The organism is Actinomadura rudentiformis (genome assembly GCF_008923185.1).
In the GTDB taxonomy this organism is placed as follows: Bacteria; Actinomycetota; Actinomycetes; order Streptosporangiales; family Streptosporangiaceae; genus Spirillospora; species Spirillospora rudentiformis.
Window position 1 is genome coordinate 567484 of the sequence record NZ_WBMT01000002.1, and the last position, 53637, is coordinate 621120.

The following is a 53637-nucleotide window of genomic DNA, read 5'->3' on the forward strand; positions in this document are numbered from 1 at the left end:
AAATGATCACTTCTAGTCGATCTTCGGTCAGGCCTTCCGCCAGACCCTCGCCCCATTCCACGATCGTGACCGACTCCGCCACCGACGCGTCCAGGTCGAGATCGTCGAGCTCGGCGAAACCCCCCAGCCGGTAGGCGTCCACATGCACCAGCGGCGGCCCGCCGCACAGCGAGGGATGCACCCGCGCGATCACGAACGTCGGCGAGGTGATCGGCCCGCGCACCTTGAGCCCCTCCCCGATCCCCTGCGTGAGCGTCGTCTTGCCGGCGCCGAGGTCGCCGGTGAGCACCAGCAGGTCCCCGGCCCGCACCAGCCCGGCCAGCCGGAGCCCCAGGTCCCGCATGTCCTCGGCGGTGGGCACGATCAGGTTCACAGCCTCACTCACGCGGTGCGCTCCTCGCGACGGGGCAGGACTCGTTCGACCAGACGGCGCAGGCCACCGGTGACCACGCCCGGGTATTCGAGCGGCAGGACGTGGCCGGCGTCGCCGACCTCGACCAGCTCCGCGTCGGGATGGAGCTCGGCGATGCGGCGGCCGTGCTCGGGCGGCGTCAGCCGGTCCGCGCCACCGACCAGGACGAGCGCGGGGATCTTGGAGATCGTCTCCATGGCGGCCGCCTTGTCGTGGGAGACCAGCGACGGGTAGAACTCCGCGATCACGTCGATCGGGGTCGTTCTGATCATCTGCTCGAGGAAGTCCACCACGGTCGGGCTGACGTGCTTGTCGGCGAACGCCATCCGGCGGGTGACCATGAAGGCGATGTCCGACCCGTACACCCGCGCCCGGTCCACGATCGCCGCGCGGCGGCCGAGGCCGCGCAGGGTGCCCGAGGCCAGCGGCCGGATCACCTTGGCCAGCACGAGCGGCAGGCCGAGCGTCAGCTCGGCGAGCTCGCCGGAGGAGGTGTTGACCAGCGCCACGGCCTTGATCTGGCTCCCGAACAGCTTCGGACGGGCCGCCGCCAACGCCATGATCGACATGCCGCCCATGGAATGGCCGACGAGCACGACGGGCTCGTTCGGGCGGACGGTCGCGCGCAGCACCGCGTGCAGGTCGGCGCCGGTCTGGTCGATCGTGGCGTGCGTGGGCTTGCTGCGCCCCGAGCGGCCGTGACTGCGCTGGTCCCAGAAGACCATCCGCAGCTTCGTGCCCTTCGCCGCCAGATCGCGCCGCTGGTAATGCCAGGAGTCCTGGTTGAGCGTGTAGCCGTGGCAGAACACCACGGTCAGCGGTGCGTCGTCCGGGCCGTCGATCTCGACGTGCAGCGGCAGGCCGTCGTCGGCCAGCACCGTCAGCTCCCGGCCGCGCAACTCGCCGAACGGCTCACCCGCGTCCGGGTCAGGACGCAGCCGGACGCGGCCGACCGCCAGCTGCCGCAGCCCGACCGCGGCGCCCACACCGGCCGCGCCGATGCCCGCCACGGCGCCGGCGACGCCGATCCTGCGCTTGTTCCTGCTGTCCATTTTCTGCCCTGCCTCTTACGGTGCGCCTTGCGATGCGCCGTCCTCGTACACCCGGGGCACCCGCGTCCCGATGCGGGTGACGATCTCATACGAGATCGTGCCGAGCGTGTCCGCCCACTCCTGTGCGGTGGGCTCGCCCCGGTCCCCCGGGCCGAACAAGATGATCTCGTCCCCGGCGGACAGCGTGTCGTCCCCCAGGTCGATGACGAACTGGTCCATGCAGACCCGCCCGGCGATCCGGCGACGGCGGCCGCCCGCGAACACCTCCAGCAGGTTGGAGCCGTGCCGGGGGATCCCGTCGCCGTAACCGGCCGGTACCAGCGCGAGGTTGGTCTCCCGGTCGGTGACGTAGGTGTGGCCGTACGAGACGCCGCTGCCCGCCGGAGCCCGCTTCACCACGGCCGTGTCGGCGGTGAGCGTCATGGCCGGCCGCAACCCGAACGTACCGAGCGCCGGCACGGGCGTCAGCCCGTACATGGCGATGCCCGGCCGCACAAGATCAAAACGGGCCTCCGGCAATGTCAGGATGGCGGCCGAGTTGGACAGATGCCTGACCTCCGGCCGGATCCCCGCCTTCTCGGCGTGCTCGACGAGCTCCTTGAAGACCTCGATCTGGCTCGCGATCGAGGGATGCCCGGGGTCGTCCGCGCAGGCGAAGTGCGAGTGGAGCCCCACGACCCGCAGGTGCCCCGCGGCCTCGGCCTTGAGCGCGGCGTCCACGAGCGCGGCCCAGTCCGCCGGGGTCGAACCGCCGCGGCCCATCCCGGTGTCGGCCTCGAGCTGCAGCCTCGCGGGCCTCCCGGCGCGTTCGGCCGCCGCGGCGATCTCCTCGACCAGCGAGGGCGTGCCCGCGGTCAGATCGACGTCCAGCGCGATCGCCTCGTCGTACGGCTCGCCAGGCACCCCCAGGCAGACCAGCGTCCGTACCCCGGTGACCCCTGCCCGCCGCAGCTCCAGCGCCTCAGCGAGCTTGGCGACCCCCAGCCAGGTGGCTCCGCCCGCCAGCGCCGCACGGGCGGTGGGCACCAGCCCGTGGCCGTACGCCTCCGCCTTGACCATGGCCATGACCTCGGCGCCGCCTGCCCGTTCCCGCAGCAGCGAGACGTTGTGGCTGATGGCGGCGAGATCGATGCGCGCCTGCGCTGGACTCCTCATAGTTACCCAGTGTGCCGGTCCACAGACAGTGGATGGGCTGCATTCCCCCGCTGCCCCGACCACACGATCCCCGTGAACGCCTATGACGTTCCTTACCCACTTGGACGCAATCGCCCGCTGGAGGGTTCATTCGGCCAGGCTTCGGAAGGCGTCGGGAAGCGCGGAGACGACATCGAACGCGCTGATCGGCGCTCCGTCCGAGGAGAGCCGCGCGGCCAGCCCGTGCAGGTAGGCCCCTGCCGCCGCCGCGTCCAGCGCCTGCATCCCGCCCGCCAGCAACGCCCCGATCAGCCCGGACAGCACGTCCCCGGTCCCCGCCGTGGCGAGCCGCGGCGTGCCCGTCGGATTGACCCGTACCGGACGGTCCTCCTCGGCGACCAGAGTCGTCGATCCCTTCAGCAGCACGATCGCGGACAGCTCCGCCGCCGCCCGCCGGACATGCTCCAGCCGCCGCGCCTCGATGATCTCCCGCTCCACATCGAGCAGCCGGGACAACTCCCCGGCATGAGGCGTGAGGACGGTCGGCGCCTCCCGCCGCAGCAGATCCCGTCGCCGCGCCAGGATCGTCAGCCCGTCCGCGTCCACCAGCACGGGCAGATCGGTGCTCAGCGCCGCCTCGACCAGCGCCTCACCGTCCGCGCCGGTCCCCAGCCCCGGCCCCACCACCCAGGCCTGCACCCGCCCGACCTGGTCCACGCCGTCCCGGGGCCGGATCACCGCCGTCACGACCTCGGGCCACCGATGCCGCACCACCTCCACGGCGTGCGGCACGGACGCGAACCGGACCATCCCCGCGCCCCCGCGCACCGCCCCGCCCACGCTCAGCACCGCGGCACCGGTGAACTCATCGCTGCCGGCCAAGATCCCGACCACGCCCCGGCGGTACTTGTCGGACTCCGGCCCCGGCTCGGGCGGCGCGATGTCCACCGGCCAGGCCGCGACGACATCCGGATCAGGCAGATCCAGCCCGATATCGACAAGCTCCACGACTCCGCAGAACGCCGCCCCCGGATCGATCAACAATCCGGGCTTGTGGGTCCCGAACGTGACGGTCACATCCGCCCGTACGGCGACGCCCTCCACCCGTCCGCTGCTGGCGTCGACCCCGCTGGGCACATCGCAGGCCACGACCATCCCGTTGGCCTCCGAGGCCCGCCGCGCCAATTCCGCGTACGGCTCCCGCAGTCCCCCGGTCCCACCGATCCCGGTCAACCCGTCAACGACGAGATCGGCATCTTCGATCCCGGCGTCCTCCGCCAGCCGCCCACCCGCTCCCCGCAACGCGGCCAGCCCCGCCTCATGGATCTTCGAACCGGCCGCCACACCGGTCACCCGGGCGCCCCGCCGAGCCAGCAATGCCCCGGCGTACAGAGCGTCGCCCCCGTTGTCCCCGCCCCCCACGAGCAGGACGACATCCGCCCCGTACACCCGCGGCAGCAACCCGGCGCAGACGGCAGCCAGCCCCGCCGCCGCCCGCTGCATCAGCGTGCCCTCCGGCAGCCGCGCCATCAGCGCCTGCTCGGCCGCGCGTACCTTGCCGACCTCGTGCGCGTACCTCATCCACACTCCCCTTCAGCGATCACGACCGCCGTGGCGATGCCCCCGTCGTGGCTGAGCGAGATATGCCACCGCGCCACCCCACGCTCAGCCGCGGCCGCCGCCACCGTCCCGGCCACATGCAGCGTGGGCCTCCCGCTGTCCTCCCGCCGCACCTCCGCGTCGGTCCACAAGAGCCCGCGCGGCGCGCCCAGTGCCTTGGCCAGCGCCTCCTTGGCCGCGAACCGGGCCGCCAGCGACCGCCCCGGCAACCCCCGCTCCCCCTCGGTGAAGAGCCGCGTCAACAACCCCGGCGTCCGCTCCAGCGACCGCTCGAACCGAGCGATGTCCACCACATCGATCCCCACACCCACGATCACGAACCCCACCCTGCCACGCGAGCCTCAACCCGCCCATCGCTCCGCGTTGACCCGATGGATGAATTCGATCGATTGCTGCGCATCGAGGCTGCGTTCGACCAACCACTGGAACTCGCGCCGATATTCGTGAGCCAGGGTCTCGTCCTGGATCTGGCTGGATGTCCGGCTCTCTATGTGGACCATCGCCGGGAATTGGACCTCATACGCGGGGGCGTATTCCAGGAGGATGAACGTGCTCAAGCCTGCACCGTGATCCGCGTCCAGAGGCAGGACCAAGAGATCAACATTGGGCAACGCAGCCAATTCCACCAGCCGTTCCAATTGCTGACGCATAACGCCGTTGTCACCCACACGGCGCAGTAGGACGGCTTCGTCGAGCACGACGGTCAGCGGCAGCGAACGCGGCGGCTCGATCAGCTGCTGGCGCCGGAGGCGGACCTGCACGTAGCGCTCGATGGCTGCGGGTGGGCGCGGCATGACTTCGTCCCAGCCGAGAATGAGGCGACGGGCATAGCCCTCGGTCTGCAGGAGACCGTTGACGACCTGGCTCTCGAACGCCAGCACCGAGTCGGCTTCGTCCTCCAGCGCGATGTACGCGGCCTGGTCGTCTCGCAGTTCCGGATAGTCGCCCCACCAGCCCTTTTTGCTCGCTGCCTCCGCCAGTGCGAGCAACTCCCCACGGATCCGCTCCGTCGCCCCGTACAGCTTGAGCATGCGCTTGAGGTCGGACTCCCGGACCCCGATGCGCGCCGTCTCGATGCGGCTCACCTTGGAGGCCGACCAGCCCAGCCGCCATCCGACGTCATCCGTGCTCAACTCGACTTCCTCGCGGAGTCGTCGCAAGGCAACGCCCAGCCGCCGCTGACGAACGGTCGAAGCTCGCGCCGTGGGCATCCCGGACTCCATGGAGATCCGGCCGACAATGGACGCCGGCCACCGGTTGTCGACTTGTCTGGTCGTATGGAATCTGTTGAGTCGTCTTACTCTGCAACTGACGCTGCACGTTGCAGTCTTTAGATTATGCCACCACCAGCGGTACGTGTGAGTCCTTGGAGACGTGGACTTCAAGACCGAATGTAACCGTCGAGATAGGTTCTGCTGGACCCGTTGACTGCATGAGGCCGTGCATGTTGCACGACCGCGTTTTATGAGGCATATAAGACAGTAAGGGGAGTACGGACGTCCTGGAAACTCCGGGACGCATCACGCGAGCGGTGCCCGCGTACAGCAACGAGGCGGTTACCGGGCCACGCCACGACTGTGGCGATGACCTCCACCTGTGGCGACCTTCTTCAACCGGGGACGGGCCGGGATCCGACCGGCCGATTGAGAGGGACACCTTGAGCGGCAGCCTTCGCGGGCCCCTTCACCGCAGCATTCTGGCACTGGACCTCGAACGTTCGTCCGCCCGGAACAACCTCATCAAGGTGGAGCAGCGCCGCGAGCTCTACCACGTACTTCGAGAGGCGATGAGGGCTGCCGGCATCGACGAACATTATTGCGAACCGATCGCGGACCGTGGCGATGGTGTGCTCGTTCTCGTGCACCCGGTCGACGAAGTCCCGAAGTCGCGGCTCCTTGTGCCGCTGATCCCCGAATTGACGAGATTGCTTGTCGATTACAATGACGCACTGCCCGTAGCGGAACGTGCGCTTCGCCAGTTGAGGATGCGCGCGGTGGTCCACGCCGGTGATCTCCTCTGTGACGATCACGGCCTTTTCGGCACCGAACTGGACGCGGCCATCCGACTTCTGGACTCCGACGTGGTCCGAGAACTCCTGCGGGAGACCACGACTCCGCTCGTCCTGGTCGTCTCACAGCAGATCTACGAGTCGATCGTCATTCACGGATACGATGGCATCTCCCCCGAGTCCTACCACCGCGCCGTCGAGGTTCACGTCTGCGGACTTACCCGCCACGGGTGGCTGCACGTCCCAGCGGGTCACGGCCAGCCGATCCCCATAACTGCGGCCTGAACTCCAGCCTGCCTTCGGCATATGAAGCGGCGGAAATGTTATTTCAGCCACCTTCCGCACAATGCTGTCCCTGGTGAGCCATAGCCACTACCGTCCACCCAGACACTCCTCCCATACGGGCACTTCTCGCCCAAGCGTTTCGTCCCGGGACCAAGGCCTACTTGATCCGCCCACCCACAGCCTGAACGGGACGTCCCAGCAGTGGGGGGCATGTATTCGGCCTACCGGAAATAACGTTTCGGCAAAAGCGCTATCCCTACGCCACCGTAACCTGCCAGTCTCCCTTCGTCCGGGCACTCCGTCCCGGCTGAGGCCCGGGATGGCAGCCGCCTTCCCACAGCATCAAGGGGTGATGAAGTGGCGGCTGCCAACGCCCTTTCTCCTTCTGCCTTTTCCAACAGAGGTTCTAGAGCTGCGAAGCAGCTCACCCCGTGGAAGAAGAGCAGAGCCTGCCAGGCGAGCAATGGGTGCGTGGAAATGGCGAGCTTCGCCTTGGGAACAGCTGGGGCGCGGGACAGCGTGCTCGGCCAGGAAAGCCCAGTCCTGACATTCACACAGCCCGAGGTGCGCGCCCTATTCAGGAGAATCAAAGCCGGAGATCTCGACCTTCACTGAATACGGCGGACGAGGAATAGCAGGCCCGCGAAGCCCATTCTCACGTCCCGGTGCTAGGCGGCGGTGTGGTCGAGGCCGGTGAAGGTGTGCGGGTCCTGAGGGATGAGTTTCAGGGCCTCGGTGGGGACGTGAACCCAGCCTTGGCGGCGGCGGCCCGCCACTTTGACGCCGACGTCGGGGTGGTAGGTCTCCGGGGAGATGCCGTCGTAACCGTGTTTGACGATGGTCTGGTAGATGTCCTCGGAGACGACCAGGACGAGCGGTGCCGGTACGGATTCGAGGCACTTCTTGAGGGCTCTGGCGTCGAGGAGGCGGCAGGCGACGTCGAGGGCCTCGCCGAAGTAGCCGTACGCGTCGCGGTGGATCTCCCCGGCGTGGACGACGGCGCGGAGGCGGAGGCCACGGCGCGGCCGTTCGTCGGGCGGAAGGCCCAGGTTGTAGTCGACCAGCTGGCGGGCGAGCTCGGGGATGAGGCGGCTCAGCAGGTAGGTCTTGGGGACGCCGTCGTCGGGCTGGATCAGCGCGAGCACCCCGTCGCCGCGGTCCTCGAACGGATCGCGCTGCCGCGGGCCGATGCCGGCGCGGGCCATGGCCTGGTCCAGCATGCGGTAGACGTGCCCGCGCAGCTCGCCTTTGATCGGGTTGGTCCGGAGCGGACTCGTCGAGCGTTCCATGTCGACGGCCAAGATGCTCCGGTGCAGCGGGAGATTGTCCACCGGACCCCTCCATTCTCCGGCCGGTCGGCCGGCAACCTTCGAGGGAAGACCACATGGTTGTGATCTCGGATGACCCGGCGAGGCGCCGTTGCCCGCCTTCGTCCGACCGGGCTTGTGACCCCGTCGAACACCCGGCCGTTCTGATGATCGGCCGCTTGGTTAGATTGTGAACATCTGTAGGTTGCTGTGCAAGTTACAGTGTCATGTACGGTGACGAATCCTTCGGCGCCGTAGAAACATCGCCACCCGGCTTGCGTCGTCGCCCCCCTCCCGGGGCAGACTGCGCACAAAGCAACCCGTTGGGCGGGAGAGGCCGCAGCCATGAGCGCATCCCCACGTCCTTCCGTCCGGCAGCGGCGCCTGGCGGCCGAGCTCCGCAGGCTCCGCGAGGAGCGGCGGCTGACGGGAGACGACGTCGCAGCCGAGCTGTCGTGGAGCACGGCGAAGGTGTCCCGGATCGAGAACGCGCGCACCGGCGCCCGGATCTCCGACGTCCGCCGGCTCCTGCGTCTCTACCAGGTGAACGGGCAGCACCACGACGAGCTCATCGCGCTCGCGGAGGACGCGGCGGAGAAGGGCTGGTGGGAGGAGTACCGCGATCTGATCGGCGGCTATCCGGACTTCATCGCGATGGAGGCCGAGGCCAACTCGATCAAACAGTGGGAGACCCACACGATGCCGGGCCTGCTGCAGACCGAGGAGTACGCCCGCGAGGTCATCTCCGGCTGGAATGCGATCGCCACCATTCCACCCCGTGAGATCGACCGCCGGATCGAGGTGCGGATGCGCCGTCAGGAGATCCTGCGGCAGTCCCCCCGCCCCGCCGAACTGTCGGTGGTCATCGACGAATCGGTGCTCCGACGGCGGGTCGGTGGCACATCGGTAATGCGGGGCCAAATTGAACACTTGCTCGCCATCACAGAACTCAACAATGTACGTCTTCGAGTGCTGCCCCTGGAAGGCGCCCATCCGGTGATGGAGGGATCTTTCATACTCCTTGAATTCGCCCCTGTACACGACGTGATCTTTCCCGATGTCGTGCACACGGAGAGCCTGGCGGTGAGCCATTTTGAGGACGAGATGACCACGCACATGTATCGTCTCGCCTACCAGGCTCTATGCGACTCCGCCTTGGACTACGCGGATTCCAAACGGTTCATTGCGGCGTCACTCGGGCTCTGGCGATAAGAAATCTGTCGCTAACCTATCTCACCCAAAGGACGTCTCGTGACCTCCGCTGAAAACGATCCGATCTCCTGGCGGAAGGGCAGCCGTTGCGCTGCCAACGGTACCTGCGTGGAAATCGCAGGCGCCTATGCCCCAGGTACCATCGCCGCGCGCGACGCCAAGCACGGCGAGGCCAGCCCTGTGTTGCTCTTCTCACCCGGGGAATGGCGTACGTTCACCGATCGGATCAAGAGCGGGGAGCTCGACCTGTCGCGCTGACACCACCCGCCACCCACGCCGGGGCGCTCGCCGGAGAAGACTTCCGGCGGCGCCCCGTCGCCGTACATTGGCCACCTCTGTCCAGGTGATCTTTCCGGCCATGGGGTACAACATGGTGTGGCAACGACGCCGGTTACCTCCCAACCATGCTCCAGAAGGAGGTGGGATGCGGCCCGACTCGACATCCCCGGCCCACTGGCGGACGAGCGCGCACAGCGTGGCGAACGGCACGTGCGTGGAGATCGCCCGGCTCGCCGGCCCGATCGGTCCGGCGATCGGGATACGCGACAGCACGCACGGTGGGAACGGTCCGATGCTCACCTTCGGCCCCACCGAATGGAGGGCGTTCACCGCCCGAGCGAGGGCAGGCGGATTCGACCTGTCCTGATCGAATGACCCCGACCTGACGGAAGGGTGCCGGCCAGGCGCGTGGTCGGCACCGCTTCGTTCCCAGGCAAGGCGGTTGATCAGAAGGGGCCGTGGTGCCAGGGGCCCCAGATCGCGAAGCTCATGCCGACCTTCGACTGGATGTTGACGAAGAGCGTCCTGCCGTCCGGGGAGAACGTGGAGCCGGCGAACTCGGCGCCCGTGTCCTCCTTGACGGGCTCCAGGCGGCCGAAGTCGAAGAGGTTCCCGCGCTGCGTGAGGCCCCGCAGGTAGTTGTCGCCCTCGCCGTCCTCGCAGAGGACGAGGGCGCCGCGCCTGCTGTGGGTGATGTTGTCGGGCAGGTCGAGCCAGGTGGCGCCGGGTGACTCCACGACGAGGCGGAGCCTGCCGCTGCGCGTGTCGTACGCCCAGACCTGGCCCCGGCCGTCACCGAAGCCCGAAGGCGCCGGCTCGGTGACCCGTGCTCCGCCCTGCGTGGAGACGAAGTAGACCACGCCGTGGGCGTAGATCGCGCCCTCCAGCCGGGAGAAGAGTGCGCCGCCGCCGGCACGGCCCTGCTTGCCGACCGCCTGGATCGCCTCGTCGTTGCTCGGCTTGCCGGTGAACGTGGGGTCCGGGTCGTCGATGTCGACCCACGTCGTCTCGTACACCGCGTTCCTGGGCTGGCCCAGTGAGAGGTCGGCCCCGGGGCGGCCCTTCACCGCGAGCATCTGGAGACGGCCGCCGTCGAGGAGCCGGCCGGTGCGGAGGGGGTTCTTCGGCGGCAGGTAGCGGTAGAAGCCCGAGGCGAAGTTGAAGTTGTCCTCGGTCATGTAGATGGCGCCCGTCCGCGGGTCGCAGACGGCCGACTCGTGTGCGAAGCGGCCCGCGTTGCGGATCGGGCGCGGCGTGACCCGGCCGCGCGTCGGGACCTCGAAGAGGTAGCCGTGCTTCTGCTTGAGCTTGCTGTTGTCGCCGCCGGAGAAGTCGTTGCCCACGTCCGGGCCGTTGATCGTCTCCTCGCAGGTGAGCCAGCTGCCCCACGGCATCGGGCCGCCCGAGCAGTTCATCTGGGTGCCGCCCAGGCTGACGCGGGAGTCCAGCACTTCGCCGTACGGGGTGACGCGCAGCGTGCAGGTGCCGCCGCCCGCGGCGGAGTCGTACACCTTGGCCGGGTCGCCGAACGCGCCGACCGGCCCGTTCACCTCGTGGTTGCGGACCAGGATCACCGAGCCGCGGCTGCCGCGGAAGGCGGCCATGCCGTCGTGCTTGCCGGGGGTCACGGTGCCGTCGCTCAGTGTGGAGCCCGCCGGGTTGAACGAGCGGTAGCGGAATCCCTGAGGCAGGTGAAGCCGGACCTCGCCGTCCCTCAGGTCGCGCACAGGGCGGAGTGGCCCGTAGCCGCGGCCCCGCGCGGGCGCGCCGCCGTTGCTCACCTTTTCCGCTCGCTCCGTGTGCGCGAGGACACCCTGGAACGGTCCCGCCGTCAGCGCCGCTCCGGCGGCCACGGTCGCTCCACCGGCCAGGAAATGACGCCGATCCATCCCGGACTTCCCTTCGTCAGGTCAACGTTCTCCGGGAATTTACCGACCATTCACCACATGAGACAGTCCGCGAACAGGCACGTCATCCGATTGTGATCGCGCTCGCGGTGCACGGACGCCCTGTTCAGGCCACCCGGATGCCCTCGGGAAGGGTGCGCGCCGGGGCCCGCAGCCGCCGCGCGCTCACCCATACGGCACCGCCCGCCAGCACCAGGTTGAACCCCAGCCCGTACGGCCAGACCGGCCCCACGGACTCCTCGTCGCCATCGTCCCCGGCGCGGGCGTCCCGTACCGACCGCCCGATGTCACCGAGCGGGTCGGCGTCCGCGGCACTGCGGCCGATGTGGTCCACGCCCCGTTCGGGCAGCCTCGGCGTCGCGTCGGCCAGGATCACGACCGGGTTGGGCGCGAGCAGCCACCACACGTACTCGGTGTGCTCCTCGGAGTATGACCGGTACCTGCCGTCCACCGGCTGGGCCGTCAGCGGCACCGCCAGCGTGAACAGGAGCGGGGTGACCACCAGCAACCCGAACACCGTCATGTACGACATCAGCACCGAGGTGATGCTCCGCGCCAGCAGCGCAGACCAGCCCTGCGAGATCGCGCAGACGATGCCGACGAGCAGGGCCACCACGATCACCACGACCACGAAGCGCCCGATGCCGATCGCGCCCTCGACGACCGGCAGGAACAACGACGGCAAGGTGAGCCCCAGCACGACCAGCCCGGTCCCCCACGCCGCGGCCAGCTTCCCCAGCGCGATCTCGCCCGCCGTCAACCGCGTGACCTGGAGCGTGGCGAGCGTGCCGCGCTCCCGGTCCCCGTTGATCGTCTGCGCGCTCAAAGCCGGGGTGACCAGCAACGTGAGGACCAGCACCGCCAGCAGCACACCGCCGAACATGATGACGCCCTCTTCGACGTCCCAGTCGAAGCCCGCGGAGCTCTCCAGCGCCAGCCGGAAGAGCAGGGCGAAACCGTTCACGACGACGAACCACACCAGCAGGAGCACCTTCCAGCGACCGGTCCGCAGCCGCGTGCGGATCTCCTGCCGTGCCACCAGGCTGATTCCGTGCGCTGTCATCGTTGCTATCTCCGGCTCTGCGTCATGTTCTCGGTCATGGCCAGGTACGCCGACTCCAGCGCGCTCCCGACCGGCCCGAACGCGACCACGCGCACACCCTCGGCGATCAGCGCCGCGAGCAGATCGGCCGCCTCGTTCTCCGTCAGCGGACCGACCTCCGCACCGCCCGGCAGGTCGCCGACCTCGCCGAGCCCGGGCCGGGCGGCCAGCCGCGCCGCGAGGCCGTCCCCCTCCATCGCTCTGATGCGCCAGCGCGCGCGTCCCATCCCGTTGGGGCCGGACGCGACGAGGTCGGCCATCCGGTGCTCGCCCACGGTCTGGCCGTGGTCGACCAGCACCACCCGGTCGGCGATCTCCTCCAGCTCGCTGAGAATGTGGCTCGACACGAGGACGGCCACGCCCTCGGCGGCCAGCGAGCGGAGCAGGTCACGCAGCTCGACGCGCGAACGGGGATCGAGCCCGGAGGCGGGCTCGTCCAGCAACAGCACCCGGGGCCGGTGCACCAGCGCGCGGGCCACGCCCAGCCGCTGCTTCTGCCCGCGCGACAGCCCATGGACGGGCCGCCCGAGCTGGTCTTCCAGGTGAACGAGCGACAGCAGCGCCCGGACCCGGCGCGGCTTCTCGCCCTTGGGCAGCCGGTACGCGTCGGCGAAGAACGCCAGGTATTCGTCGACCGTGAGCTGGTCGTACACCCCGAACGTGTCCGGCATCCAGCCGAGCGCGGACCGCGCCTGCTCGGGATGCGTGCTCAGGTCGTGGCCCGCCACGCTGATCCGGCCCGCGTCCGGGGCGAGCAGCGTCGCCAGGATGAGCAGCAGGGTGGTCTTGCCCGCCCCGTTGGCCCCCACGAGAGCGGTCACCTGACCGTACGGGACGGTCAGATCAAGCCCCCGCAGGGCGGGCACCGTCCCGAACGCGCGGAACACCCCGCGTGCCTCGATCCCGTGCTCGCCCCCATCGGGGCCGCCCGGTGCCCCATGGGGACCGACCGGCGCCCAATGAGGGCTGCCCGGCGTCCCACCAGGGCTGCCCGGCGCTTGATATGGGCTGCTGGGCTCGGTCCATGCCGTGGAGATCAGCTCCTGCCGCGGCACGGCGTTCGGTTCGGCCACCCGGCCACCTCCCGCGCGATGACTATCCCCTTCCGACGCGGGGACGGACGCGGGCGGTTCCGGGAGGTTCAGGCCGTTATTCGACCGTGACGGACTTGGCCAGGTTGCGGGGCTGGTCGACGTCGTGGCCCTTGGCGGTGGCGAGCTCGCAGGCGAAGACCTGGAGCGGCACGGTGGTCACCAGGGGCTGAAGCAGGGTCGGTACGGCGGGCACGCTGATCAGTGTGTCGGCGTAGGGATCGACCGAGTGGTCCCCCTCTTCGGCGATCACGATCGTGCGGGCGCCACGGGCACGGATCTCCTGGATATTGGAGACGATCTTGTCGTGCAGCACGTCGCGGGCGCGCGGCGGCACCACCACGATCACCGGCAGGCCCTCCTCGATCAGCGCGATCGGGCCGTGCTTGAGCTCGCCGGCGGCGAACCCCTCGGCGTGCATGTAGGCCAGCTCCTTGAGCTTGAGCGCGCCCTCCAGCGCGACCGGGAAGCCCACGTGGCGGCCCAGGAACAGCACGCTGCGCTCGTCGGCCAGCGACCGGGCCAGCGCGCGCACCGGCTCCATGGTCTCCAGCACCTTCTCCACCTTCTCCGGCATCCGCTCCAGGAGCTGGATCATGGCGAAGACCTCGTCGCCCCACTTGGTGCCGCGCACCTGCGCGATGTAGAGCGCGATCAGGTAGACGGCGACGAGCTGGGTCAGGAACGCCTTGGTGGAGGCGACCGCGATCTCGGGCCCGGCGTGCGTGTAGAGGACGCCGTCGCACTCGCGCGGCAGCGTCGAGCCGTTGACGTTGCAGATGCCCAGCAGCTTGGCCCGCTGCTCGCGGGCGTGCCGGACGGCCATGAGCGCGTCCATCGTCTCGCCGGACTGCGAGATCGCGATGACCAGGGTGGTCCGGCTCAGGATCGGGTCCCGGTAGCGGAACTCGCTGGCCAGCTCGACCTCGCAGGGCAGCCCGGCCCAGTGCTCGATGGCGTACTTGGCGATCAGTCCGGCGTGGTACGAGGTACCGCAGGCGACGATGATGATCTTGTCGACCTCGCGCAGCTCCTGGTCGGTGATGCGCATCTCGTCGAGCGTGAGCCGGCCGTCGGCGCCGATGCGGCCGAGCAGGGTGTCGGCGACCGCGCGGGGCTGCTCGGCGATCTCCTTGAGCATGAAGTAGTCGTAGCCGCCCTTCTCGGCGGCGGACACGTCCCAGTCGACGTGGTACTCCTTCACCTCGGCGGGCTTGCCGTCGAAGTCGGTGACCGTCACGCCGTCCCGGCGCAGCTCGACGACCTGGTCCTGGCCGAGCTCCATGGCGTTGCGGGTGTGCGCGATGAACGCGGCGACGTCACTGGCGAGGAAGTTCTCGCCGTCGCCCAGCCCGACCACCAGCGGCGAGTTGCGGCGCGCGCCGACCACCAGCTCGGGGTCCGAGGCGTGCACCGCGACCAGCGTGAAGGCGCCCTCCAGGCGGCGGCACACCCGGCGCAGCGCCTCGGCCAGGCCGATGCCGCCCTTCAGCTCCTCCTCCAGGAGGTGCGCGACGGTCTCGGTGTCGGTGTCGGAGGCCAGCCCGTGGCCCCGCTCCTCCAGCTCCGCGCGGAGGGTGGCGAAGTTCTCGATGATGCCGTTGTGGATCACCGCGACCGACCCGGAGCAGTCGGTGTGCGGGTGCGCGTTGCGGTCGTTGGGCGGCCCGTGGGTGGCCCACCGGGTGTGCCCCATTCCGAGCGTGCCCGCCGGCGGCGCCTCCTCCTCCAGGAGGTTGCGCAGGTTGACGAGCTTGCCCGCGCGCTTGGCCGTCGACAGTTCCCCGTCGGACACCAGAGCGACCCCGGCCGAGTCATAGCCGCGGTACTCCAGCCGGGCCAGTCCCTCCATCACGACCTCGACGGCCTGCTTCGAGCCCACGTACCCCACGATTCCGCACATGGCGGCAAGCCTATTCGGTGTCCGGCCCCCACGCGCGCGCTGGCCACCTGCGGCAGGGCGCCTGCCGTCCCCCGGCGCGACACGCCGGGCCGCGCCCGCGCCTACCTGCAAGGGCTTTGCGGCCGTCCCTCCAGTGTGAACGGCGATCGGGAAACCGTACGTCCAGCTGATCTCAGATGACCCGGTGGTTACTGTTCAGCCATGACGAGCGGATGGGACGGCGTGCCGAGCCCCTATGTGGAACTCTCGCGGGAGGCTTGGCTGGGGCTGCGTGAGAACACGCCGCTGCCCCTGACGCCCGGCGAGCTGGACGCCCTGCGCGGGCTGAAGGACCCGATCGACATCACCGAGGTCGAAGAGGTCTACCTGCCGCTCTCGCGGCTCCTCAACCTCTTCTTCCTGTCCGACGGCGGCCTGCGCGACACCGTCAGCGGTTTCCTCGGCGAGCCGGTCCAGCCGACCCCGTTCATCATCGGCGTGGCGGGCAGCGTCGCGGTGGGCAAGTCGACCACCTCGCGGCTGTTGCGGACGCTGCTGGCGCGCTGGCCCGAGCACCCGAGCGTGGAGCTCGTCACGACCGACAGCTTCCTGCATCCGAACGCCGTGCTGGCCGAACGCGGGATCATGGACCGGAAGGGTTTTCCCGAGTCCTACGACCGGCGCGCCCTGGTCCGCTTCGTCTCCTCGATCAAGGCGGGCGCGGAGGAGGCGTCGATCCCGATCTACTCCCATCTGGAGTACGACATCGTGCCCGGCGCCCGGCAGACCGTGCGCCGCCCGGACATCCTCATCGTCGAGGGTCTCAACGTGCTCCAGGCCCCGCCCGCCGGATCGCTCGGCGTCTCCGACTTCTTCGACTTCTCGATCTATGTGGACGCGCGGGTCGAGGACATCCGCCAGTGGTACGTGGAACGCCTGTTCGCCCTGCGCCGCACGGCGTTCACCGACCCCCGCTCGTACTTCCACAAGTACGCGCAGCTGGACGAGGACGAGGCCGCCGCGTTCGCCCAGCGCGTCTGGCGGGACATCAACGAGATCAACCTGGTCTCCAACATCCTGCCGACCCGTGCCCGCGCGACCCTCGTCCTCCACAAGGGTCGCGATCACTCGGTGGAACGCATCCGCCTGCGCCGGATCTGACGGCCTTCCCCGCCCCGTGAAAGACCAAGCTGGCGCTTGGCCGCTATACGGCTGTTATCCGACACGTCCACAATTGGAGGCAGGCTCGCGCACGCGGAGGTGACCCGGTGCGAACGGCGATCCTGGTGACGATGCGGCGCCGCTATGCCGATCTGGTACGGCTGGCGTACCTGGCGCTCGACGATGGCACCACGCCGCCCGAGACCGTGCTCGCGACCGCCCGCCGCGCCGTGCGGCACTCCGCGCGGGCAGGCCCGGGGGCCTCCTACTCGCACCTCCGCCGCCGCCTGACTCTCGAACTCCTCACGCAGCCGCCCCACCTCCGGCGTCCCCTGCTCCGCCGTCTGCTCTTCGAGCCCGCGGCCACCGCGGCCACTCCCCTCCGCACGATCCTCCAGCGTTCGTCCCCCCACGAACGGCTGGTCTACCTGCTCATCCGGCTCGAAGGCCTGACCTCCCCCGAAGTGGCAGCCGAACTGGGCGAACACCTTCTGGTGAGCGCCTGGGACATCGACCGCACCTGCGCCGACCTCGACGATCGAACCGATCTCGACCCAGCCGCCCAGCAGGCCGAGCTCCAGGCCTTCGACCCCACCCTCGTACGCCTCCGGCCGCCGCCGTCCCTTCCCATGACGGCCCGGATCGCGCTCGTCCTCGCGGCCGTCGTGCTCATCGCCTCCGGGTCCACCGCGTACGAGCGCTGGCGGAACGCCGGCCGCCCGGGTGACCCGATCACGGTCGGCGATGATCGCTGGAACCGGCACGCCGTGCCCAGCCTCGACGACTGGCCCACCCAGGGAGAGCTGCGCGGCGACCGTGCTCTCCTGCGCCGCGCGGCCTCGGCCTGGCGCGACGACCGCCGCGATCCACCGCTCGGCCGCGTCTCGATCATGTACGCGGGCACCGTGGACGGGGTGACCATCGTCGTGATGCACGACACACCCGGGACGCGGGACTCTCCGATGGTCGCCCAGTACTTCGAACGCCCGCTGTCCCGGGGCGTCGAGTCGATCCGCCGGCTGGGCAACGACTCCGGCCAGCTGATCATGCTCGGGACGACCTGGCGCTACCTCGTCCCGCCCTGGCTCAGCGACCTCTCGGTGGCGCTCCCCAAGGCACCCACCCCCGCGTGGCATCCCATCAAGGTCCGCGACGGCGTGAGCGATCCGCTGAACTGGCGATGGTTCAATCCCGACTGCCAGTCGTACGTCGTCTTCCGCATGCGCCACAAGGGCACCGGATCGATATCGCAGTTCGCCAGTCACAACCCCGAGTTCGCCACCCCGCTGATCTGGTTCCGCGACCCCGATCCGGCCCGTGATGACACCGGATTCACCGGCGACCCGGCCCAGTGGACCGCGATCCACGCACTGTCCTGCGGCGCCGGGATCGCCCTGGCCGAAGCCGGAGATCTACGCATCGGCCGCCTGTGGTCCGGCTCCCTGCCCGACAAGGGCGGCCACGCGAGCCTGATCTCGATCGACGTCTCCGTCCCGTGGGGCACCCCCGGGATGACCGCGCTGATCTCCGACGAGGGCCGCCTCATGGCCGATCGGGGCAGCACCAACGGCGACTACTCCGCCTCGACCGACACCCTCGCGGGCGCCGTCTGGTGGCGTTCACAGAAACGCTGGCATCTCCTGGCCACCGCCGGCCCCGGCATCGCCAGCCTCAAGATGGTCGGCGAGCTCGGCAACCAGGAGGCCCGCCGCAAGGGCGAGGCGACCCGGCTCTTCGTCGCAGGCCCGCCCTCCCGCGGCAGGTACCCCCAGGCCGGAGGCCTCCCGGTCGTCCAGATCGTCGTCTACGAACCGGACGGCGACCATGCCGTCATCAGCCCCAACTGACGCGGTCATTCGGCGCTGGCGACCGAGAGAGAGCGGAGACGGACGGTGGCCAGGGCGGTGCCGGCGGCGGTGATGACGACCAGCAGGAGCACGGCGATCGGAAGATCGACGGTGGACTTGATCTGTGAGGCCTCGGTGAGCTTGTCGGCGACGGAGAGGGACCACTGCTGGATGGAAGCCGACTTGGCGCCCGGGGCGAAGTTGCCCAGGAGGATCTCCCAGACCAGCACGTAGATCAGGCCGATCGTGACGGCGTTGCGGCTGATCACGCCCAGGGCGACGAAGACGGCGGCGTAGGCGATGCCGCCGAGCAGGACGCCGACGGTCAGGGCCGGGGTGACCTGGGCGGTGGTCCCGCTCATGATCAGACCGGCCAGCAGGGTGGGGACGACGGCGAACAGCACGATCAGGACGATCGCCACCACGAGCTTGGTGAAGATGATCACCTGGCGCGGGATCGGCTTGGTGAGCACGTACATGACCTGGCCGTCGTCGATCTCCGGCCCGATCACGCCCGTGCCCGCGATCAGCGCGAGCAGGGGCAGCAACGTGGACAGGCCGAACCTGTGCAGCACGTTCGACGAGACGTCCAGGTCCGCGTAGCCGGTCACCTTCAGCCCGATGGCCAGCACCAGCATGATGAACGGCAGGACGAACAGCAGCAGTGCCCGCTTGCGGCCCAGCATGGCGCGGAACGTGATCATCGCGATTGTGGAGTTCATCGGGCCACCAGGTAGGAGAAGACGCTTTCGAGTGACTCGTCGGCGGGCGAGACCTCCCAGAGGCGCACCTTGGCGTCGCGGGCCACCTGCGGGAGAAACCAGGTGAAGCGCTGGAAGTCGGTCGCCTCGATCTGCAGGCCCTTCTCGGTGAGCTGGACACTGCTCGCGGAGCCGTCCGCGATGATCGCGGCGGCGAGCTTCCGATCGTCGGTGGAGCGGACGAGGAAGATGTGCGGGCGGTCGGTCATGAGGCGCCGGATGGCCCGGAAGTCGCCGGACGCCGCGTGCCGGCCCGCCACGATCACCTCGATGTGGCTGGCCAGCCGCTCGACCTCTTCGAGGATGTGCGAGCTGAACAGGATCGTGCGTCCCTCGGCGGCCATCCGGCGGATGAGGTCCATCAGCTGGATGCGCTGCCGCGGGTCCATGCCGTTGAACGGCTCGTCCAGGAGCAGGACGGGCGGGTCGTGCACCAGCGCGGAGGCCATCTTGATGCGCTGCTTCATGCCCTTGGAGTAGTTGCCGATCGTGCGGTCCTGCGCGTACTCCATCTCGACCTGGGAGATCGCGCGCCGGGCCGCCGCGCCGGGGTCGGCGAGCTTGTGCAGCTTGGCCATCGCGACGATGAACTGTTTGCCGGTGAGGAAGTCATACGCCGTCTCACGTTCGGGCACCAGCCCGACATGGCGGTAGATCTCCGGGTTCTGCCAGAGCGGCGCGCCGTCCAGCTCGACCGTTCCCGAGGACGGGGGCAGGAAGCCGCCCATCATGTGGATGATGGTCGACTTGCCCGCGCCGTTGGGGCCGAGCAGGCCGGTGACGCCGGGGCCGATGTCCATCGAGACCCCGTTGACCGCGACCACGTTCCCGTACCAGCGGGACACGTTCTCCAACCGCAGGACGCTCACGAGAGACCCGCCTTCCGGAACCGGCGGTACAGGACCGCGATCGAGCCGGCCACCAGGGCGGCGCAGACCGCCAGCGCGGCCAGCCCTCCCACCACCCCGGACGGCGCGGCGGGCGCGGTCAGCTGCGCGCCGAGCAATCGCACCTGGACGATGTCGACCAGGTTGAACGGCGAGAACAGGCCCGCCCACCCGGAGACGGTGAAGTTGTTGGCCTCCGTCTCGGCGATCCCCTGAACGATGACCACGATCGTGCTGCTGATCATGTAGACCGCGATGACCGCCGCCACCCCCAGCCCGCGGCGCGTCGTGAACGCCGCGATGACCAGCCCGATCGCGGCCAGCACCAGCGCGAAGAGCAGGCATCCGGCAAGCCCGCCGAAATAGTGCAGGGTGTGCTCGACGAGGCTGTCGGGTTTCTGGACCCTCCCGGTCACCATCTCCCCGTTCTCGCCCTCCACCACCTCCATCACCGGCTTCATCTTGTCGGGCCGGGTGACCAGTGCGCCCACGTACAACAGCGTGACCGGGACCGCCAGCAGGATGAAGAGCGCAGTGACGAACGCGCCGAACTTGGCCAGCACGAAGTCGAGGTGACCGACCGGCCGTGAGAAGTAGAGCGGCACGGAGTGGAACCGCAGCTCCCGCGAGGCGATCACGGGTGCCTGCGTGGCCAGGAAGATCGCCACCACGACCTGCATGGTGTAGGCGTACGCGGCGTAGCGGATGAGCGCGTTGGGCTCCTTGGTGAAGCCGAGGATCGCGACACTGGCCGCCGCGGGCAGCAGCATGACCGCGCTCAGCAGGAACGGCATCACCTTGGCACGGGCGGGCCTGCCCAACCCGAACGCAGCGCGCAGATTGTGCACGTACTGCGAGCGCAACACGTACGCCCGCCCCAGGCGCCGACCGTCGTAGTGCCGGTACCCGATGTCATGGATGGTGCTCGTCGTCATCGCGGCGCCCCCTGAGGTCCCGTAGCCGACGAATCTTGCGGAGGCTGAGGCTGTCCTGACGCGTCCGGCTGGGCAGGCGCAGTTGGCTGCCCTGGCATGGCCGGAGGGGGTGGTTGTCCGTAGGCGCCCACAGCCGCGGGCTGGGCTTGGCCTGGCTGCGGCGGTTGTGCGGTGTGTGAGGTCGCGAAGACCTCTTCGATGTGGTGGCGGCGCTGCTCCAGCCGGACGAGGCGGAGCCCCAGATCGGCGACGCCGTCGCGGATCAGGTCGTACGTGCTCTCACCGGCGATGTCGATGACCAGGAAACGGCCCTCGGGATGGACGCTCACGCCCTGGTCGTACAGCCGCTGTCCGAGCAGGTCGCGGCCCTCTTCCACCTCGACGGTGAGCATGCCGCTGGCGGCGGTGTACGCCTCGACCGCCTGGGAGCGCAGCAGCTTCCCGCCATCGATGATCACGACGTGGTCGCAGATCCGCTCAAGCTCGCCCAGCAGGTGCGAGGTGACCAGCACGCTGATGCCGAACTCGGCGCCGATCCGCCGGATGAGCTCCAGCATCTCGTCGCGGCCCGCCGGATCCAGGCCGTTGGTCGGCTCGTCCAGGAAGACCAGCTTGGGGTCGTGCACGAGGGCCTGGGCCAGCTTGACCCGCTGCTTCATACCCGTCGAGTAACCCCCGATGGGCCGGTAGCGCTCCTCGTACAGCCCCACGTGCCGCAGCGTGTCGGCGGCGCGTTCGCGGGCGGCGGTGGGCGGGAGTCCGCACATCCGGGCCATGTGGACGACGAACTCGGTCGCCGAGACGTCCGGCGGCAGGCAGTCGAACTCCGGCATGAACCCGACCTGCTCGCGGATCTGCACGCCCTCGCGGGCGATGTCGAGACCGAGGACCGTCGCGTGGCCCGCGCTCGGCGGCTGCAGGCCGAGGAGGATCCGGATGAGCGTCGACTTGCCGGCGCCGTTGGCACCGACCAAGCCCACGACGCCGGGCTCCACGGCCACCGTGAGGTCGTCCAGAGCGGTCACCCTGGGGAACCTCATCGTCAGCCCTTGGGTGGCGATGATCGGCATATTTACGAACCTAGTGGTTCGAACGCCGCAGCACCTCACCCTCAGGTTGTAGGACCTGCGGCTACCCTCCCCCTCCTGCGGAGGACCACCCGCCAGACCACGCGTTGGACGATCAGCGTCACCACGCCCGCGATGACCATGCCGAGGATGTTGACCCCGAGCTGGAGCAGCGAGCCGCGGATCTCGTCCCAGTGCCACAAGGCCATCGCCACGGCGAGGTTGCCCGCCGCCGGCACGGTGGTGACGGAGATGAAGACCCCGACCAGGGCGGACGATTTGGCCGCGGTGAGCGACAGCACCCCGGCGGCTCCCGCCAGCAGTGCCACGATGAACGACCAGCGGTCCGGGCTGTAGATGAACGCGGTCTGCGGCCGCGGTTTGTCCAGCATCCCCTGGTGGATGACATCGATCATGAGGCTGACCTCGGCGCACACGTACGTGACCAGGATGGCGACCACGAAGCCGATCACAAGGTTCCGGGAGGCCGTCCACACCATCTGCGGCCCCCGGAAGATCAGGCCGTAACAGATGGCGGCCACCGCGGCGAACTCCGGTCCGAGCACCATCGCGCCGATCACCAGCACCGGTGAGTCGATCAGGGCGGCGATGCCGGCCAGCTGGGTGGCCAGGGCCAGGAAGACGATGAAGGACCACGTCAGCTCGGAGTTCTCCTTGATGTTGTGCTGCAGTTGCTCCCACACCACCGCGTCATCGCCGTGCCCTGGCGCCAGCTTCTTGGCCTTGTCCGCCGAGTCGGCGAGCGTGAGGTCGATCTGCTCGACCGCGATCGCACCCTCACGCTCGATGCCGAGGTCCTGCAGGGATTTGATGATCTCGTTGGCGGCCTCGCGGGCGATGTCGCTGGTGACCAGGTCCCCTTCGGGCGACCGCGCGGCGCCAGGGATCACCACCACGTTCGTCGCCCCGGGGTTGTCGGCCAGCGCGGCGCAGACCTCTTCGGTACGGTCCGCCGGAACGATCGCTCTCAGGTGCAGCACGCGCAACATCGTGCCGTATGGAGCCCATCAAGGAGAGGTGGCACGTCTTTGTCGGCACAAGCCCGTATCCTCGGCACCGTTTGTTTTCTCCAAAGCGGGCATATGCCACCAAGGCGACGGACGGGTGACGGTATGACGCGCACGGGCATCGGCGTTCTCTCGGCGTTCGTTCTCCCGGCGTTCCTCCTCACGGGCTGCACAGGCGAGGTCGGCCTCACCGATCCCGGGCCCACCCCGAAGGCCTCCCGCCCGGCCGAACGCAGCGTCACGCAGGCCCGCAAAGACCTCGACAGCCTTCGTACGGCCGGCGAGTTCCGCGGGAGCGGCTACCAGCGCGACCGTTTCGGCACCCGCTGGAAGGACATCGACCGCAACGGCTGCGACCAGCGCAACGACGTGCTCAGCCGCGACCTGCGCGAGGTGCGCAAGCGCGGCCGCTGCGTCGTCCTGTCAGGCACGCTGAACGACCCGTACAGCGGAAAGCGGATCGCGTTCTCCAAGTCGGACGCCGCCGAGGTCCAGATCGACCACGTCTACCCGCTCGCACTGGCCTGGCGGATGGGCGCGTCACGCTGGACCGAGGACCGGCGGGAGCAGTTCGCCAACGACCACGACAACCTCCTCGCAGTCTGGGGGGTGCCCAACCGCCAGAAGAGCGACTCGGGCCCGGGCGAATGGAAGCCGCAGAAAGCCTTCCAGTGCACCTACGGTGTCAAGTACGTCGCGGTCGCCAAGGAGTACGAGCTGCCCGTCTCCCGTTCCGACCACCAAGCCCTGGAAGGCTTCCTGGAGCGCTGCTGATCCGGGCGAATAGGCTGCGGGGCATGAGCAGCGACGCGAACGACAAAGCCGCGGCCGACAGGCAGGCGACACAGGACCAGGCGGCCGAACTCCAGTGGGTGCGCACCGAACGCGGCGTGGGCGCCCGGGCGACAGGCGTCGAGGCCACGGGCGCCTCGGCAACCGGCCTCACGGTCCGTCTCGGCAACGCCTTCGGCTCGCTGGCCCTGGGCTCCATGGCCCTGGGCGCGATCGCGATCGGAGCCGTCGCCATCGGCAAACTGGTAGTGAAGAAGGCCGTCGTCGACCACCTGGAGGCGGGCACCGTCGAGATCAAGCACCTCAAGGTAGGCCGCCTGGAAATCCTCGACGACTGACAGCTTCCGCAGAGACCCCGGCACGCACCCACCGAACACACCCGGCCCCGCACGCGATCGCGCGACCGGGTCGTGAAGCAAGCCGAAGGCGAAGCTTCACGAGAGATCGCGAAGCGATGTCGCGATCGCCGCCTTGGCGGTTCGGGGGGCGAGCCGCAAGGCGAGCCCCCCGAGGCCGCGAATGCCGAACTAACACAGCGTGGTACGGACGGTCTGGGCGAGGCGTTCGGCCACGGACTGGGCCTGGTCCTCGGCGGCGGCCTCGACCATCACCCGGACCATGGGCTCGGTGCCGCTGGGCCGGATCAGGACCCGGCCGGTGTCGCCGAGCTCGGCCTCGGCGGCCTCGACGGCCGCGGCCAGCTCCGGTGCGGTCTTGGCGCGGGACTTGTCCACGCCCTTCACGTTGATCAGCACCTGTGGCAGCCGGGTCATGACCTTGGCCAGCTCGTCCAGCGCACGGCCGCGGCGGGCCATGGTCGCCAGCAGGTGCAGGCCGGTCAGCACGCCGTCACCGGTGGTGGCGTGGTCCAGCATGATCACGTGGCCGGACTGCTCGCCGCCGAAGTTGAAACCGCGCTCCTTCATCGCCTCGAGCACGTAGCGGTCGCCCACCGCGGTCTCGATCACGTTGATGCCCGCGTCGCGCATCGCGATCTTGAAGCCGAGGTTGGACATCACGGTGGCGACCACGGTGTCGTTGGCCAGCCGTCCCGACTCGCGCAGCTCCGTCGCCAGGATGGCCATGATCTGGTCGCCGTCCACGATGTCGCCGGTGGCGGTGACCGCCAGGCACCGGTCGGCGTCACCGTCGTTGGCGATGCCCGCGTCGGCGCCGTGCGTGCGCACGGCCTCCTGCAGCGCCGCCAGGTGGGTGGAGCCGCAGCCGGAGTTGATGTTGAGCCCGTCCGGCGCCACGCCGATCGTGATCACTTCGGCGCCGGCGCGCCGCAGCGCCTCGGGGGCGACGTCGGAGGAGGCACCGTTCGCGCAGTCGACCACCACGCGCAGCCCGTCCAGCGACACCGGCAACGACGACAGCAGGTGCGCCACGTACTGCTCCACGGCGCCGTGCGCGTCGCGCACCCGGCCGACCCCGGCTCCCGTCGGCGGGTCCCAGTCCTGGCCCAGGGCGGCTTCGACGCGGTCCTCGATCTCGTCGGCCAGCTTGAAGCCGCTGCGGTCGAAGAACTTGATCCCGTTGTCCGGGGCGGGGTTGTGCGAGGCGGAGAGCATCACGCCGAGATCGGCGTCCAGCGCGTTCGTGAGATACGCCACGGCGGGAGTCGGCAGCACGCCCAGCGTCAGCACGTCGACGCCCGCGCTCGCCAGCCCGGCGACCACGGCCGCCTCCAGGAACTCGCCGGAGGCACGCGGGTCACGGCCCACCACCGCCACCGGCCGGTGGCCCTTGAACGTCCCCTGCTCCCCCAGCACGCGCGCCGCCGCGACGGACAGGTCCATCGCGAGGCGGGCGGTGAGGTCGCGGTTGGCGAGCCCGCGTACACCATCGGTTCCGAAGAGACGACCCACAGTTCAACTCCCAGAAAGGCACGAGTCCGCGCGGGTGAGGCGAGGATCGCTCGGCTCCCGCCCCGCTCGGTCAAATCTAATGGGGAAAGTCCAAGAAAAGGGCACCCGCGCACCACCGCGAAGCAAGGCGGGATATGCCCTCGGAAAGCACGAACGAGCCGCCGCGCCCGATTCGATCTGCCATGGGGGATCGACGGGTGCGACGGCTCGTATCGGCTGTATCGGCTGAAACCAGATCAGCGCTTGCTGTACTGCGGCGCCTTGCGGGCCTTCTTGAGACCGGCCTTCTTCCGCTCCGGAACGCGGGCGTCACGGGTGAGGAAGCCGGCCTTCTTCAGCGCCGGGCGGTGCTCGATGTTGGCGAACTGCAGCGCCCGGGAGATGCCCAGGCGCAGCGCGCCGGCCTGGCCGGTGGTGCCACCGCCGTTGACGCGGACGATGACGTCGAACTGGCCCTCCAGACCCAGCAGCACGAACGGCTCGTTCACGGTCTGCTGCTGGACCTTGTTGGGGAAGTACTGCTCAAGGGTGCGGCCGTTGATGGTCCACTTGCCGGTGCCCGGGACGATCCGGACGCGGGCGATGGCCTGCTTGCGGCGGCCGGTGCCGGCGGCCGGGCCGGTCGCGACCGGCTGAGCCAGGAAGGAGGCCTCGGAGGCCTCGGGGCTCTCGGTGGTGTACTCGGACGGGGCGTCCTCGTACGAGTCGTACTCGACGCCCTCGGCGGGCGTCTCGGTGCCGGTGGACTCGTCCACGGTTCTCCTCTTGTGGTGTTCTAGCCAGGACGGCTGGCCCGGTCGGTCCTCGGGTGCCCCGGCGGCCGCGCGATGGTGGTGCGACCGACCCGCTCTCCGGCGCGATGCCGGATCTGCGGTGTTGATCAGTGATTACTGCTTGATCTGGGTGATCTCGAACGGAACCGGCTTCTGCGCCTGGTGCGGGTGCTCGGGGCCGGCGTAGACCTTGACCTTGCCGAACATCTGCCGGCCGAGGGTGGTCTTGGGCAGCATGCCCTTGATCGCCTTCTCCACGGCCTTCCGCGGGTTCTTGGCCATCAGGTCGGCGTAGGCCACCGAGCGCAGACCGCCCGGGTAACCCGAGTGGCGGTAGGCGCGCTTCTGCTCGAGCTTGTTGCCGGACAGCGCCACCTTCTCGGCGTTGATGATGATCACATAGTCACCGGTGTCGAGATGGGGCGCGTAGATCGGCTTGTGCTTACCCCGAAGCAGCTGCGCGACCTGACTGGCGAGCCGACCCAGCACGACATCGGTCGCGTCGATGACGTACCACTGACGCTGGACGTCAGTGGGCTTTGGGGTGTACGTGCGCACGGTCGTAGGCCTTCGTTTCTTGTCGACTTCTCAGCGGAATCCTGCTCGCGCCGATCAGAGAATGGTCCGACCTGGCGCTCCGGGAGGCCGGGGCCCGCATCGTGCTCAGCACGCAGGGCACACCGACGCATACAACGAACTGGCAGGATACCCAGCCGCGCGGGCATGGGTCAAAACGGCTCGTTGCGACAGTCTCCCAGCCACTCTCCAGTATGCCCCATGGAGCCCGATGCCCGGGCCGGAAAGGCACGGCCGTTCTTGAAGTGATCGGCCGGTCCTCTGCACAGATAGGGGATGTCCGTTAGCGGAGATCTTCTGATTTGCACGCCATATAAGGATAAGGTGCGGCCGACCGGATCCGCCGCCGGCGAGTCGCCGGCCAGCCTCCCGGGAGCCCCGCTGCCTTCCCCCCGCAGGTCATCAGGCCGTTCACGCAGTTCAGGTCGCCCGATGGACCCCACAGGCCCCTCGTGGCGCCCCAGCGCCGAAACCTCAGGCGCCGAGCCCGCAGACCGCTTCGGCGCCGAGCCGTCAGACCGCCTCGCCGTCGGTCCCTCCGGCCGCCCCGGAGGCCGTCGCCGCGCCCCCGGGGGGCGGTCCCGAGACCGTGCCGCCACCGCCCGCGGTAAGCGATCGAGCTTCAAGACCGTGTTCACCGTCACACTGACGGCCGCGGGCGCCGCCCTCGCCATCGGCACCGGCGTCGCCCTCGACCGCCTCGTTCTGCCCGAGCTGCGGTCCGAGTCGGCATCCGCGTCCGGCCCGGCCGGAGACTCGGCGCGGCCCGGGCCGTCCGGCGTCGGCGCTGGAACGAGCAACGGCGTGCCCACCGACAAGGGAACGGGCAAGGGCGCGGGAGCGCCCAGGGCCAACGCCGGCGCCCCGGCCCCCGGCACGAACGAGAGCACGCCGCCCCTCAAGCCCCTGCAAGGCCCCACGAAGACGCCGAACAGCCCGTCCTCCTCACCCAGCCCGGGATCGTCGTCCCGCCCGCCACAGGGCGGCAACCCCCCGCCCACGTCCGGCGGGCCGGAGGCCGCGGTGGTGACCCTCACCAACAAGGAGCGGGCCAAGGCCGGTTGCGGCGCCCTGCGCACCGACCAGCGCCTGGCGACCGCCGCCCGGCGGCACTCGGCCGACATGGCCGCCCACGACTACTTCGACCACACCTCACGCAACGGCGACAGCCCCTGGAAGCGCATGGAGGACGCCGGTTACACCAGCCCCGGCGCGGAGAACATCGCCAAGGGCTACCCGACCGCCGCCGCCGTCGTGGAGGGCTGGATGAAGAGCCCCGGCCACCGCGCCAACATCCTCAACTGCAAGCTCAAGGCGATCGGCGTCGGCATGGTCGGCGGCTCCGGCGGACCCTGGTGGACGCAGGATTTCGGCTGGCAGTGACCCTTCCCGGCCGTACGGGCCGTGACCTTCCCCAAACCGGCGGCGCCCGGTTCGCCCCCATGTCATGGTGGGTGTTCCGAAGGTCCAGAGCTCTGGAAAAGGAACGGTAAGGTCCAAGCCATGGGTTATCCGGGCGATCAAGGCAAACCCGACGGCTGGCCTCCCCAGCCGTCGCAAGCGCCGTACGGCTCCGGACCTGAACGACCCGACACGGCACCGTACGGCCAGGACAAGAACGAATCCCCCTTCTCCCCCCGCGACAGCGAGGGGACGGGCGGCTTGTACACACCCTGGGGAGAAGAGGCGCCGGCCGAGAACGAGTGGTTCTCACCCCAGGGCACGGCGCAGTTCTCGAACGAGGGCTTCGACGGTGGCGCCCCACCTGGCGCCGGCGTACCTCCCCAGGCCGGTCCCGTCCCACCTGACCGCAAGTACAACCTCCCGCTGATCATCGGCGGTGCCGTCGTGGCCGGGCTGGTCCTGGTCGGCGGCGGCTTCGGCGCCTCCGCGATGCTCAAGGACGACGAACCGACCAAGCCCGCGGCCGCGACCAAGAGCGACGCGCCCAAGCAGGCCACGGCGCCCCGCCAGCAGCCCTCGCAGCCTCCGCTGACACCGGTCAAGCTCAAGAGCCGCGCCACCGACCCCAACCCGATGACGCTGAACGAGGCGTTCGGCAAGCGCACCTTCGCCTCCGGCGGCGCGAAGTACATGCGCACCGGCTGGAAGGCGCAGCGCGGCTGCACGGGCATCGTCAACGGCGCCGCGCTCGGCAAGGCCCTCAAGAAGGGCGGCTGCTCGCAGGCCCTGCGCGCGACGTTCGCCCGCAGCGACGGCAAGCTCATCGGCACGGTCGGCGTCCTGAACCTCAAGACCGAGGCCGCGGCCAAGGTGGCCGAACGTGCCGCCGCCGCCAAGGACGCCTACCTGCAGCCACTGGCCGGCACCGGCACCACCAAGAAGATCGGCAAGGGCGAGGCCCTCGGCACCGCCGAGATCCGCGGCCACTACCTGGTGATGACCTGGGTGCAGCGACCGGACGGCAAGAAGATCGCCACCAAGTACCACAAGGCCGTCTCCACGTTCGGCCAGGAGGTCATCAGGGGGAGCAACCTGAAGTTCGCCCTGACCTACCGGGAAACCGAAGGCAAGCCCTTCCGAAACTGAGCGAACCATGTCTGGACCTGAAGAACCCCGGGAGCCCGCAGAGGAGGCGGGGACGCCTCCCGTTCCCGCCTCCCCGGCACCCCCGAGCTTCGGCCAGGCCGATGGCCCGGCGGACGCGATCGGCTTCTCCCCGTTCGGCCTGGAGAAGCCCTGGTGGGCAGCCGCCGAGACCGAGGAACCCGAGCCCTCGATCAACATCTCGCGCACCGAGGAACCAGAGACCGCACCTCCCACGTTCGACACCCTGGTCGCCGGCGTGGGCGTCCCGAGCGTCGACACCCGCCGCGCGGTCCCCGCCGAGCCCATCGTCCAGCGCCCCAGCCAGACCTTCTCCGACACCGACCCCGACGGCATCCCCGTCATAACCCCCAGCACAGGCGAGCCAGCCGACACGGACGAGGCACCCGGCACAGCCAAGACCGACCTCCCATCGGACGTGCCCAGCGCGAGCCAGGCAAAAGAGACGGGCATGGCACCCACCGTGGGCGAGCCACCCAACGCCGGCGTCGCGGCCACCAACGACCACGAGAACGTCGCAACCGGCACGGACAAACTGGTCGCTACAGGCGTGGCCACCACCACGGGTGAGCCACCCAACACGGGCGCGCCGACCAACCCGGGGGCAACCGCCAGCGCCAGCGAGGCGACCAGCACCACCACGACCGGACACGCAAACGAGGCCACCGGCATAGGCATAGCCGACGCCTTGGGCGTACCACCCAACACGGACGAGGCGCCCGGCACGGACAAGACTGACCACTCATGGGACGTGTCCAGCGCGAGCGAGCCAGCCGACACGGGCACGCCAACCGGCACGAGTCAGCCGACCAGCACGGGGACGACAGCCAGCACGGCAGCGACTGAGCACACACACAACACGACCACCATTGGCAAGCCGCCCGACACGGGCAGGACAACCGACACGGACACGGCACCCGCCACGGGCACGCCACCCGATGCTGGGAGGGCAGCCAGCCTCGGCGAGGCGGCCAGCACGGCCGCGGTTGACCATGCGAGCGAGGCGACCAGGGCTGGCCGGCCGACCGACGTGGGCGAAGCGGCCAACACGGGCACGGCAGCCACCACGAGCGGGCCGCCCGACGCTGGGAGGGCAGTCGGCTTCGGCGAGGCGGCCAGCAAGGCTGCAACTGACCATGCGGACGAGGCGACCGACGTAGGTGAAGCGGCCAACAGGGGCGCGTCGGCTGACGCGGGGGTGTCTGCCGACACTGACGTGGCCGGGGTGGGCCATGCGGGTGAGGCGGACGGGCGCGTCGAGGGTGGGGAACCCCGGTTCATGGCGGCACCGGTCCTGGTTCCGGACGCGATTCTGCCGGCCGGGATCGCGCCGCCCACGGACAGCTCGGTCGTTCCGGTTCAGCCGGAGGCGGAGGCCGAGGAGCAGGCGGGGCCGACGATCATCACGCCGGTCTACCACGCCGAGGGCGGGCAGTCGATCGACGCGGAGGATTCCCCGGCCGAGCAGGGCTTTCCGCTGGGTTTCGGCCCGGACGATCGGCCGGCCTCGCGTGGCAACCGGAAGGCGCTGTTGATCGTGGGGGCGGTCGCGGGTGCCCTGCTGGCCACCGCGGCCACGTTCGCCGTCATCGGCGGCACGTCCGACGACAGTAAGACGGCTGCTTCGCCCTCGCCCAGCCGGGCGGCTGTCAAGCCGAGCCCGGTGGTGCCGCCCGCTCCACCGCCGGTGGACATCTCCAGCGAGAAGACCGACCCGCAGCCGCTGGCCCTGGCCGAGGCCTATCCCTCCGGTGCCGTCGACCTGGGCGGACGCGCGTACGTCCGCGACAGATCCTCGGTGAATCACCGCTGCTCCCTCGCCGCGCGGGGCGTGATGGCGGACGCGCTGACGAGGGAGGGCTGCCGCAGTGTCGTGCGCGTCACCTATCTCGACCGCGGCAAAGCCCTGGCCGTCACGACCGGGATCGCCGCGATGCCGGACAAGGACGCCGCGCTGAAGGCCAGCAAGGCGGGTTCGCCGAGCCGGTACGAGTGGTTCCGCGGCATGGCCGGGCGACGGTCGCAGAGCATCGACCAGGCCGGCGGCTTCGCGGTGAGCACGGTGCGAGGGCGCTACATCATCTACGCGTACGCGCAGTACGCCGACGGCAAGCGGGCCCAGCCCGACGACCAGACGCTCAAGACGGCCGCGCAGCAGTTCGTGGACTACAGCGTCCGGCCGATCGACGCCCGCGCCACCTGATCAGGAGGCGCAGCTGGAGGGGTCGGCGGTGGCGTTGAGCGTGCGGACCCGGCGGGTCTCCTGGGCACGCTGGGCCAGGCCCTCGTCGTCGGGGTAGCTGATCTCTTCGAGGGACAGCCCGTGCGCGGGCGCCACGTTCACCGCCGAGTCGCGTACGCGCGCGGCCAGCACCTCGGACGGCCACTCGATCTCGCGGCGCCCGTCCCCCACCATCAGCAGGGCCCCGACCAGCGCGCGGACCATGGAATGGCAGAACGCGTCGGCCTGTACGGTCGCCGCCGCGATGTGCCTGCTCTCGCGCTCCCACTCGTACTTCAGCAGGCGGCGGATGGTGGTCGCGCCCTCCCGCTTGCGGCAGTACGCGGCGAAGTCGTGCTCGCCCCGCAGCAGCCCGGCCGCCTCGTTCATCCGGTCCAGATTGAGCGGCCGCGGGTGCCAGAGCACGTCGTGGCGGCGCAGCGGCTCGACACCGACCGGATCGTCGCAGACCCGGTACACGTAGCGGCGTGACAGGGCGGAGAAGCGCGCGTCGAAGCCCTCGGGGGCCACCGTTACGCGCCGGACGCGCACGTCCGGCGGCAACATCCCGGCGAGCCGGCGCGGCATGGTGCCGTTGATCACCGAGTACGCGGCGACGGGGACGACCAGATGGGCCACCTGGCCGCGCGCGTGCACGCCCGCGTCCGTTCGCCCGGCGACGGTGAGGACCGGCGGCGGGTCGAGGCGCAGCAGCCTGGCCAGCGCGTCCTCGATCGTGCCCTGGACGGTGCGCTGCCCGGGCTGGCGGGCCCAGCCCGCGAAATCCGACCCGTCGTAGCTGATGTCGAGCCGGAGTCGTACCAATGCGGTCATGTCAGCCTGGGGTTCCTTCTCCAACGCCTCTGTCCACTGCTCGCGGAGTGCCCGCTGCCTGCGGAGTGCTCAGCCGAGCACCTGGGACATGCTCCTCTGCGAATCGTCGCCCGCACGGCCTGACCATGGGATCAGTCTGGCAAAGATCAGGCCCGCCGTCTCGTACCAGACGGCGGGCCTGTTCATGTCGTGCCAAGAGGCAGGGCGCCCGAGCTCCCGCGAGTGCGGGGCCGGTCGCCGCTGGTCACTCGGACTTTTCGGCCTTGGCCTCGGTGGCCTCGTCGGCCTCGCCGGTGGTCGCCTCGTCGGCGGCCTCGGCCTTGGCGGTGTCGACCTTGGCGGTGTCGACCTTCTCCTCCGCCGTGTCCGCGGCCTTCGGCGCGACCGTGGTCGCGGTGGAGGCGGTCAGCTGCTCCTGCACCAGCTCGATGACGGCCATGGGGGCGTTGTCGCCCTTACGCGGCCCGAGCTTGGTGATGCGGGTGTAGCCACCGGGACGGTTCTCGAACTTCGGCGCGATCTCGGTGAAGAGCTCGTGCAGAACGTTCTTGTCGCGGATCGTCCGGGCCACCAGGCGACGGTTGTGCAGGTCGCCCTTCTTGGCCTTGGTGATCAGCTTCTCCGCCAGGGGACGGACCCGCCGGGCCTTGGCCTCGGTCGTGGTGATGCGACCGTGCTCGAACAGCGCCGTGGCCAGGTTGGCCAGGATGAGCCGCTGGTGCGCGGCGCTGCCGCCGAGGCGGGCACCCTTGGTGGGCTGAGGCATGTCGTTTCCTTCCTGCACCGGCCGTACCAGGTACCGGTGTCAGCTCATGTCCGCACCGGCGGTCGCCGGTGTCGGCTCTTTCCGCGCCGGCCGTACGAGGTACCGGCGGCGGCCGTGCCCGCCGTGACCGGAGCCGAACCCCGGCCGCGACGGGCCTTGACGTGTCTTACGCGCTCAGTACTGCTCGGTCTCGGCGTAGCTCTGGTCGTCGTCGCCGTAGTTGTCCGCCGCCGCGCTCGGGTCGAACCCAGGCGGGGAGTCCTTGAGTGACAGCCCCATGTCGTTGAGCTTCTGCTTGACCTCTTCGATCGACTTGGCGCCGAAATTCCTTATATCCAAGAGGTCCTGCTCGCTGCGGGCGACCAGCTCGCCCACAGAGTGGATGCCCTCGCGCTTGAGGCAGTTGTACGACCGCACCGTGAGGTTGAGCTCCTCGATCGGCAGGGCCAGGTCCGCGGCGAGCGCGGCGTCCGTCGGGGACGGGCCCATGTCGATGCCCTCGGCCTCGACGTTGAGCTCCCGGGCCAGGCCGAACAGCTCGACCAGGGTCTTGCCGGCGGAGGCCACCGCGTCACGCGGGAGCATCGCCTGCTTGGTCTCGACGTCCAGGATCAGACGGTCGAAGTCGGTGCGCTGCTCGACACGGGTCGCCTCGACCTTGTAGGTGACCTTGAGCACGGGCGAGTAGATGGAGTCGATCGGAATCCGGCCGATCTCCTGGCCCGGCTGCTTGTTCTGGGCCGCCGAGACGTAGCCGCGGCCGCGCTCGACCGTCAGCTCCATCTCCAGCTTGGCCTTGTTGTTGAGCGTGGCGATGTGGAGGTCCGGGTTGTGGACCTCGACGCCCGCCGGCGGCGCGATGTCGGCCGCGGTCACCTCGCCCGGGCCCTGCTTGCGCAGGTACATGACCACGGGCTCGTCGTGCTCGGAGGAGACGACCAGCTCCTTGAGGTTGAGGATGATGTCGGTGACATCCTCCTTGACCCCGGGGACGGTCGAGAACTCGTGGAGAACGCCCTCGATCCGGATGCTGGTGACGGCCGCACCGGGGATCGAGGAGAGCAGGGTACGACGCAGCGAGTTGCCGATCGTGTAGCCGAAGCCCGGCTCCAGCGGCTCGATGGTGAACCGCGACCGGTACTCGTCGACCTGCTCTTCGGTGAGAGTGGGACGCTGAGCGATGAGCATGGTTGAACCTTCTTTCCGCGGTGCCCGCTATATGACGACCGCAGTACTTTCCTTCCGCCCCGTCGCCGTGATCACACCTGAAGGCATGATCACGGCGGCGGAATGAGCCCTTACTTGGAGTAGAGCTCGACGATCAACTGCTCCTGGACCGGCGCGTCGATCTGCTGCCGGACCGGGAGGGAGTGCACGAGGATGCGCATGGCGCCCTCGGTGACGATGCCGAGCCAGGCCGGGACCTGCTGCTCGCCGGCTTCCGCGCGAGCGACCACGAAGGGGGTCATCTCGAGCGACTTCTGCCGGACCTCGACGATGTCGGCCTCGCCGACCAGGAAGGACGGGATGTCGACCTTCTTGCCGTTGACCTTGAAGTGGCCGTGGCGGATCAGCTGGCGGGCGGCGTCGCGCGACTTGGCGAAGCCGGCGCGGTAGACGACGTTGTCGAGGCGGCGCTCGAGCAGGGTGAGGAGGTTCTCACCGGTCTTGCCGCCCTGGCGGTTGGCCTCGACGTAGTAGTTGCTGAACTGGCGCTCGAGCACGCCGTAGATGCGCTTGGCCTTCTGCTTCTCGCGCAGCTGGAGCAGGTACTCGGTCTCCTTGGGACGACCGCGGCCGTGCTCACCCGGCGGGTAGGGCCGGATCTCGATCGGGCACTTGGGGCCCATGCACTTGCTGCCCTTGAGGAACAGCTTCATCTTCTCCCGACGGCAAAGCTTGCAGTCGGCACCCGTGTAACGAGCCATTGTTCTAGATCTCCCCTGCCTCAGACCCGGCGACCGCTTTGGTGAGCCCTGCGGCGGGCGCCCATGCCGACCATGGCAAATTCCAGCTTGCTCATGACGGTCAGACCCTCCTGCGCTTCGGCGGGCGGCAGCCGTTGTGCGGAACCGGCGTGACGTCCTGGATCGAGCCCACCTCGAGGCCGGTCGCCTGGAGCGACCGGATGGCGGTCTCGCGGCCCGAGCCCGGGCCCTTCACGAAGACGTCGACCTTCCGCATGCCGTGCTCCATGGCGCGGCGGGCGGCGGACTCGGCGGCCTGCTGGGCGGCGAACGGGGTGGACTTGCGCGAGCCCTTGAAGCCCACGTGGCCCGAGGAGGCCCAGGAGATCACGTTCCCGTTGGGGTCGGTGATCGAGACGATCGTGTTGTTGAACGTGCTCTTGATGTGGGCGTGCCCGTGAGCGACGTTCTTCTTTTCCTTGCGGCGCACCTTCTTGGCGCCGACACGGCTCTTAGGAGGCATGTGCTCTCTCTACTCTGAGGTCATCGATCCAACTCGGACCGAAGTCCGGGCGGACTACTTCTTGCCGGCCTTCTTCTTGCCGGCCACGGTCTTCTTCTTGCCCTTGCGGGTACGCGCGTTGGTCTGCGTGCGCTGACCGTGCACGGGGAGACCGCGGCGGTGCCGGATCCCCTGGTAGCTACCGATCTCGATCTTGCGGCGGATGTCCGCCTGGATCTCGCGGCGAAGGTCACCCTCGACCTTGTAGTTCGACTCGATCCAGTCACGGAGCTTGACCAGTTCTTCGTCACCGAGCTGGTGAACCCGCAGGTCCGGGTTGACGCCGGTGTTCTTCAGCGTCTCCTGGGCGCGGGTACGACCGACACCGAAGACGTAGGTGAGAGCGATCTCGACGCGCTTGTCACGCGGGAGATCGACGCCGAGGAGGCGTGCCATCGTGGGCAGTTCCCTTCATTTGCGGAGGTATTGGCGCATCGCGATCCGCTCACACCCTGCCCGGGTGGCGGCCTCGGCCTCCGTCCGAGGGTCTCCCTTCACACGACCGTGCCGTACGACCTGATCTTGGCGATCGGCCCCCGGAGATCCGGGGACCGTCCCCCGGGTGAACACTCACCTGGGGGTGGAAGCTCTCGCTTCCCAACAGGATCAGATGCGTACGGCGCCGAAGTGCAAAGCCTGCGATGCGCTGGATTTACTTGTGCGTCAGGTCGTCAGCCCTGGCGCTGCTTGTGACGCGGGTCGGAGCAGATGACCATGACCCGACCGTGCCGGCGAATGACGCGGCACTTCTGGCAGATCTTCTTGACGCTCGGCTTGACCTTCACTGGGTCTCCTAAGAATCAGGGTCACCCCCGCGCCGCCACGCACGGGGAAGGCAACCCCAGTGGGATTACTTGTAGCGGTAGACGATCCGACCACGCGTGAGGTCGTAGGGGCTCAGCTCCACGACGACGCGGTCGTCCGGCAGGATCCGGATGTAGTGCATCCGCATCTTGCCGCTGATGTGGGCGAGCACCTTGTGCCCGTTGTCGAGCTCCACCCGGAACATGGCGTTCGGGAGGGACTCGATGACGGTGCCCTCGATCTCGATGGCGCCTTCCTTCTTGGGCATGTCCTCCGCGCTTCACTGATCGGCTCATTGGACTCGGTCCGCGCACACCGAAGGGGAATCCCAGAGGTGAACCGGCCGCACCCATGCCACGTCACCGGAAGGTTCGTGCAGGGAATCAGGCGGCCGACAACGGACCGACATAGGAGTCTACGTCAACCGGCCGCCGAATGTGAAATTCACGCACGATCCTGCCCCGGAGACTACTCCCGACCCAAGCATACAGCGCTCCCGCGTTGTACCTTTCCAGGAGAGATACACCAGGGAGGAGGGATCAGCATGCCCGGCTATGACTTCGTGCTGATCCTCAGCCGCCCGCTCTACGAGGACGAGCTCGATCCCCTGTTCGACCGCACCCATGGCCAGGTGACGGTTTCGATCATCAGTGAGCCGCATCATGCCGAGCGCCCGGGCAACGCCACCTGCACATGGCAGGGCCCGACGCTGGCCACCGCGATCATGGAAGTGATCGCGCACCTCGAGTCCAGCGCCCCCGGCCTCCACGTCGAACGCGTCGAGGCCGACCCGCTCCTCACCATCCGCGACATCGCCGAACGTGTCGGCCGCACGCCCGACTCGGTGCGCCTGGCCATCACCGGCGCCCGCGGTGCGGGCGGCTTCCCCGCCTCCGAGCTCTCCAGCGCCGGGCACCGCCTCTGGCGCTGGTCCAAGGTCGCCGCCTGGTACGACCTGGACGACCCCCAGCTCCGCGAGGCCTGGCCCACCGCGCGTGCGATCAACGGCTGGCTGGCCCTGCGCGATGTGGTCCCCGACGTCGCCCCGGCCCCCGAAGCGATCACGAACGCCCTCTCGGCCGTCGTCGCCTGAAGCTCACATCTGACTCACGTGTCGAGCAGGTCGGAGACCCGGTAGGCGGCGGCGAACGAGCCGTGGACGATCAGGTGATCCGGGTGGGAACGCCACGCGTCGTCGTGGAGGCCCGCGCAGGCGATCAAGCGGAGTTCGGGGGCGCCACGGCGCAGGCACTCGGCCGGGAAGCCCCCGGAGATCTGCTCGGCCGAGGTGATCCTGAACACCGCCACGGTCTCGTCCTCCCTGACGACGCCGACGATGTCGCCCTGCGCCAACTCCCGGAGCCGGGCGAACACCGCCGGGCCGGTCGTGGTCCCGACCCGACCGGCGATCACTGCCGCGCCCGGCTCGCCCGGGCTCGCGCCGCGCGCGTACCAGCCGGCCATGTTGTGCTCGTCGAGCGGCGGTACCTCGATCCGGCCGCTCGCGGTCGTCCCGACGCCGGCCAGCGGCGCGTTCACCCCGATGTTCGGGATCGCGATGGAGACGGGCTGGGACCGGCCCAGCGTGCCCGGCAGCGCCGCCGGACGTCCGGCGGCGGGCTGCGCGCCGCGCCGGACCGTGCGATCGCCCCGCAGCGCACAGCCGATCACGATCTGGGAACGGCCCGCCACGGTTCCAAGGACACGGCGGCAGCGATCAGACATGGGGCTCCGTCCGGCGCCGGCGAGCCCGCCACACCGCGATCCCGACCCCCGCGACGACCACCAGGGTCCCCCCGGCAGCGATCACGGCTCCCCAGCTCTCCTGAGCCGCCGTGTCCGCGGGCACCACCTCGACCGTGCCGGTGATCGTCGACCCGCCCGAGCAGCTCACCTTCACCGGATAGACCCTCGGTGTGGTGGACGCGCCGATCCCGGCCCTCCCCAGCGGCCGGTCGTTCGCCGGCTCCAGGGGCACCCGGACACCGTGGAACGCGTTCGACGTCGCCACCGGATCGACGCAGCTCCCCGGCGCGGAGATCTCGACCGTCTCTCCCGGCCCGGCCCGGACGGGTTTGACCTTCACCCCGTCGTCCACGTGCGGCGCAGCCACCAAGGCGGTACCGATCGCGGCCGCCGCACAGGCTGTCGATAGTCTGCGGATCATCGGTTCCCCTCGGGGGTCGGCTCCACCGGTACACGGAGCCTGTTGATCTTCTTGTCCCCGCGCCAAGTCGACACCGCGGTCAATCGGGCGCAAAGATCGTTCCAGCACTCCGTCCGGTCTCGCGGTCCGGGACCGGCCCGGCCACCCAGTGCGCCGCCCGTGGGTCCGTGATGTGCTTACCAAGGGGGAGGGATCAATGGCGATCATTGCGCAGCTCAGCGACATCCACCTCGCCGCCGGCAAGAACGGTGAGGTCGATGACGACTCCGGCCCCGTACGGGCCCTCCGCGCGGCCGTGTCCAGCCTTCTCGCGCTGCCCGCCCGGCCCGACGCCGTGGTGCTCACCGGTGACCTCGCCGACGGCGGCAGGCCCGCCGAATACGCCCGGCTGCACGCACTGCTGTCGCCGCTGCCGATGGCGGTCTATCCGCTGCCCGGCAACCACGACGACCGCGACGCGCTCCGCGACGCGTTCAGGGACCACCCGGCGGTGGCCGGATCGGGTCAGGACGGCGCACCGGTGCAGTACGCGGTGGACGTCAACGGGGTCCGCCTCGTCTGCTGCGACACCACCGTCTCCGGCAACCCGCACGGCGAAATGGACGACGAACGCCTGGCCTGGCTGGACGACGTCCTGGCCGCCGCACCCGAGACCCCGACGGTCGTGGCGACCCATCACCCGCCCTACCCGCTCGGGATCCGCTTCATCGACGACATGCGCTTCGCCGACACCACCGGATTCGCCAAGACCGTCGCCCGCCATCCGCAGGTGGCCCGGGTGATCAGCGGCCATGTGCACCGCGGCTCGGTGGGCTCGCTCGGCACAACGGTGTGCACGACCTGTCCCAGCACCTACCGGCAGCTCTTCCTGGACCTCACCCGCCCCGGTAGGGCCGCGGTGACCGGAGAACCCGCCGGTTTCGCCGTCCACCTCGTCACCGAGGAGAACGCGACCACCCACTTCGTGCCCACAGGCAACTACCGCCCCCTCATGGAAGTCGACTAAGCCCCCGCAGCAGAGGTCAGCTATTCCGCAAGGCCAGCTACTCCGCAGGTCAGCCGTTCCGGCGGGGACAGTTGCCCGCAAGGTCAGCCGTTCCGACGGGATCGGTTGCACGCAGGGCCAGCCGTCCCGGGCCGGGTCGGTGCCCAGGCGAGGTCAGCCGTCCCGGGCGGGTTGGTTGCACGCAGGGCGAGCCATCCCGACAGGATCGACTGCCCGCACGGCCAGCCATCCCAGCAGGATCGACTGCCCGCACGGCCAGCCATCCCAGCAGGATCAGCTGCCCGCACGGCCAGCCATCCCAGCAGGATCAGCTGCCCGCACGGCCAGCCATCCCAGCAGGATCGACTGCCCGCACGGCCAGCCATCCCAGCAGGATCGACTGCCCGCACGGCCAGCCATCCCAGCAGGGTCAGCTGCCCGCAGAGCAAGCCATCCCAGCAGGATCGGCTACACGCATGGTCAGCCGTTCCGGTGGGGTCAGTTGCTCGCAGGGTGAGTCTTTCCGGCGGGGTCAGTTGTCGCGGCGGGGGCCGAAGATCGTACGCATGAGCAGGATGGCGCCCCAGGGGCCGGCTACCCACAGGAACCACGGGTAGGCGGCGCCAGTGGTCAGGGCGACGATCAGCCAGACCGTGAAGCAGATCGCGCTCACCGAGGCCCAGCTCGCCCACATGGCCGCGGGCCCGGTCAGGGAGATCTCGCCAAAGTTCTGCTTGGCGGGGAGGTTCGTCGTCGAACGGTGGGAAGCCGGGACAGGGAGGGCGTACAGGTCTTCCTCGGGGAGATCTGACGTGACCTCCTGCAGGTCCCCGAGGGTCTTGGCCGCGTAGGTGGCCTCCAGCCGCTCGTGCAGCTCGTCCATCGTGATGCGGCCTTCGGCGCAGTGTTCGCGCAGAGCCGTGGCCACACGATCCCGGTCGGCGTCCGATGCGCGCATCTCAGGGTTCGTCATGGCCACCCCTTCGGGGATCGGGAGGGTCCTACCCCTCAAGCTTGGCGAACCACTCCCGGCCCTCGTCAAGGGCCGTCAGCACGCGCGGGCCGTCCGCCGTCACGGCGAACGTGTGCTCAAAGTGCGCGGAGTAGGCGCCGTCCGTGGTGATCACGGTCCAGCCGTCCTCCAGCTCGACCGTCGCCTTGGTGCCGAGATTGACCATCGGCTCGACCGCGAAGCACATCCCGACCTCCAGCACGGGCCCGTGACCGGGGGCGCCGTGATTGGGGATCAGCGGGTCCATGTGCATCTCGGTCCCGATGCCGTGGCCCCCATAGCCCTCAACGATGCCGTAAGGGCCCTGAGAGCGAATGTGGGACTCGATCGCATGCGACATGTCCGTGAGCCTGGCTCCGGCCACTCCGGCCTTCAGACCGTGCCACAGGGACGTCTCGGTGACCTCCAGCAGCTTGGTCAGCTCGGGCGTGACCTCTCCCACCGGAACGGTGATCGCCGAGTCGCCGTGCCAGCCCTCCACGATGGCGCCGCAGTCGATCGAGATGACGTCGCCGTCCTTGAGCACCTTCGAGTCGCGCGGGATACCGTGCACGATCTCCTCGTTCACCGAGGCGCAGATCGTGCCGGGGAAGCCGTGGTAACCCTTGAACGAGGGGATGCCGCCGTGGTCGCGGATGTTCTGCTCGGCGATGGTGTCCAGGTCGAGCGTCGTGATGCCGGGCTTGACCGCCTCGCGCAGCAGCTGCAGGGTCTCACCGACCAGCAGGCCCGCCTTGCGCATCAGCTCGATCTGCTCGGCGGTCTTCATCTGGATCACAGGCCTGCGCCGTTTGAACATGTCTCCCCCTGGATCACGGTCGTCAGGGGTCATCTCTCCAGAGGGCGCAGCTCGTCCAGCGCGCGCTTGGTGACCTCCTCGACCGGACCGGTCGCGTCGATACCCTTCAGGATGCCTTCATCGGCGTAGAACTGGACCAGCGGGGCGGTTTGTTCCTGGTAGACCTCGAGCCGGTGGCGGACGACGTCTTCCTTGTCGTCGTCACGCTGGAAGAGATGGCCGCCGCAGTCGTCGCAGACGTCGTCCCTCTTGTCGTCGAAGTCGACGTGCCAGATGCGACCGCACCGCTCGCACGTGCGCCGGCCCGACAGCCGCCGCACGACCTCGTCCTCGTCGACGACGAGCTCCAGGACGATGTCGAGCCTGGCGTCGAAGTCGGAGGAAAGGATCTTCTTCAGCGTCTCGGCCTGGGGGACGTTGCGCGGGAAGCCGTCCAGCAGGAAGCCGTCCCGCGCGTCGTCCTCGGCAAGCCGGTCGCGCACCATCGCGATGGTGACCTCGTCGGGGACGAGGTCGCCGCGGTCCATGAACTGCTTGGCCTGCCGGCCGAGCTCGGTACCGCCGCTCACGTTGGCTCGGAAGATGTCACCTGTCGAGATCTTCGGGATGGACAGATGCGATGCGATGAACTGGGCCTGCGTCCCCTTGCCCGCTCCAGGGGGGCCCACCAGCACGATACGCACTACCGGAGGAAGCCCTCGTAGTTACGCTGCTGCAACTGAGATTCGACCTGCTTCACGGTATCCAACCCGACGCCGACGACGATGAGAATGCTCGTCCCACCGAACGGGAAGTCGTTGGTCGCCTTCAGCAGTGCGAACGCCACCATCGGGATCAGTGCGACAAGCCCCAGGTACAGCGCACCGGGAGTGGTGATCCGGGTCAGCACGTAGTCGAGGTACTCGGCGGTCGGCCGGCCCGGACGGATGCCTGGGATGAATCCACCATACTTCTTCATGTTGTCGGCCACTTCAGTGGGGTTGAACGTGATCGCCACGTAGAAGTAGGTGAAGAAGATGATGAAGCCGAAGAAGACGGCCATGTGCCAGGCGTTGTCCTGCTGCAGGTAGGGCTGGATCTTGATGACCCACTTGTTCTCCGGCCAGAGCTGGGAGGCCAGCACCGGCAGGTAGAGCAGCGACGAGGCGAAGATGACCGGGATGATGCCGGCCTGGTTGACCTTGAGCGGGATGTAGGTCGAGGTGCCGCCGTACATGCGGCGGCCGACCATTCGCTTGGCGTACTGCACCGGGATCCGCCGCTGGGCCTGTTCGACGAACACGACACCCGCCATGATCGCCAAGCCCACGATGATGACCAGCGCGAAGACGAACGGCGACTTCTTGGTGTAGATGCCCCAGAACTGCGCCGGGAAGATCGCGACCACCTGGGTGAAGATCAGGATGGACATGCCGTTGCCGACGCCGCGATCGGTGATGAGCTCACCGAGCCACATGATCACCGAGGTGCCGGCCACCATGCAGACGACCATGGTGATGATCGGGAAGAGGCCCTTGTCGTAGAGGACGTCCTCCTGCGCCGCATTGCCGAACAACTGGCCCGAACTCGCCATCGCCACGATGCCGGTGCCCTGCAGGATCGCCAGACCGACCGTCAGGTACCGGGTGTACTGCGTGATCTTCGTCGTGCCGGCCTGGCCCTCCTTCTTGAGGGCCTCCAGCCGCGGGATCACCACCGTCAGCAACTGCAAGATGATGCTCGCCGTGATGTAGGGCATGATCCCCAGCGCGAACACCGAAAGCTTCAACAGCGCGCCACCGCTGAACAGGTCGACGAGCTGGAAGACCTGCCCCTGCGACCCCTCCTTGGCGGCGTCGGACGTCTTCTTCAACACCTCGACGTTGACGTTCGGCGTCGGCAGGCTGGAGCCGATCCGGAACACGAGGATGATGAAAAGCGTGAACAGTATCTTTTTACGCAGGTCAGGCGTACGGAAAGCCCGAGCGAACGCGGTCAGCACTATTCCTCCTGCATGACCTGCACCAATGCGGCAGAGTCGATCTGGATCAAATCACCGGGGTGAGCGACGCCGACGCCCCGCCCAGGGGCATACCTTATCTTGCCCCAGGAGCGCACTCACCCACGGCGAAGCGTGACGGCTCCGCCCAGGGTAGCGGCTACCACAGGCGACTTCGAATCATCTCGCTACTAGCGCAAAACCCGTGCCGACGCTTCCTGTGGCTTCCGCCCCGCCCGACACATTCGCACCAGGGTTTGAGCTGGTCCGGAGACACTCCCACGACACTTCCGAGACACAACGGAGACGCAACAGAGACGGGCACGCTTTCCAATTGCGGACGAAGCGCCAAGATCCGAGGGAAGAAGGGTCATGAATCTCAGCGTCAAGCTAGGCACCGTCGCGCTGACCGGTGCCGCCACGCTCTCCCCCATGCTCGCCGCCGGCATCGCCCACGCGGAGTCCGCCCCGGCCGCCGCGTGGTCCACCGTCGTGTCCTCCACCGCCTCGTCCTCCACCGCCTCGTCCACCGTGTCCGCGACCGCGTCCTCCACCGCCGGTTACTCCGCCGTCCGGCTGGCCGACCTCGAAGGCCAGCTGACGCCCGCCGGCCGTGAGGTCCTCAAGGCCGCCCCCAGCTGCGTCTACATGTGGAAGCCGTACAAGCAGAAGTTCAGGAACGGCTGGCACACGGTCATCGGCGGCAAGCTCAAGAACTGCGGCGCCACCTACTTCAAGGTCACGCTCCAGCAGAAGCGGTGGTGGGGTTGGGACGGCCGTTCCAGCAAGACCATCTACCGCAAGGGCAGCGTCAACCCCAAGGTCAAGTGCAAGTCCAACGGCACCTACACCTGGCGAGCTCACGGTAACTGGTACCGGAGGACCCCCAGGGGATCCGAGACTCTCTGGATCGGCGTCACCAAGACGACCCGCCACCGCTGCTAGTGCCGTCCGCTCACATACGAGCGGCTAGGGATGCGACAGGGCCCCGGTCCCCTTGCGGGGGGCCGGGGCCCTGTTCGCGTTCTTGCTTACAGCTCGTCGGCGGTGCCGCCGGCTGCGGCGATCTTCTCCTTGGCGGACTTGGAGAAGGCGTTGACCTTCACCTGGACCGCGACGGAGATGTCGCCGGTGCCGAGGACCTTCACCGGACGGTTGGGGCGCACCGCGCCCTTCGCCGCCAGGTCCTGCGCCGTGACCTCGCCACCCTCGGGGTAGAGCTCGGACAGCTTGTCCAGGTTCACGACCTGGAACTCGACCCGGTTGGGGTTCTTGAAGCCCTTGAGCTTCGGGATGCGGCGGATCAGGGGCATCTGGCCGCCCTCGAACCCGACCGGGACCGTGTTGCGGGCCTTGGTGCCCTTGGTGCCGCGACCGGAGGTCTTGCCCTTGGACGCCTCACCACGGCCCTTGCGGACCTTGGCCTTGTTGGCGCCGGGGGCAGGACGCAGGTCATGCACCTTGAGGGGCGTGCCCTCGGTGGCCGAGGTCTCCTTGTTGAGATCAGCCATGTCAGTCGACCTCCTCGACGGTGACCAGGTGCGCCACCGTCCGGATCATGCCTTGCACCTGCGGGGTGTCCTCACGAACGGTGCTCTGACCGATCTTCTTGAGGCCCAGGGTGCGCAGCGTGTCACGCTGGTTCTGCTTCTCCGAAATCACGGACTTGATCTGCGTGATCTTGAGCTGGCTCATGAGGTCGGTGCCTCCGCCCTCGGCTCGCTGCCGGCGGCGCGCGCCCGCAGCATGGCGGCCGGGGCGACGTCCTCGATCGGCAGGCCGCGCTTGGCCGCGATCTCCTCGGGACGCTTGAGCGCCTTCAGACCGGCGATCGTGGCGTGCACGATGTTGATCGCGTTGTCACTGCCCAGCGACTTGCTCAGCACGTCGTGGATGCCGGCGCACTCCAGCACGGCGCGCACCGGACCACCGGCGATCACGCCGGTACCGGGGCTGGCCGGGCGCAGCAGGACCTCGCCCGCGGCGTCCCGCGCCTGCACCAGGTGCGGAATGGTGCCCTGGATCCGCGGCACCTTGAAGAAGTGCTTCTTGGCCTCTTCGACGCCCTTGGCGATCGCCGCGGGGACTTCCTTGGCCTTGCCGTAGCCGACGCCGACGGTGCCGTTGCCGTCACCGACGATGACGAGGGCGGTGAAGCTGAAGCGACGACCACCCTTCACGACCTTGGCGACACGGTTGATCGCCACGACCTTCTCGATGTACGACTGGCCCTTGTCGGCGCCACCGCGGCGGTCGTCGCGGCGGCCGTCGCGACGGTCGCCACCCTGACCGCCACCACGCCTCTGCGCTGCCATCAGTGGTTCCTCTTCTCGTTAAGGGAAATAAGGGCCGTCACAGCTGGAGGCCCCCTTCGCGCGCACCGTCCGCGACAGCGGCGACGCGCCCGTGGTACTTGTTGCCGCCACGGTCGAAGACCACGGCGGAGACACCGGCCTCCTTGGCCCGCGCGGCGACGAGCTCGCCGACCTTGCGGGACTTGGCGGTCTTGTCGCCGGAGTCGCTGCGCAGCTCCGCCTCCATCGTCGACGCGTGGGCCAGCGTGTGGCCTGCGGTGTCGTCGATGACCTGGACGAAGACGTGCTTGGTGGAGCGGGTCACGACCAGGCGAGGACGCGCGGCGGTGCCGACGACCTTCTTCCGGACCCGCAGGTGCCGGCGCTTGCGGGACTTGGCCCGCGCCAGCGTGGCCTTTCCGGCCAGGGTCTTGGTGCCTGCCATGACTACTTACCAGCCTTTCCGACCTTGCGACGGATGTGCTCGCCCTCGTAACGCACACCCTTGCCCTTGTAGGGGTCGGGCTTGCGCAGCTTACGGATGTTGGCGGCCACCTCGCCGACCTTCTGCTTGTCGATGCCCTCGACCTTGATCTGGGTCGGCTTCTCGACGGTGAAGGTGATGCCCTCGGGCGCCTCGACCAGGATCGGGTGGCTGTAGCCCAGGGAGAACTCGATGTTCTTGCCCTTGGGAACGGCGCGGTAACCGACACCCTGGATCACGAGGGTCTTGCTGTAACCCTCGGTGACGCCGACGACCATGTTGTTGATGAGTGCGCGAGTGAGACCGTGCAACGCACGCACGGTGTTCACGTCGTTCGGGCGGCCGACGGTGACCGTGCCGTCCTCGAGCTGAACCTCGATCGGCTCGGCCACGACGTGGGACAGCGTGCCCTTGGGCCCCTTGACGGTGACCTCCTGGCCGTCGATCTTCACGTCGACGCCACTGGGCACGGTGATGGGAAGTCGTCCAATACGAGACATGGTTAGAGCCCTCCCCTCACCAGACGTAGGCGAGGACTTCCCCGCCCACGCCACGCTTGCCTGCCTGCCGGTCGGTCATCAGACCGGAGGACGTCGAGATGATCGCGATCCCCAGGCCACCGAGCACCTTCGGCAGGTTGTCCTTCTTGGCGTACACGCGCAGACCCGGCTTCGAGACGCGCTTGATGCCGGCGATCGAACGCTCACGCGTCGGACCGAACTTGAGCTCGATGTTGAGCTTCTTGCCGACCTCGGCGTCCTCGACGCTCCAGCCGGTGATGTAACCCTCCTGCTGGAGGATCTCGGCGATGTGCGCCTTGATCTTCGAGTACGGCATGGCCACCGAGTCGTGGTATGCCGAGTTGGCGTTCCGCAGACGTGTCAACATGTCTGCGATCGGGTCGGTCATCGTCATGGCCTACTGGCCCTCCCTCGCCACGGTTTCCAGGCTCCGGATCCGGATCCGTGGACCTTTGGCGCGGTCGTGGGCACCTTCGTCAGGTGCCCGGTTGGTTATTACAGGCTGATGCCGGCGCGGGCCGTTCCCCAGGCGGTCTCCCTCAGGAGGTCGCGGCCCGCGACCGATCACCAGCTCGACTTGGTGATGCCGGGAAGCTCACCGCGGTGCGCCATCTCACGGAAGCACACTCGGCAGAGGCCGAACTTCCGGTAGACGGAGCGCGGACGGCCGCAGCGCGAGCAACGAGTGTACGCGCGCACGCCGAACTTCGGCTTCCGGGCCGCCTTGGCGATCAGCGACTTCTTCGCCATGCTCAGTTCTCCTTGAAGGGGAAGCCCAGGAGCTTGAGCAGCGCCCGGCCCTCGTCGTCGGTCTTGGCGGAGGTGACGAGCGTGATGTCCATGCCCCGCGAGCGGTCGACCTTGTCCGGGTCGATCTCGTGGAACATGACCTGCTCGGTCAGCCCGAAGGTGTAGTTGCCGTTGCCGTCGAACTGCCGGGGCGACAGGCCCCGGAAGTCACGGATCCGCGGCAGCGCCGTGGACAGCAGCCGGTCCAGGAACTCCCACATGCGGTCGCCGCGCAGCGTGACGTGCGCGCCGATCGGCATGCCCTCGCGCAGCTTGAACTGCGCGATGGACTTGCGAGCCCGGTTGACGGCCGGCTTCTGGCCGGTGATGGCCGAGAGGTCCTTGATGGCACCCTCGATCAGCTTGGCGTCCTTGGCGGCGTCACCCACACCCATGTTGACCACGATCTTGGTCAGGCCGGGGATCTGCATCACGTTGGCGTAGCCGAACTGCTCCTGCAGCGCCTTCGCGATCTCCTCGCGGTAGCGCAGCTTGAGCCGCGGCTGCGGAACGGGGCGCTCGGTGGCGGTCTCGGTCATTGTCAGATCTCCTTGCCGGTACGGCGCGAGACCCGGACCTTCGTGCCGTCCTCGTCGATGCGGTAGCCGGCGCGAACCGGCTTGCCGTCCTCGACGAGAGCCACGTTGCTGACGTGGAGCGGCGCCTCGACCTTGACCTGGCCGCTCTCCTTGCCGGCCCGCTGCGCATCGGCCTTGATGTTCTTGGTAATGATGTTGACGCCCTCGACGACAACACGCTCCCGGCTCGGGTCGACGCGCAGGACCTTGCCCGTCGCGCCCTTGTCCTTGCCGGCGATGACGATGACCTCGTCACCCTTCTTGATCTTCATCACAGCACCTCCGGCGCGAGCGAGATGATTCGCATGAACTTCTTCTCGCGCAGCTCGCGGCCCACCGGGCCGAAGATACGGGTGCCGCGGGGGTCGCCACCGTCCTTGATCAGGACGGCCGCGTTCTCGTCGAAGCGGATGTAGGAGCCATCGGGACGACGACGCTCCTTGCGGGTACGCACGACAACTGCCTTGACGACGTCACCCTTCTTAACGCCGGCGCCGGGAAGGGCGTCCTTCACCGTCGCAACGATGACGTCGCCGACTCCCGCGTAGCGCCGACCCGAGCCGCCGAGCACACGGATGCAAAGGATCTCCTTCGCACCCGTGTTGTCGGCGACCTTGAGTCGCGACTCCTGCTGGATCACGTCAACTCCTGTTCGTCACACCGGTTCTGCCCGCTCCCGGGCAGCCTGGTGGAACCAGTGATTACTTGGCCTTCTCGAGGATCTCGACCACGCGCCACCGCTTGGTGGCCGACAGCGGCCGGGTCTCCATGAGACGGACGCGGTCGCCGACGCCACACTCGTTGGCCTCGTCGTGCGCCTTGTACTTGGTCGTGCGGCGGATCACCTTGTGGTACTTCGCGTGCTTCACGCGGTCCTCGACGGACACGACCACGGTCTTGTCCATCTTGTCGCTGACCACCAGACCCTCAAGGATCTTGCGGGTGCTCCGCTCGTCTGTCTTTTGCTCAGTCATCGTTCGTGCCCTCCTGGGACGCCGCGTCCGTCTCCTCGGCGACCGTGACGATGCCGAGCTCCCGCTCCCGCATCACGGTGTAGATGCGTGCGATCTCGCGCTTCACGGTGCGCAGGCGACCGTGGCTCTCCAGCTGGCCGGTGGCGGCCTGGAAACGAAGGTTGAACAGCTCCTCCTTCGCCTCCTTCAGCTTGGTGACCAGGACGTCCTCGGGCTCGGTCCGCAGATCGTCGGCGGTAAGACCCTTGGCCATCAGGACTCACCCACCTCTCGCTTAACGATCTTGCACTTCATCGGCAGTTTGTGGATCGCGCGGGTGAGCGCCTCCCGAGCGATCTGCTCGTTCGGGTAGGAGATCTCGAACATCACGCGGCCCGGCTTCACGTTGGCCACCCACCACTCGACCGAACCCTTGCCGGAACCCATCCGGGTCTCGGCGGGCTTCTTGGTCAGCGGGCGGTCCGGGAAGATGTTGATCCAGACCTTGCCACCACGCTTGATGTGGCGGGTCATGGCGATACGTGCGGCCTCGATCTGCCGGTTGGTCACGTACGCGCCCTCGACGGCCTGGATGCCGTACTCACCGAAAGTGACCTTCGTACCGCCCTTGGCCATTCCACGGCGCTTCGGGTGGTGCTGCTTACGGTGCTTGACCTTACGAGGGATCAGCATCGCTTACTCAGCTCCCCTCTCCAGTCGGAGCAGCCTCAGCGGACGGCGCCGGCTGCTCGGAACTCTGCTGCTGACGCCCACCGCGCTCGCCGCCACGGCCGCCACGGCCACCGCGGGCACCGCCACGACGGTCACCGCCGCGACGCTCACGGCCACCGCCGCCACCGCCGCCGGTGGCGCGCTGCTGCGCGGCCTTCTGCTCGCGCTCGGCGCGGGTCGCCGCGGCCTCGCCCTTGTAGATCCACACCTTGACGCCGATGCGGCCGAAGGTCGTCCGGGCCTCGTAGAACCCGTAGTCGATGTCGGCGCGCAGCGTGTGCAGCGGGACCTGGCCCTCGCGGTAGAACTCGGACCGGGACATCTCAGCGCCGCCCAGACGGCCGGAGCACTGGACCTTGATGCCCTTGGCGCCCGACTTCATCGCGGACTGGATGGCCTTGCGCATGGCACGGCGGAACGCGACACGGCTGGACAGCTGCTCGGCCACGCCCTGCGCGACGAGCTGGGCGTCGATCTCGGGGTTCTTGACCTCGAGGATGTTCAGCCGCACCTGCTTGCCGGTCAGCTTCTCCAGGTCGCCCCGGAGCCGCTCGGCCTCGGCACCGCGGCGGCCGATGACGATGCCCGGCCGGGCGGTGTGAATGTTGACCTCTACACGGTCACGGGTCCGCTCGATCTCCACCTTGGAGATGCCCGCCCGGTCCATGCCCTTCTGCAGCATGCGCCGGATCTGGACGTCTTCCTTGACGTAGTCCTTGTAGAGCTTGTCGGCGAACCACACGCTCTTGTGGTCGGTGGTGATGCCGAGCCGGAACCCGTGCGGGTTGATCTTCTGACCCACTACCGGGCCCTCCTCGTCTTCTTACCGCCGGCCGAAGCGACGACTTCGTCCTTCGGGGCGACGACCACGGTGATGTGGCTCGTGCGCTTGTTGATGCGGTAAGCCCGACCCTGGGCGCGGGGACGGAAACGCTTGAGCGTCGGCCCCTCGTCCACCCACGCAGCGCTGACGACGAGCGTGTCGGTGTCGAGCTTGAAGTTGTGCTCGGCGTTGGCGATGGCACTCGCGAGCACCTTGCCCACCGGCTCACTGGCGGCCTGTGGGGCGAACCGCAGCACCGCCTGCGCCTCCGCGGCCGGCAGGCCGCGGATGAGGTCCACCACGCGGCGGGCCTTCATGGGCGTGACGCGGATGAACCGCGCCTGGGCCCTGGCTTCCATCGCTGATCCCTCTCTCCTACGTGCCCGCTCAGCCGCGACGGCTGCGGCGGTCTTCCTTGACGTGGCTGCGGAACGTGCGCGTCGGCGCGAACTCCCCGAGCTTGTGTCCCACCATGGCGTCGGTGATGAACACCGGAACGTGCTTGCGGCCGTCGTGCACGGCGATCGTGTGACCGATCATGTCCGGCACGATCATGGAGCGCCGCGACCACGTCTTGATCACGTTCTTGGTGCCCTTGTCGTTCTGGCCTTCCACCTTCTTCATGAGGTGGTCGTCCACGAACGGGCCCTTCTTCAGGCTACGTGGCATGACGAGCGACTCCTACCGCTTCTTCTTGCTGCGACGACGGACGATCAGCCGGTCGCTGGCCTTGTTGGCCTGGCGGGTGCGGCCTTCCTTCTTACCGTTCGGGTTCACCGGGTGCCGACCACCGGAGGTCTTGCCCTCACCACCACCGTGCGGGTGGTCGATCGGGTTCATGGCCACACCGCGGACGGTCGGGCGCTTGCCCTTCCACCGCATACGGCCGGCCTTGCCCCAGTTGATGTTCGACTGCTCGGCGTTGCCGACCTCGCCGACCGTCGCGCGGCAGCGGACGTCCACCATGCGCATTTCGCCGGACGGCATACGCAGCGTGGCGTACTTGCCCTCCTTGGCGAGCAGCTGGACGCCGGCGCCCGCGGAACGGGCGATCTTCGCGCCGCCACCGGGCCGGAGCTCGATGGCGTGGATGACCGTACCCGTCGGGATGTTGCGCAGCGGCAGGCAGTTGCCCGGCTTGATGTCCGAGCCCGCCCCGTTCTCGACCCGGTCGCCCTGCTTCAGGCCCTGCGGCGCGAGGATGTAGCGCTTCTCGCCGTCCGCGTAGTGCAGCAGCGCGATGCGAGCGGTGCGGTTGGGGTCGTACTCGATGTGCGCGACCTTGGCCGGGACCCCGTCCTTGTCGTGCCGACGGAAGTCGATCACTCGGTACGCGCGCTTGTGGCCGCCGCCCTGGTGCCGGGTGGTGATGCGGCCGTGGTTGTTGCGGCCGCCCTTCTTGGGGAGCGGACGCAGCAGCGACTTCTCCGGCTCGCGGCGGGTGACCTCCACGAAGTCGGCCACGCTGGAGCCGCGACGACCCGGAGTCGTCGGCTTGTATTTACGGATGCCCATCTTTTTCGTTCATCCCTTAACTAACTCTTCGATCGCCCCGGCTTACGCCGGGCCGCCGAAGATGTCGATCCGCTCGCCCTCGGCCAGGCTGACGATGGCGCGCTTGGTGTCCTTGCGCTTGCCATAGCCGAACCGGGTGCGCTTGCGCTTGCCCTGGCGGTTGATGGTGTTCACGCTCGTCACCTTGACGTTGAACACCTCCTCGACCGCCTGCTTGATCTGCGTCTTGTTGGCGTCCGGACGGACGATGAACGTGTACTTGTTCTCGTCCAGCAGCCCGTAGCTCTTCTCCGAGACGACCGGCGCGATGATGACGTCACGGGGGTCAGCGATCTTGTTCACGTGGTCCTCCCCCTCACTTCTTCGTCGCGCGCGAGATGAACTCGTCGTAGGCCGCCTGGGTAAAGACGACGACGTCGTTCACCATCACGTCGTAGGTGTTGAGCTGGTCGGAGACGATGACGTGCACGCTCGGCTCGTTGCGCAGGCTCTTCCACGTCAGCTCGTCCTCGCGGTCCAGGACCAGGAGGACGCGCTTGGCGTCGGTGATGCCGCGCAGGTTGGCGAGGGCGGTCTTCGTCTTCGGGGTGTCGCCGTCGATGATGTTGTCCACGACGTGCACCAGGCCGTAGCGGGCACGGTCGGACAGGGCGCCGCGGAGCGCGGCGGCCTTCATCTTCTTCGGCGTCTTCTGGCTGTAGTCCCGCATCTGCGGGCCGTGCACGGTGCCACCGCCGGCGAACTGGGGCGCGCGGGTCGAACCCTGACGGGCGCGGCCGGTGCCCTTCTGCCGGTACGGCTTCTTGCCACCGCCACGGACTTCGCCGCGGGTCTTGGTGGAGTGGGTGCCCTGGCGCGCGGCGGCCAGCTGGGCCACCACGACCTGGTGGATCAACGGGACGCTGGTCTTGGCGTCGAAGATCTCCGCGGGCAGGTCGATGTCTACCTTCGAGGTCACTTGCCCGTTCCCTTCACTGCGTCGCGGACCAGGACCACGCCGCCGTTCGGGCCGGGAACCGCGCCCTTGATGAGCAGCAGGTTCTTCTCGGTGTCGATGGCGTGGACGGTCAGGTTCTGCACGGTGGTCCGGGCGTTGCCGTGCCGACCCGCCATGCGGAGGCCCTTGAAGACGCGACCGGGGGTCGCGCAGCCGCCGATCGAACCCGGTGACCGGTGCTTGCGCTGGGTGCCGTGCGAGGCGCCGAGGCCCTTGAAGCCGTGGCGCTTCATGACACCCGCGGTGCCCTTGCCCTTGCTGGTTCCGGTGACGTCGATCTTCTGGCCGGCCTCGAAGACCTCAACCGTGATCTCCTGGCCGAGTTCGTACTCGGTGGTGTCGTCGGCGCGCAGTTCGAC

68 protein-coding genes (2 of these 68 cut by a window edge) are annotated in these 53637 nt (G+C 68.7%); 15 read left to right on the plus strand and 53 right to left on the minus strand.

Features of this window, described 5'->3' with window-relative positions; genetic code table 11:
- The 6 genes from tsaE to F8566_RS06115 all read right to left on the minus strand — a co-directional run.
- A protein-coding gene (gene tsaE / locus F8566_RS06090; protein ID WP_264159290.1) for a tRNA (adenosine(37)-N6)-threonylcarbamoyltransferase complex ATPase subunit type 1 TsaE crosses the window boundary here: on the minus strand, window positions 1-385 show its 5' portion. The gene continues 92 nt to the left of window position 1, outside the view; the window shows 385 of its 477 coding nt (coding positions 1-385); its start codon is at window positions 383-385; its stop codon lies beyond the left edge, outside the window.
- Window positions 382-1464, minus strand: a complete 1083-nt coding sequence (locus tag F8566_RS06095; RefSeq protein WP_151558858.1) for an alpha/beta fold hydrolase — start codon at window positions 1462-1464, stop codon at window positions 382-384. Before F8566_RS06095 ends, tsaE begins: the two co-directional genes overlap by 4 nt.
- A 15-nt stretch (window positions 1465-1479) precedes the next feature.
- Window positions 1480-2619 (minus strand): alanine racemase, encoded by a 1140-nt coding sequence (gene alr / locus F8566_RS06100; protein ID WP_151558860.1) that lies wholly within the window; start codon window positions 2617-2619, stop codon window positions 1480-1482.
- 126 nt (window positions 2620-2745) lie between these two features.
- Window positions 2746-4179, minus strand: a complete 1434-nt coding sequence (locus F8566_RS06105; protein ID WP_151558862.1) for an NAD(P)H-hydrate dehydratase — start codon at window positions 4177-4179, stop codon at window positions 2746-2748.
- Complete coding sequence (locus F8566_RS06110) at window positions 4176-4535, minus strand: holo-ACP synthase (protein WP_151558864.1); 360 nt, start codon at window positions 4533-4535, stop codon at window positions 4176-4178. The genes F8566_RS06105 and F8566_RS06110 overlap by 4 nt, the downstream gene beginning before the upstream one ends.
- Before the next feature lie 24 nt (window positions 4536-4559).
- Window positions 4560-5429, minus strand: coding sequence for a helix-turn-helix domain-containing protein (locus tag F8566_RS06115; protein WP_151558866.1), 870 nt, complete (start codon window positions 5427-5429; stop codon window positions 4560-4562).
- 446 nt (window positions 5430-5875) lie between these two features.
- Between F8566_RS06115 and F8566_RS06120 the strand changes: the two genes are divergently transcribed.
- Window positions 5876-6511: a hypothetical protein gene (locus tag F8566_RS06120; protein ID WP_151558868.1), complete on the plus strand. Its 636-nt coding sequence runs from the start codon at window positions 5876-5878 to the stop codon at window positions 6509-6511.
- Between the two features lie 357 nt (window positions 6512-6868).
- Window positions 6869-7126: a DUF397 domain-containing protein gene (locus tag F8566_RS52820; RefSeq protein WP_151558870.1), complete on the plus strand. Its 258-nt coding sequence runs from the start codon at window positions 6869-6871 to the stop codon at window positions 7124-7126.
- 53 nt (window positions 7127-7179) lie between these two features.
- Here F8566_RS52820 and F8566_RS06130 read toward each other — a convergent pair whose 3' ends face one another.
- Window positions 7180-7842, minus strand: coding sequence for a hypothetical protein (locus tag F8566_RS06130; protein WP_151558872.1), 663 nt, complete (start codon window positions 7840-7842; stop codon window positions 7180-7182).
- A gap of 321 nt (window positions 7843-8163) precedes the next feature.
- Between F8566_RS06130 and F8566_RS06135 the strand changes: the two genes are divergently transcribed.
- The 3 genes from F8566_RS06135 (at window position 8164) to F8566_RS06145 (ending at window position 9676) form a co-directional block, all read left to right on the plus strand.
- Window positions 8164-9030, plus strand: a complete 867-nt coding sequence (locus F8566_RS06135; protein WP_151558874.1) for a helix-turn-helix domain-containing protein — start codon at window positions 8164-8166, stop codon at window positions 9028-9030.
- Window positions 9031-9069: 39 nt separating this feature from the next.
- Window positions 9070-9288, plus strand: coding sequence for a DUF397 domain-containing protein (locus F8566_RS06140; protein WP_151558876.1), 219 nt, complete (start codon window positions 9070-9072; stop codon window positions 9286-9288).
- A gap of 166 nt (window positions 9289-9454) precedes the next feature.
- Window positions 9455-9676, plus strand: coding sequence for a DUF397 domain-containing protein (locus tag F8566_RS06145; protein WP_151558878.1), 222 nt, complete (start codon window positions 9455-9457; stop codon window positions 9674-9676).
- 79 nt (window positions 9677-9755) lie between these two features.
- On the opposite strand, the gene F8566_RS06150 is transcribed toward F8566_RS06145, so the two are convergent.
- From F8566_RS06150 to glmS, 4 genes are all read right to left on the minus strand, one after another.
- Complete coding sequence (locus F8566_RS06150; protein WP_151558880.1) at window positions 9756-11198, minus strand: alkaline phosphatase PhoX; 1443 nt, start codon at window positions 11196-11198, stop codon at window positions 9756-9758.
- Window positions 11199-11322: 124 nt separating this feature from the next.
- On the minus strand, window positions 11323-12279 hold the full coding sequence (locus F8566_RS06155; protein WP_151558882.1) for an ABC transporter permease: 957 nt from the start codon (window positions 12277-12279) through the stop codon (window positions 11323-11325).
- Window positions 12280-12284: 5 nt separating this feature from the next.
- The gene (locus tag F8566_RS06160; protein ID WP_225992908.1) at window positions 12285-13391 is read right to left on the minus strand and encodes an ABC transporter ATP-binding protein; all 1107 of its coding nucleotides are present in this window, start codon (window positions 13389-13391) and stop codon (window positions 12285-12287) included.
- A gap of 76 nt (window positions 13392-13467) precedes the next feature.
- Complete coding sequence (gene glmS / locus F8566_RS06165; protein WP_151558884.1) at window positions 13468-15312, minus strand: glutamine--fructose-6-phosphate transaminase (isomerizing); 1845 nt, start codon at window positions 15310-15312, stop codon at window positions 13468-13470.
- Between the two features lie 201 nt (window positions 15313-15513).
- On the opposite strand from glmS, the gene coaA reads away from it, so the two are divergent.
- A complete protein-coding gene (gene coaA / locus F8566_RS06170) occupies window positions 15514-16452 on the plus strand; it encodes a type I pantothenate kinase (protein ID WP_192809536.1) in 939 nt (312 codons plus the stop codon).
- Between the two features lie 107 nt (window positions 16453-16559).
- Window positions 16560-18299 (plus strand): RNA polymerase sigma factor sigma-70 region 4 domain-containing protein, encoded by a 1740-nt coding sequence (locus F8566_RS06175; protein ID WP_151558886.1) that lies wholly within the window; start codon window positions 16560-16562, stop codon window positions 18297-18299.
- 5 nt (window positions 18300-18304) lie between these two features.
- Here the strand turns inward: F8566_RS06175 and F8566_RS06180 are convergent, their stop codons facing one another.
- From F8566_RS06180 to F8566_RS06200, 5 genes are read right to left on the minus strand one after another with little or no spacing between them, the layout of a single operon-like run.
- Window positions 18305-19021 carry an ABC transporter permease gene (locus tag F8566_RS06180; RefSeq protein WP_151558888.1) on the minus strand — a complete coding sequence of 239 codons (717 nt, stop codon included), beginning with the start codon at window positions 19019-19021 and terminating at the stop codon, window positions 18305-18307.
- The gene (locus tag F8566_RS06185) at window positions 19018-19929 is read right to left on the minus strand and encodes an ABC transporter ATP-binding protein (RefSeq protein WP_151558890.1); all 912 of its coding nucleotides are present in this window, start codon (window positions 19927-19929) and stop codon (window positions 19018-19020) included. Before F8566_RS06185 ends, F8566_RS06180 begins: the two co-directional genes overlap by 4 nt.
- On the minus strand, window positions 19926-20882 hold the full coding sequence (locus F8566_RS06190) for an ABC transporter permease (RefSeq protein ID WP_151558892.1): 957 nt from the start codon (window positions 20880-20882) through the stop codon (window positions 19926-19928). The genes F8566_RS06185 and F8566_RS06190 overlap by 4 nt, the downstream gene beginning before the upstream one ends.
- The gene (locus F8566_RS06195) at window positions 20879-21952 is read right to left on the minus strand and encodes an ABC transporter ATP-binding protein (RefSeq protein ID WP_192809537.1); all 1074 of its coding nucleotides are present in this window, start codon (window positions 21950-21952) and stop codon (window positions 20879-20881) included. Before F8566_RS06195 ends, F8566_RS06190 begins: the two co-directional genes overlap by 4 nt.
- Before the next feature lie 41 nt (window positions 21953-21993).
- Complete coding sequence (locus F8566_RS06200; RefSeq protein ID WP_151558894.1) at window positions 21994-22950, minus strand: DUF389 domain-containing protein; 957 nt, start codon at window positions 22948-22950, stop codon at window positions 21994-21996.
- A gap of 132 nt (window positions 22951-23082) precedes the next feature.
- Here F8566_RS06200 and F8566_RS06205 point away from each other — a divergent pair, with 132 nt between their 5' ends.
- Both F8566_RS06205 and F8566_RS06210 read left to right on the plus strand, forming a co-directional pair.
- Window positions 23083-23751, plus strand: coding sequence for an HNH endonuclease family protein (locus F8566_RS06205; protein WP_151558896.1), 669 nt, complete (start codon window positions 23083-23085; stop codon window positions 23749-23751).
- A 23-nt stretch (window positions 23752-23774) separates the two neighbouring features.
- Window positions 23775-24107 (plus strand): hypothetical protein, encoded by a 333-nt coding sequence (locus tag F8566_RS06210; protein WP_151558898.1) that lies wholly within the window; start codon window positions 23775-23777, stop codon window positions 24105-24107.
- A 189-nt stretch (window positions 24108-24296) separates the two neighbouring features.
- Here F8566_RS06210 and glmM read toward each other — a convergent pair whose 3' ends face one another.
- From glmM to rplM, 3 genes are all read right to left on the minus strand, one after another.
- On the minus strand, window positions 24297-25640 hold the full coding sequence (gene glmM, locus F8566_RS06215) for a phosphoglucosamine mutase (protein ID WP_151558900.1): 1344 nt from the start codon (window positions 25638-25640) through the stop codon (window positions 24297-24299).
- A gap of 236 nt (window positions 25641-25876) precedes the next feature.
- Window positions 25877-26395 (minus strand): 30S ribosomal protein S9, encoded by a 519-nt coding sequence (gene rpsI / locus F8566_RS06220; protein ID WP_151558902.1) that lies wholly within the window; start codon window positions 26393-26395, stop codon window positions 25877-25879.
- A gap of 132 nt (window positions 26396-26527) precedes the next feature.
- Entirely contained in the window at window positions 26528-26971 is a 444-nt protein-coding gene (gene rplM, locus F8566_RS06225; RefSeq protein WP_151558904.1) for a 50S ribosomal protein L13, read from the minus strand.
- A 648-nt stretch (window positions 26972-27619) separates the two neighbouring features.
- Between rplM and F8566_RS06230 the strand changes: the two genes are divergently transcribed.
- From F8566_RS06230 to F8566_RS06240, 3 genes are all read left to right on the plus strand, one after another.
- Window positions 27620-28372, plus strand: coding sequence for a CAP domain-containing protein (locus F8566_RS06230; protein ID WP_225992909.1), 753 nt, complete (start codon window positions 27620-27622; stop codon window positions 28370-28372).
- A 120-nt stretch (window positions 28373-28492) separates the two neighbouring features.
- Window positions 28493-29539: a hypothetical protein gene (locus F8566_RS06235; RefSeq protein ID WP_151558908.1), complete on the plus strand. Its 1047-nt coding sequence runs from the start codon at window positions 28493-28495 to the stop codon at window positions 29537-29539.
- Window positions 29540-29546: 7 nt separating this feature from the next.
- Window positions 29547-31760 (plus strand): hypothetical protein, encoded by a 2214-nt coding sequence (locus tag F8566_RS06240; protein WP_151558910.1) that lies wholly within the window; start codon window positions 29547-29549, stop codon window positions 31758-31760.
- Here the strand turns inward: F8566_RS06240 and truA are convergent, their stop codons facing one another.
- The 8 genes from truA to infA form a co-directional block, all read right to left on the minus strand.
- Window positions 31761-32612, minus strand: a complete 852-nt coding sequence (gene truA, locus F8566_RS06245; protein WP_192809538.1) for a tRNA pseudouridine(38-40) synthase TruA — start codon at window positions 32610-32612, stop codon at window positions 31761-31763.
- Window positions 32613-32856: 244 nt separating this feature from the next.
- Window positions 32857-33378, minus strand: a complete 522-nt coding sequence (gene rplQ / locus F8566_RS06250; RefSeq protein ID WP_151558912.1) for a 50S ribosomal protein L17 — start codon at window positions 33376-33378, stop codon at window positions 32857-32859.
- A gap of 174 nt (window positions 33379-33552) precedes the next feature.
- Complete coding sequence (locus F8566_RS06255) at window positions 33553-34566, minus strand: DNA-directed RNA polymerase subunit alpha (RefSeq protein WP_131741171.1); 1014 nt, start codon at window positions 34564-34566, stop codon at window positions 33553-33555.
- A 110-nt stretch (window positions 34567-34676) separates the two neighbouring features.
- Window positions 34677-35306 carry a 30S ribosomal protein S4 gene (rpsD, locus tag F8566_RS06260; protein WP_151558914.1) on the minus strand — a complete coding sequence of 210 codons (630 nt, stop codon included), beginning with the start codon at window positions 35304-35306 and terminating at the stop codon, window positions 34677-34679.
- A gap of 100 nt (window positions 35307-35406) precedes the next feature.
- A complete protein-coding gene (rpsK, locus tag F8566_RS06265) occupies window positions 35407-35808 on the minus strand; it encodes a 30S ribosomal protein S11 (protein WP_067486841.1) in 402 nt (133 codons plus the stop codon).
- Window positions 35809-35862: 54 nt separating this feature from the next.
- Entirely contained in the window at window positions 35863-36243 is a 381-nt protein-coding gene (rpsM, locus tag F8566_RS06270; protein ID WP_151558916.1) for a 30S ribosomal protein S13, read from the minus strand.
- A gap of 275 nt (window positions 36244-36518) precedes the next feature.
- On the minus strand, window positions 36519-36632 hold the full coding sequence (gene rpmJ, locus F8566_RS06275) for a 50S ribosomal protein L36 (protein WP_018657566.1): 114 nt from the start codon (window positions 36630-36632) through the stop codon (window positions 36519-36521).
- A 65-nt stretch (window positions 36633-36697) separates the two neighbouring features.
- Window positions 36698-36919, minus strand: coding sequence for a translation initiation factor IF-1 (infA, locus tag F8566_RS06280; protein ID WP_018657567.1), 222 nt, complete (start codon window positions 36917-36919; stop codon window positions 36698-36700).
- A gap of 276 nt (window positions 36920-37195) precedes the next feature.
- On the opposite strand from infA, the gene F8566_RS06285 reads away from it, so the two are divergent.
- Complete coding sequence (locus F8566_RS06285; protein WP_151558918.1) at window positions 37196-37744, plus strand: hypothetical protein; 549 nt, start codon at window positions 37196-37198, stop codon at window positions 37742-37744.
- A 14-nt stretch (window positions 37745-37758) separates the two neighbouring features.
- Here F8566_RS06285 and F8566_RS06290 read toward each other — a convergent pair whose 3' ends face one another.
- A complete protein-coding gene (locus F8566_RS06290; protein WP_151558920.1) occupies window positions 37759-38376 on the minus strand; it encodes a sortase domain-containing protein in 618 nt (205 codons plus the stop codon).
- Window positions 38369-38818 carry a hypothetical protein gene (locus F8566_RS06295; protein ID WP_151558922.1) on the minus strand — a complete coding sequence of 150 codons (450 nt, stop codon included), beginning with the start codon at window positions 38816-38818 and terminating at the stop codon, window positions 38369-38371. The genes F8566_RS06290 and F8566_RS06295 overlap by 8 nt, the downstream gene beginning before the upstream one ends.
- A 196-nt stretch (window positions 38819-39014) precedes the next feature.
- On the opposite strand from F8566_RS06295, the gene F8566_RS06300 reads away from it, so the two are divergent.
- A complete protein-coding gene (locus F8566_RS06300; RefSeq protein WP_151558924.1) occupies window positions 39015-39824 on the plus strand; it encodes a phosphodiesterase in 810 nt (269 codons plus the stop codon).
- A gap of 511 nt (window positions 39825-40335) precedes the next feature.
- On the opposite strand, the gene F8566_RS06305 is transcribed toward F8566_RS06300, so the two are convergent.
- From F8566_RS06305 to secY, 4 genes are read right to left on the minus strand one after another with little or no spacing between them, the layout of a single operon-like run.
- Window positions 40336-40776: a DUF1707 SHOCT-like domain-containing protein gene (locus F8566_RS06305; protein ID WP_225992910.1), complete on the minus strand. Its 441-nt coding sequence runs from the start codon at window positions 40774-40776 to the stop codon at window positions 40336-40338.
- 28 nt (window positions 40777-40804) lie between these two features.
- Window positions 40805-41614, minus strand: a complete 810-nt coding sequence (map, locus tag F8566_RS06310; protein WP_151558926.1) for a type I methionyl aminopeptidase — start codon at window positions 41612-41614, stop codon at window positions 40805-40807.
- Window positions 41615-41643: 29 nt separating this feature from the next.
- Complete coding sequence (locus tag F8566_RS06315; RefSeq protein WP_151558928.1) at window positions 41644-42297, minus strand: adenylate kinase; 654 nt, start codon at window positions 42295-42297, stop codon at window positions 41644-41646.
- The gene (gene secY, locus F8566_RS06320; RefSeq protein ID WP_151558930.1) at window positions 42297-43595 is read right to left on the minus strand and encodes a preprotein translocase subunit SecY; all 1299 of its coding nucleotides are present in this window, start codon (window positions 43593-43595) and stop codon (window positions 42297-42299) included. The genes F8566_RS06315 and secY overlap by 1 nt, the downstream gene beginning before the upstream one ends.
- Window positions 43596-43964: 369 nt before the next feature.
- On the opposite strand from secY, the gene F8566_RS49665 reads away from it, so the two are divergent.
- Window positions 43965-44537 (plus strand): hypothetical protein, encoded by a 573-nt coding sequence (locus F8566_RS49665; protein ID WP_192809539.1) that lies wholly within the window; start codon window positions 43965-43967, stop codon window positions 44535-44537.
- Between the two features lie 86 nt (window positions 44538-44623).
- Here F8566_RS49665 and rplO read toward each other — a convergent pair whose 3' ends face one another.
- The 20 genes from rplO to rplC all read right to left on the minus strand — a co-directional run.
- Window positions 44624-45103 (minus strand): 50S ribosomal protein L15, encoded by a 480-nt coding sequence (gene rplO, locus F8566_RS06335; RefSeq protein WP_151558934.1) that lies wholly within the window; start codon window positions 45101-45103, stop codon window positions 44624-44626.
- 1 nt (window position 45104) lies between these two features.
- A complete protein-coding gene (rpmD, locus tag F8566_RS06340; protein ID WP_151558935.1) occupies window positions 45105-45287 on the minus strand; it encodes a 50S ribosomal protein L30 in 183 nt (60 codons plus the stop codon).
- Complete coding sequence (rpsE, locus tag F8566_RS06345) at window positions 45284-45907, minus strand: 30S ribosomal protein S5 (RefSeq protein ID WP_449691111.1); 624 nt, start codon at window positions 45905-45907, stop codon at window positions 45284-45286. Before rpsE ends, rpmD begins: the two co-directional genes overlap by 4 nt.
- A gap of 37 nt (window positions 45908-45944) precedes the next feature.
- Window positions 45945-46331, minus strand: a complete 387-nt coding sequence (rplR, locus tag F8566_RS06350; protein WP_151558940.1) for a 50S ribosomal protein L18 — start codon at window positions 46329-46331, stop codon at window positions 45945-45947.
- Window positions 46332-46333: 2 nt separating this feature from the next.
- On the minus strand, window positions 46334-46870 hold the full coding sequence (rplF, locus tag F8566_RS06355) for a 50S ribosomal protein L6 (protein ID WP_151558942.1): 537 nt from the start codon (window positions 46868-46870) through the stop codon (window positions 46334-46336).
- Between the two features lie 16 nt (window positions 46871-46886).
- Window positions 46887-47285, minus strand: a complete 399-nt coding sequence (rpsH, locus tag F8566_RS06360) for a 30S ribosomal protein S8 (protein WP_151558944.1) — start codon at window positions 47283-47285, stop codon at window positions 46887-46889.
- Between the two features lie 170 nt (window positions 47286-47455).
- The gene (locus F8566_RS06365) at window positions 47456-47641 is read right to left on the minus strand and encodes a type Z 30S ribosomal protein S14 (RefSeq protein ID WP_018657585.1); all 186 of its coding nucleotides are present in this window, start codon (window positions 47639-47641) and stop codon (window positions 47456-47458) included.
- A gap of 2 nt (window positions 47642-47643) precedes the next feature.
- Entirely contained in the window at window positions 47644-48219 is a 576-nt protein-coding gene (gene rplE / locus F8566_RS06370) for a 50S ribosomal protein L5 (RefSeq protein WP_151558946.1), read from the minus strand.
- A 2-nt stretch (window positions 48220-48221) separates the two neighbouring features.
- Window positions 48222-48530, minus strand: a complete 309-nt coding sequence (gene rplX, locus F8566_RS06375) for a 50S ribosomal protein L24 (RefSeq protein WP_151558948.1) — start codon at window positions 48528-48530, stop codon at window positions 48222-48224.
- Entirely contained in the window at window positions 48530-48898 is a 369-nt protein-coding gene (rplN, locus tag F8566_RS06380) for a 50S ribosomal protein L14 (protein ID WP_026414311.1), read from the minus strand. Before rplN ends, rplX begins: the two co-directional genes overlap by 1 nt.
- A gap of 61 nt (window positions 48899-48959) precedes the next feature.
- Complete coding sequence (gene rpsQ / locus F8566_RS06385) at window positions 48960-49232, minus strand: 30S ribosomal protein S17 (RefSeq protein WP_151558950.1); 273 nt, start codon at window positions 49230-49232, stop codon at window positions 48960-48962.
- Window positions 49225-49485: a 50S ribosomal protein L29 gene (gene rpmC, locus F8566_RS06390; protein ID WP_151558952.1), complete on the minus strand. Its 261-nt coding sequence runs from the start codon at window positions 49483-49485 to the stop codon at window positions 49225-49227. The genes rpsQ and rpmC overlap by 8 nt, the downstream gene beginning before the upstream one ends.
- A complete protein-coding gene (gene rplP, locus F8566_RS06395; protein ID WP_151558954.1) occupies window positions 49485-49904 on the minus strand; it encodes a 50S ribosomal protein L16 in 420 nt (139 codons plus the stop codon). Before rplP ends, rpmC begins: the two co-directional genes overlap by 1 nt.
- Window positions 49905-49911: 7 nt before the next feature.
- Window positions 49912-50745 carry a 30S ribosomal protein S3 gene (gene rpsC, locus F8566_RS06400; protein WP_151558956.1) on the minus strand — a complete coding sequence of 278 codons (834 nt, stop codon included), beginning with the start codon at window positions 50743-50745 and terminating at the stop codon, window positions 49912-49914.
- Entirely contained in the window at window positions 50745-51125 is a 381-nt protein-coding gene (rplV, locus tag F8566_RS06405; RefSeq protein ID WP_151558958.1) for a 50S ribosomal protein L22, read from the minus strand. Before rplV ends, rpsC begins: the two co-directional genes overlap by 1 nt.
- A gap of 28 nt (window positions 51126-51153) precedes the next feature.
- Window positions 51154-51435, minus strand: a complete 282-nt coding sequence (gene rpsS, locus F8566_RS06410; protein ID WP_151558960.1) for a 30S ribosomal protein S19 — start codon at window positions 51433-51435, stop codon at window positions 51154-51156.
- 12 nt (window positions 51436-51447) lie between these two features.
- Complete coding sequence (gene rplB, locus F8566_RS06415) at window positions 51448-52281, minus strand: 50S ribosomal protein L2 (protein ID WP_151558962.1); 834 nt, start codon at window positions 52279-52281, stop codon at window positions 51448-51450.
- A 42-nt stretch (window positions 52282-52323) separates the two neighbouring features.
- On the minus strand, window positions 52324-52623 hold the full coding sequence (gene rplW / locus F8566_RS06420; protein ID WP_151558964.1) for a 50S ribosomal protein L23: 300 nt from the start codon (window positions 52621-52623) through the stop codon (window positions 52324-52326).
- A gap of 13 nt (window positions 52624-52636) precedes the next feature.
- The gene (rplD, locus tag F8566_RS06425) at window positions 52637-53239 is read right to left on the minus strand and encodes a 50S ribosomal protein L4 (protein WP_151558966.1); all 603 of its coding nucleotides are present in this window, start codon (window positions 53237-53239) and stop codon (window positions 52637-52639) included.
- On the minus strand, window positions 53236-53637 hold the 3' portion of the coding sequence (gene rplC, locus F8566_RS06430) for a 50S ribosomal protein L3 (RefSeq protein WP_151558968.1). The gene runs 249 nt beyond the window's last position; only the last 402 of its 651 coding nucleotides appear in the window; its start codon lies off the right edge, out of view; its stop codon occupies window positions 53236-53238. Before rplC ends, rplD begins: the two co-directional genes overlap by 4 nt.

What these genes read in the sequence shown, in the direction of transcription:
- F8566_RS06095 (WP_151558858.1), bottom strand. Translation starts at nt 1,464, where the DNA reads ATGGACAGCAGGAACAAGCGCAGGATCGGCGTCGCCGGCGCCGTGGCG.
- alr (WP_151558860.1), bottom strand. Translation starts at nt 2,619, where the DNA reads ATGAGGAGTCCAGCGCAGGCGCGCATCGATCTCGCCGCCATCAGCCAC.
- F8566_RS06105 (WP_151558862.1), bottom strand. Translation starts at nt 4,179, where the DNA reads ATGAGGTACGCGCACGAGGTCGGCAAGGTACGCGCGGCCGAGCAGGCG.
- F8566_RS06115 (WP_151558866.1), bottom strand. Translation starts at nt 5,429, where the DNA reads ATGCCCACGGCGCGAGCTTCGACCGTTCGTCAGCGGCGGCTGGGCGTT.
- F8566_RS06135 (WP_151558874.1), top strand. Translation starts at nt 8,164, where the DNA reads ATGAGCGCATCCCCACGTCCTTCCGTCCGGCAGCGGCGCCTGGCGGCC.
- F8566_RS06145 (WP_151558878.1), top strand. Translation starts at nt 9,455, where the DNA reads ATGCGGCCCGACTCGACATCCCCGGCCCACTGGCGGACGAGCGCGCAC.
- F8566_RS06150 (WP_151558880.1), bottom strand. Translation starts at nt 11,198, where the DNA reads ATGGATCGGCGTCATTTCCTGGCCGGTGGAGCGACCGTGGCCGCCGGA.
- F8566_RS06155 (WP_151558882.1), bottom strand. Translation starts at nt 12,279, where the DNA reads ATGACAGCGCACGGAATCAGCCTGGTGGCACGGCAGGAGATCCGCACG.
- glmS (WP_151558884.1), bottom strand. Translation starts at nt 15,312, where the DNA reads ATGTGCGGAATCGTGGGGTACGTGGGCTCGAAGCAGGCCGTCGAGGTC.
- coaA (WP_192809536.1), top strand. Translation starts at nt 15,514, where the DNA reads ATGACGAGCGGATGGGACGGCGTGCCGAGCCCCTATGTGGAACTCTCG.
- F8566_RS06180 (WP_151558888.1), bottom strand. Translation starts at nt 19,021, where the DNA reads ATGAACTCCACAATCGCGATGATCACGTTCCGCGCCATGCTGGGCCGC.
- F8566_RS06190 (WP_151558892.1), bottom strand. Translation starts at nt 20,882, where the DNA reads ATGACGACGAGCACCATCCATGACATCGGGTACCGGCACTACGACGGT.
- F8566_RS06195 (WP_192809537.1), bottom strand. Translation starts at nt 21,952, where the DNA reads ATGCCGATCATCGCCACCCAAGGGCTGACGATGAGGTTCCCCAGGGTG.
- F8566_RS06205 (WP_151558896.1), top strand. Translation starts at nt 23,083, where the DNA reads ATGACGCGCACGGGCATCGGCGTTCTCTCGGCGTTCGTTCTCCCGGCG.
- F8566_RS06210 (WP_151558898.1), top strand. Translation starts at nt 23,775, where the DNA reads ATGAGCAGCGACGCGAACGACAAAGCCGCGGCCGACAGGCAGGCGACA.
- F8566_RS06235 (WP_151558908.1), top strand. Translation starts at nt 28,493, where the DNA reads ATGGGTTATCCGGGCGATCAAGGCAAACCCGACGGCTGGCCTCCCCAG.
- F8566_RS06240 (WP_151558910.1), top strand. Translation starts at nt 29,547, where the DNA reads ATGTCTGGACCTGAAGAACCCCGGGAGCCCGCAGAGGAGGCGGGGACG.
- truA (WP_192809538.1), bottom strand. Translation starts at nt 32,612, where the DNA reads ATGACCGCATTGGTACGACTCCGGCTCGACATCAGCTACGACGGGTCG.
- rplQ (WP_151558912.1), bottom strand. Translation starts at nt 33,378, where the DNA reads ATGCCTCAGCCCACCAAGGGTGCCCGCCTCGGCGGCAGCGCCGCGCAC.
- F8566_RS06255 (WP_131741171.1), bottom strand. Translation starts at nt 34,566, where the DNA reads ATGCTCATCGCTCAGCGTCCCACTCTCACCGAAGAGCAGGTCGACGAG.
- rpsD (WP_151558914.1), bottom strand. Translation starts at nt 35,306, where the DNA reads ATGGCTCGTTACACGGGTGCCGACTGCAAGCTTTGCCGTCGGGAGAAG.
- rpsK (WP_067486841.1), bottom strand. Translation starts at nt 35,808, where the DNA reads ATGCCTCCTAAGAGCCGTGTCGGCGCCAAGAAGGTGCGCCGCAAGGAA.
- rpsM (WP_151558916.1), bottom strand. Translation starts at nt 36,243, where the DNA reads ATGGCACGCCTCCTCGGCGTCGATCTCCCGCGTGACAAGCGCGTCGAG.
- infA (WP_018657567.1), bottom strand. Translation starts at nt 36,919, where the DNA reads ATGCCCAAGAAGGAAGGCGCCATCGAGATCGAGGGCACCGTCATCGAG.
- F8566_RS06285 (WP_151558918.1), top strand. Translation starts at nt 37,196, where the DNA reads ATGCCCGGCTATGACTTCGTGCTGATCCTCAGCCGCCCGCTCTACGAG.
- F8566_RS06290 (WP_151558920.1), bottom strand. Translation starts at nt 38,376, where the DNA reads ATGTCTGATCGCTGCCGCCGTGTCCTTGGAACCGTGGCGGGCCGTTCC.
- F8566_RS06295 (WP_151558922.1), bottom strand. Translation starts at nt 38,818, where the DNA reads ATGATCCGCAGACTATCGACAGCCTGTGCGGCGGCCGCGATCGGTACC.
- F8566_RS06300 (WP_151558924.1), top strand. Translation starts at nt 39,015, where the DNA reads ATGGCGATCATTGCGCAGCTCAGCGACATCCACCTCGCCGCCGGCAAG.
- F8566_RS06305 (WP_225992910.1), bottom strand. Translation starts at nt 40,776, where the DNA reads ATGACGAACCCTGAGATGCGCGCATCGGACGCCGACCGGGATCGTGTG.
- map (WP_151558926.1), bottom strand. Translation starts at nt 41,614, where the DNA reads ATGTTCAAACGGCGCAGGCCTGTGATCCAGATGAAGACCGCCGAGCAG.
- F8566_RS49665 (WP_192809539.1), top strand. Translation starts at nt 43,965, where the DNA reads ATGAATCTCAGCGTCAAGCTAGGCACCGTCGCGCTGACCGGTGCCGCC.
- rplO (WP_151558934.1), bottom strand. Translation starts at nt 45,103, where the DNA reads ATGGCTGATCTCAACAAGGAGACCTCGGCCACCGAGGGCACGCCCCTC.
- rpmD (WP_151558935.1), bottom strand. Translation starts at nt 45,287, where the DNA reads ATGAGCCAGCTCAAGATCACGCAGATCAAGTCCGTGATTTCGGAGAAG.
- rpsE (WP_449691111.1), bottom strand. Translation starts at nt 45,907, where the DNA reads ATGGCAGCGCAGAGGCGTGGTGGCGGTCAGGGTGGCGACCGTCGCGAC.
- rplR (WP_151558940.1), bottom strand. Translation starts at nt 46,331, where the DNA reads ATGGCAGGCACCAAGACCCTGGCCGGAAAGGCCACGCTGGCGCGGGCC.
- rplF (WP_151558942.1), bottom strand. Translation starts at nt 46,870, where the DNA reads ATGTCTCGTATTGGACGACTTCCCATCACCGTGCCCAGTGGCGTCGAC.
- rpsH (WP_151558944.1), bottom strand. Translation starts at nt 47,285, where the DNA reads ATGACGATGACCGACCCGATCGCAGACATGTTGACACGTCTGCGGAAC.
- F8566_RS06365 (WP_018657585.1), bottom strand. Translation starts at nt 47,641, where the DNA reads ATGGCGAAGAAGTCGCTGATCGCCAAGGCGGCCCGGAAGCCGAAGTTC.
- rplE (WP_151558946.1), bottom strand. Translation starts at nt 48,219, where the DNA reads ATGACCGAGACCGCCACCGAGCGCCCCGTTCCGCAGCCGCGGCTCAAG.
- rplX (WP_151558948.1), bottom strand. Translation starts at nt 48,530, where the DNA reads ATGAAGATCAAGAAGGGTGACGAGGTCATCGTCATCGCCGGCAAGGAC.
- rpsQ (WP_151558950.1), bottom strand. Translation starts at nt 49,232, where the DNA reads ATGACTGAGCAAAAGACAGACGAGCGGAGCACCCGCAAGATCCTTGAG.
- rpmC (WP_151558952.1), bottom strand. Translation starts at nt 49,485, where the DNA reads ATGGCCAAGGGTCTTACCGCCGACGATCTGCGGACCGAGCCCGAGGAC.
- rplP (WP_151558954.1), bottom strand. Translation starts at nt 49,904, where the DNA reads ATGCTGATCCCTCGTAAGGTCAAGCACCGTAAGCAGCACCACCCGAAG.
- rplV (WP_151558958.1), bottom strand. Translation starts at nt 51,125, where the DNA reads ATGGAAGCCAGGGCCCAGGCGCGGTTCATCCGCGTCACGCCCATGAAG.
- rpsS (WP_151558960.1), bottom strand. Translation starts at nt 51,435, where the DNA reads ATGCCACGTAGCCTGAAGAAGGGCCCGTTCGTGGACGACCACCTCATG.
- rplB (WP_151558962.1), bottom strand. Translation starts at nt 52,281, where the DNA reads ATGGGCATCCGTAAATACAAGCCGACGACTCCGGGTCGTCGCGGCTCC.